Origin of the sequence: Allorhizocola rhizosphaerae (genome assembly GCF_003426775.1) — a bacterium.
Lineage (GTDB): Bacteria > Actinomycetota > Actinomycetes > Mycobacteriales > Micromonosporaceae > Allorhizocola > Allorhizocola rhizosphaerae.
Genome location: NZ_QJUG01000052.1, coordinates 1 through 42,865, shown reverse-complemented (window position 1 = coordinate 42,865; position 42,865 = coordinate 1). Strand labels below are relative to the sequence as shown.

General features: G+C 63.0%; 41 protein-coding genes, 1 tRNA gene and 3 pseudogenes. 25 read left to right on the top strand and 20 right to left on the bottom strand.

The features are described 5' to 3' along the window. A pseudogene (locus DM816_RS13685) lies at positions 1-201 on the bottom strand (arginine--tRNA ligase); the annotation flags it as partial. Positions 202-367: 166 nt separating this feature from the next. On the opposite strand from DM816_RS13685, the gene DM816_RS13680 reads away from it, so the two are divergent. From DM816_RS13680 to DM816_RS13665, 4 genes are all read left to right on the top strand, one after another. Next, positions 368-1,174: a thioredoxin-like domain-containing protein gene (locus DM816_RS13680; RefSeq protein WP_117210600.1), complete on the top strand. Its 807-nt coding sequence runs from the start codon at positions 368-370 to the stop codon at positions 1,172-1,174. Positions 1,175-1,186: 12 nt separating this feature from the next. After that, the gene (locus DM816_RS13675; protein ID WP_117210599.1) at positions 1,187-1,813 is read left to right on the top strand and encodes a DUF305 domain-containing protein; all 627 of its coding nucleotides are present in this window, start codon (positions 1,187-1,189) and stop codon (positions 1,811-1,813) included. 49 nt (positions 1,814-1,862) lie between these two features. Further along, positions 1,863-1,937: transfer RNA gene (locus tag DM816_RS13670), tRNA-Arg, on the top strand. 505 nt (positions 1,938-2,442) lie between these two features. Further along, entirely contained in the window at positions 2,443-2,685 is a 243-nt protein-coding gene (locus DM816_RS13665) for a hypothetical protein (RefSeq protein WP_117210598.1), read from the top strand. On the opposite strand, the pseudogene DM816_RS45790 reads toward DM816_RS13665, so the two are convergent. The 13 genes and pseudogenes from DM816_RS45790 to DM816_RS42530 all read right to left on the bottom strand — a co-directional run. Continuing rightward, positions 2,668-3,696 (bottom strand): annotated as a pseudogene (locus DM816_RS45790) (recombinase family protein); the annotation flags it as partial. The gene DM816_RS13665 and the pseudogene DM816_RS45790 sit on opposite strands and share 18 nt — an antisense overlap. A 407-nt stretch (positions 3,697-4,103) precedes the next feature. Then, complete coding sequence (locus tag DM816_RS13650) at positions 4,104-4,418, bottom strand: hypothetical protein (RefSeq protein ID WP_117210597.1); 315 nt, start codon at positions 4,416-4,418, stop codon at positions 4,104-4,106. Positions 4,419-4,509: 91 nt separating this feature from the next. After that, on the bottom strand, positions 4,510-5,535 hold the full coding sequence (locus DM816_RS13645; protein WP_117210596.1) for a DNA-methyltransferase: 1,026 nt from the start codon (positions 5,533-5,535) through the stop codon (positions 4,510-4,512). Next, entirely contained in the window at positions 5,528-6,478 is a 951-nt protein-coding gene (locus DM816_RS13640; RefSeq protein ID WP_117210595.1) for a replication-relaxation family protein, read from the bottom strand. Before DM816_RS13640 ends, DM816_RS13645 begins: the two co-directional genes overlap by 8 nt. After that, on the bottom strand, positions 6,475-8,676 hold the full coding sequence (locus tag DM816_RS13635) for a type IV secretory system conjugative DNA transfer family protein (protein ID WP_162907441.1): 2,202 nt from the start codon (positions 8,674-8,676) through the stop codon (positions 6,475-6,477). The genes DM816_RS13640 and DM816_RS13635 overlap by 4 nt, the downstream gene beginning before the upstream one ends. Then, a complete protein-coding gene (locus DM816_RS42535) occupies positions 8,669-8,899 on the bottom strand; it encodes a hypothetical protein (RefSeq protein WP_162907440.1) in 231 nt (76 codons plus the stop codon). The genes DM816_RS13635 and DM816_RS42535 overlap by 8 nt, the downstream gene beginning before the upstream one ends. Before the next feature lie 332 nt (positions 8,900-9,231). After that, positions 9,232-10,071 (bottom strand): DUF2637 domain-containing protein, encoded by an 840-nt coding sequence (locus DM816_RS13630; RefSeq protein WP_162907439.1) that lies wholly within the window; start codon positions 10,069-10,071, stop codon positions 9,232-9,234. Beyond that, a complete protein-coding gene (locus tag DM816_RS13625) occupies positions 10,056-10,493 on the bottom strand; it encodes a CAP domain-containing protein (protein WP_162907438.1) in 438 nt (145 codons plus the stop codon). Before DM816_RS13625 ends, DM816_RS13630 begins: the two co-directional genes overlap by 16 nt. Next, on the bottom strand, positions 10,483-10,692 hold the full coding sequence (locus DM816_RS13620) for a hypothetical protein (protein ID WP_117210591.1): 210 nt from the start codon (positions 10,690-10,692) through the stop codon (positions 10,483-10,485). Before DM816_RS13620 ends, DM816_RS13625 begins: the two co-directional genes overlap by 11 nt. A gap of 68 nt (positions 10,693-10,760) precedes the next feature. After that, complete coding sequence (locus DM816_RS13615; protein WP_117210590.1) at positions 10,761-10,967, bottom strand: hypothetical protein; 207 nt, start codon at positions 10,965-10,967, stop codon at positions 10,761-10,763. Next, the gene (locus tag DM816_RS13610; protein ID WP_162907437.1) at positions 10,964-11,314 is read right to left on the bottom strand and encodes a hypothetical protein; all 351 of its coding nucleotides are present in this window, start codon (positions 11,312-11,314) and stop codon (positions 10,964-10,966) included. The genes DM816_RS13615 and DM816_RS13610 overlap by 4 nt, the downstream gene beginning before the upstream one ends. Then, positions 11,307-11,531: a hypothetical protein gene (locus DM816_RS13605; protein ID WP_117210588.1), complete on the bottom strand. Its 225-nt coding sequence runs from the start codon at positions 11,529-11,531 to the stop codon at positions 11,307-11,309. The genes DM816_RS13610 and DM816_RS13605 overlap by 8 nt, the downstream gene beginning before the upstream one ends. A 144-nt stretch (positions 11,532-11,675) precedes the next feature. Continuing rightward, positions 11,676-11,927, bottom strand: coding sequence for a hypothetical protein (locus DM816_RS42530; protein WP_162907436.1), 252 nt, complete (start codon positions 11,925-11,927; stop codon positions 11,676-11,678). 235 nt (positions 11,928-12,162) lie between these two features. Between DM816_RS42530 and DM816_RS13600 the strand changes: the two genes are divergently transcribed. Both DM816_RS13600 and DM816_RS42525 read left to right on the top strand, forming a co-directional pair. Further along, the gene (locus DM816_RS13600; RefSeq protein ID WP_117210587.1) at positions 12,163-12,600 is read left to right on the top strand and encodes a hypothetical protein; all 438 of its coding nucleotides are present in this window, start codon (positions 12,163-12,165) and stop codon (positions 12,598-12,600) included. Positions 12,601-12,627: 27 nt separating this feature from the next. After that, positions 12,628-14,073, top strand: a complete 1,446-nt coding sequence (locus tag DM816_RS42525; protein WP_162907435.1) for a hypothetical protein — start codon at positions 12,628-12,630, stop codon at positions 14,071-14,073. On the opposite strand, the gene DM816_RS42520 is transcribed toward DM816_RS42525, so the two are convergent. The 4 genes from DM816_RS42520 to DM816_RS13585 form a co-directional block, all read right to left on the bottom strand. Next, positions 14,070-14,873, bottom strand: a complete 804-nt coding sequence (locus DM816_RS42520) for a hypothetical protein (RefSeq protein ID WP_162907434.1) — start codon at positions 14,871-14,873, stop codon at positions 14,070-14,072. The two genes, DM816_RS42525 and DM816_RS42520, sit on opposite strands and share 4 nt — an antisense overlap. 956 nt (positions 14,874-15,829) lie before the next feature. Continuing rightward, on the bottom strand, positions 15,830-17,278 hold the full coding sequence (gene tnpC / locus DM816_RS13590) for an IS66 family transposase (protein ID WP_117210585.1): 1,449 nt from the start codon (positions 17,276-17,278) through the stop codon (positions 15,830-15,832). A 190-nt stretch (positions 17,279-17,468) separates the two neighbouring features. Next, positions 17,469-18,629 carry a hypothetical protein gene (locus DM816_RS42515; protein WP_162907433.1) on the bottom strand — a complete coding sequence of 387 codons (1,161 nt, stop codon included), beginning with the start codon at positions 18,627-18,629 and terminating at the stop codon, positions 17,469-17,471. Positions 18,630-19,007: 378 nt separating this feature from the next. Next, positions 19,008-20,132, bottom strand: a complete 1,125-nt coding sequence (locus DM816_RS13585) for a hypothetical protein (RefSeq protein ID WP_117210584.1) — start codon at positions 20,130-20,132, stop codon at positions 19,008-19,010. 331 nt (positions 20,133-20,463) lie between these two features. Between DM816_RS13585 and DM816_RS13580 the strand changes: the two genes are divergently transcribed. From DM816_RS13580 to DM816_RS42500, 6 genes are all read left to right on the top strand, one after another. Continuing rightward, the gene (locus tag DM816_RS13580) at positions 20,464-20,757 is read left to right on the top strand and encodes a helix-turn-helix domain-containing protein (protein ID WP_117210583.1); all 294 of its coding nucleotides are present in this window, start codon (positions 20,464-20,466) and stop codon (positions 20,755-20,757) included. A gap of 544 nt (positions 20,758-21,301) precedes the next feature. Further along, positions 21,302-22,480 (top strand): helix-turn-helix domain-containing protein, encoded by a 1,179-nt coding sequence (locus tag DM816_RS13575; protein WP_162907432.1) that lies wholly within the window; start codon positions 21,302-21,304, stop codon positions 22,478-22,480. 24 nt (positions 22,481-22,504) lie between these two features. Then, the gene (locus tag DM816_RS13570; protein WP_117210581.1) at positions 22,505-23,023 is read left to right on the top strand and encodes an NUDIX domain-containing protein; all 519 of its coding nucleotides are present in this window, start codon (positions 22,505-22,507) and stop codon (positions 23,021-23,023) included. Positions 23,024-23,104: 81 nt separating this feature from the next. Continuing rightward, positions 23,105-23,992, top strand: coding sequence for a nucleotidyltransferase-like protein (locus DM816_RS42510; protein ID WP_162907431.1), 888 nt, complete (start codon positions 23,105-23,107; stop codon positions 23,990-23,992). Beyond that, the gene (locus DM816_RS45785) at positions 23,929-24,603 is read left to right on the top strand and encodes a Cap15 family cyclic dinucleotide receptor domain-containing protein (RefSeq protein WP_425455241.1); all 675 of its coding nucleotides are present in this window, start codon (positions 23,929-23,931) and stop codon (positions 24,601-24,603) included. The genes DM816_RS42510 and DM816_RS45785 overlap by 64 nt, the downstream gene beginning before the upstream one ends. Continuing rightward, positions 24,593-26,344 carry an anti-phage protein gene (locus DM816_RS42500; protein WP_162907429.1) on the top strand — a complete coding sequence of 584 codons (1,752 nt, stop codon included), beginning with the start codon at positions 24,593-24,595 and terminating at the stop codon, positions 26,342-26,344. The genes DM816_RS45785 and DM816_RS42500 overlap by 11 nt, the downstream gene beginning before the upstream one ends. Before the next feature lie 7 nt (positions 26,345-26,351). Here the strand turns inward: DM816_RS42500 and DM816_RS13560 are convergent, their stop codons facing one another. Then, positions 26,352-28,394 carry a recombinase family protein gene (locus DM816_RS13560; protein WP_246001930.1) on the bottom strand — a complete coding sequence of 681 codons (2,043 nt, stop codon included), beginning with the start codon at positions 28,392-28,394 and terminating at the stop codon, positions 26,352-26,354. Positions 28,395-28,735: 341 nt separating this feature from the next. Between DM816_RS13560 and DM816_RS13555 the strand changes: the two genes are divergently transcribed. Beyond that, entirely contained in the window at positions 28,736-29,164 is a 429-nt protein-coding gene (locus tag DM816_RS13555) for a hypothetical protein (RefSeq protein WP_162907428.1), read from the top strand. A gap of 155 nt (positions 29,165-29,319) precedes the next feature. Here DM816_RS13555 and DM816_RS13550 read toward each other — a convergent pair whose 3' ends face one another. After that, positions 29,320-31,062, bottom strand: coding sequence for an AfsR/SARP family transcriptional regulator (locus DM816_RS13550; RefSeq protein WP_162907427.1), 1,743 nt, complete (start codon positions 31,060-31,062; stop codon positions 29,320-29,322). 409 nt (positions 31,063-31,471) lie between these two features. Between DM816_RS13550 and DM816_RS13545 the strand changes: the two genes are divergently transcribed. The 12 genes and pseudogenes from DM816_RS13545 (at position 31,472) to DM816_RS13490 (ending at position 42,752) form a co-directional block, all read left to right on the top strand. Next, positions 31,472-33,295, top strand: coding sequence for an Hsp70 family protein (locus DM816_RS13545; RefSeq protein WP_117210577.1), 1,824 nt, complete (start codon positions 31,472-31,474; stop codon positions 33,293-33,295). A 1,136-nt stretch (positions 33,296-34,431) separates the two neighbouring features. After that, positions 34,432-36,639: an AfsR/SARP family transcriptional regulator gene (locus DM816_RS13535; protein WP_117210575.1), complete on the top strand. Its 2,208-nt coding sequence runs from the start codon at positions 34,432-34,434 to the stop codon at positions 36,637-36,639. Further along, on the top strand, positions 36,636-37,352 hold the full coding sequence (locus tag DM816_RS13530) for a prepilin peptidase (protein WP_117210574.1): 717 nt from the start codon (positions 36,636-36,638) through the stop codon (positions 37,350-37,352). Before DM816_RS13535 ends, DM816_RS13530 begins: the two co-directional genes overlap by 4 nt. A gap of 50 nt (positions 37,353-37,402) precedes the next feature. Then, complete coding sequence (locus DM816_RS13525) at positions 37,403-37,855, top strand: hypothetical protein (RefSeq protein WP_117210573.1); 453 nt, start codon at positions 37,403-37,405, stop codon at positions 37,853-37,855. Then, positions 37,846-38,055 (top strand): hypothetical protein, encoded by a 210-nt coding sequence (locus DM816_RS13520; RefSeq protein ID WP_211588684.1) that lies wholly within the window; start codon positions 37,846-37,848, stop codon positions 38,053-38,055. The genes DM816_RS13525 and DM816_RS13520 overlap by 10 nt, the downstream gene beginning before the upstream one ends. 68 nt (positions 38,056-38,123) lie before the next feature. After that, positions 38,124-39,620: a hypothetical protein gene (locus DM816_RS13515; protein WP_117210571.1), complete on the top strand. Its 1,497-nt coding sequence runs from the start codon at positions 38,124-38,126 to the stop codon at positions 39,618-39,620. A gap of 176 nt (positions 39,621-39,796) precedes the next feature. Next, positions 39,797-39,904 (top strand): annotated as a pseudogene (locus DM816_RS44410) (AAA family ATPase); the annotation flags it as partial. 186 nt (positions 39,905-40,090) lie between these two features. After that, on the top strand, positions 40,091-40,429 hold the full coding sequence (locus DM816_RS13505; protein WP_425455240.1) for a VOC family protein: 339 nt from the start codon (positions 40,091-40,093) through the stop codon (positions 40,427-40,429). A 162-nt stretch (positions 40,430-40,591) separates the two neighbouring features. Further along, positions 40,592-40,828, top strand: coding sequence for an AlbA family DNA-binding domain-containing protein (locus tag DM816_RS13500; protein WP_246001929.1), 237 nt, complete (start codon positions 40,592-40,594; stop codon positions 40,826-40,828). A 103-nt stretch (positions 40,829-40,931) separates the two neighbouring features. Further along, positions 40,932-41,279 (top strand): hypothetical protein, encoded by a 348-nt coding sequence (locus DM816_RS13495; protein ID WP_117210568.1) that lies wholly within the window; start codon positions 40,932-40,934, stop codon positions 41,277-41,279. 208 nt (positions 41,280-41,487) lie between these two features. After that, the gene (locus DM816_RS42495; protein WP_162907423.1) at positions 41,488-41,952 is read left to right on the top strand and encodes a hypothetical protein; all 465 of its coding nucleotides are present in this window, start codon (positions 41,488-41,490) and stop codon (positions 41,950-41,952) included. Beyond that, positions 41,940-42,752, top strand: a complete 813-nt coding sequence (locus DM816_RS13490) for a deaminase (protein WP_117210567.1) — start codon at positions 41,940-41,942, stop codon at positions 42,750-42,752. The genes DM816_RS42495 and DM816_RS13490 overlap by 13 nt, the downstream gene beginning before the upstream one ends. Positions 42,753-42,865 lie beyond the last annotated feature (113 nt).

The window sequence follows — 42,865 nt, the reverse complement described above, 5'->3', positions numbered from 1 at the left end:
CGCGCCGGCCAGCTCGCGCGGATTGACGCCCACCTTCTTGGCGACCTGCAGGGCCAGGTTGGTGGCGTAGTCGCCGTGCTCCGGATTGCGCGGACGCTCGACGGTGACCGTGACGGGCAGCACGGACACGTCAAGATCACGCGCCGCGAACACGGCCTTGGCCGCGTCCAGGACAGCGTCGGCAAGATTCTCCGGAGTCACGCCAAGAATGGTATCCACCGCCTCCGACACTTCTCCGCCGCGTTACACCCCGCCCGGATGCATCCCCGCACACATCTAAGTCCGCCAGTCCGGATCGATACCGGGTAGAATCGGCGACCGACGCCCGGCCGGGCACACCCACCCCTCGATGTGACGGACATACACGATGAGCATCAGCACGCCAAGCGGCGAACAGAACAGCCCCTCCGTCGTGAAAGTCAGCGGCAAGCCCTCCGCCAAACCGGGTGCCAAGCCCGGAGGCAAGGGCGGCGGCAAGCCCGCAGCCGGCGGCAAAGGTGGCGGCCCGCGCCGGCCACAAGCGCCGGTCAAGGTCGGCCAGGGGCGCAACTGGGGCCCGATCGCCCTCTTCGTGGCGGTCGGCGTGATCGCCGTCGGCATCATCATCGCCGCCGCGTGGCCGTCGTTCGGGCCCGGCGGGTCGGCATACCCCTGGGAGCAGCGCGCCTCGCAGATCGAGGGCATCGTCAACTTCCGGGCCAACGGCACCGAGCTCAAGCGCGACCACGCCTGGGGCACGCAGACCTACGCGCAAAACCCGCCGGTCGGCGGCCCGCACAACGCCGTGTGGCAGCAGTGCATGGGCAACATCTACGACGCGCCGATCCCCAACGAGCACGCGGTGCACAGCCTCGAGCATGGCGCGGTCTGGGTGACCTACCGCAGTGGCCTGCCCGCCGACCAGGTCGAGGTGCTGGCCAACAAGGTCCGCGGCAAGCAGTTCACGATGCTGAGCCCGGTCGACAACCTGGACAAGCCCGTCTCCCTGCAGGCGTGGGGCTACCAGCTCAAGCTCGACGACGTCAATGACGCGCGCATCGACAAGTTCATCGAGGCGCTCGCCAAGAACGCCACGCTGGAGCCGCAGGTCGGCTGCGGTGAGGGCAACACGGCCACCGGCACGACACCGTTGACCGAGCAGCAGGTGCAGCAGAGGTTCGGCCAAGGCCAGTAGTTGACTGACCCTATGACCAGCACCAAGCCCACCTTCACCCTGTTCAGCACGACGGGCCTCAGCATCATGCTCATCCTGGGCCTGATGCTGGGGTTCGCGGCCGGCGTCGTCGTGCCCCGCGCGTTCGCCTCGTCGTCCACCCCGGGCGACGCGTCGGCCGAGGCGGGATTCGCGCGGGACATGTCCGACCACCACGCCCAAGCGGTGCACATGGCCATGCTGGCGCACCAGCGGGCCGCCAACGGCACCCTGCGCGTGATCGCGGGCGACATCGCGGTCACCCAACAGGGTCAGGTCGGCATGATGCAGCAGTGGCTGCGCGAGTGGGGCCTCAACACCAACCGCACCGGCAGCCCCATGGCGTGGATGCCCGACGGCGAGCAGTCCCTGCAGGATGGCCTCATGCCGGGCATGGCGACGCCAGCCGAGCTCACCCAGCTCGAGTCCGCCACCGGCCCCGACTTCGACCGCCTCTTCCTCAAGCTCATGATCAAGCACCACCTGGGCGGCATCCACATGGTCGACGGTGTCCTCAAGCAATCCACCAACCCCGACATCGTCTGGCTCGCCGGCAGCATGAAGTCCGGCCAGCAGGGCGAGATCACCGTCATGCAGCAGCTGCAACAGTCCATCGGCTAACCCATTTCAGCCCCGCCGACCAAACCTGTTACTCTTTGTCGGTCGCTGAGCCCCCGTAGCTCAGGGGATAGAGCACCGCCCTCCGGAGGCGGGTGCGCAGGTTCGAATCCTGCCGGGGGCACCAAGTTGTTCTTGTGCAAACCAAGCCGGACGATCTTCACGTCCGGCTTTTGTGTTCCCGACAGATACGCGAAGACCTTTTCGCCAGGTTCCGGTACTTCGATTCCGTTTTGCGACGGTGTCGCATCTGCCGGAGTTGACTTCTGTTCGCCTGCACCTTCCGCAGCTTCGCGCCCTTTTCTCTCCTCAGCCAGCTCATCAAGCAGATTCGGGTCGAGCACGGTACCAAATGGCTCGGTCATCTCGAACCGTTCGACTTCGCCGCTTTGGGAGATGTACAGCCGCCGGAACAGCCCTTGGTTGAACCGCCGCCGGATAGCAGGGGTGGCGTCTTCGCCAAGGTAGGCGTTAGCGCAGTTCCCGGCGATCTCCAGCGCCCTGTCTAGAGTCTGTTCCAGTTTGGCCATCGCTGTGCTTGCGGCCGCGATGCTCTTCTCGGCCTCGGCCATCTCCCGCGTCAGCCGATCCATCTCGACCTTCAGCATGTCCAGCGGCACCGCGCCCGCATAGTGGGCGTTGAGCAGCTTCTGGCGCTGTTCCTTGATATCCCGCACACGCTTCTCGGCCCGAGCCGCATCCTCCACCGCGACACCTTGTTCCCACGCGAGCTCGTCGTGGATACCGATGCGCAACCGCTCGACCTTCGCGGGACTGAGTTGGAAGCCCTCGTAGAAGTCGGCGATGCCGTCCTCAATCTTTTCCAGGCGCATCGGGCGGCGGGCACAGGGTTTGCGGCCGGTGCGCCGCGATAGGCAGGTGTAGTAGTCGTAAGCGCCGCCGTTGCCCTTGTTGCGGGAGAAGATGAGCCGTGATTTGCAGTCCCCACAATAGATAGAGCCCTTGAGGTAGTGGTTGTGGACGCGGTCTTTTTCGCCGGAGATGTTGTGCGCCGTCAACACATCCTGGACGCGCAGCCAAAGCTCAGGCCGGATCAGCGGCTCGTGCTTTCCCTCGTGGTAGACGCCCTGGTAGGGAACGACTCCCATGTAGTAAGGATTGCGAAGCATGTGGTGTAGGCCCGATATGGTAATGGGCTTCGCCGCGAGTTTCCGGGATGGCCTGGTACGCAGGCCCTTTTCGTTCAGAGCATCCACAAGTAGCCGGATCGGCCAGGTGCCAAGGGCGTATTGCTCGAACGCCCAGCGGATGAGCGGTGCTCGCTCTGGGTCGATGATGATCCAACTAACCCGCGCGCCATCAATGAATTCAGTCTTGTTCAGGTAGCCCAGCGGTGCGCGGTACGGCGTCCCGCCCCTTTTGGCTTTGGTCGTCATTCCCTTTAGGACCTCCACCGCCAGGTTGTCGGAGTAGTACTGCGCAACGCCAGCCATCATGTTGTAGAGCAGTTTGCCCGACGGAGTCTCGTCAACCGGCTCAGCGACTGACACGAGTTTTGCTCCCGCCCTCGCAATCGCAGCGTTGATCGCCACGTCGTCAGCGCGGTTACGTGCCAAGCGGTCGATCTTGTGGACGATAACGAAGTCAATGCGCTTGGCCTTCAGTTCCTTGAGCATCCGCTGCAGCTCAGGCCGATCGGCCGACTTCGCCGATTCGCCCGCGTCCACGTACTCCTCGACGAAGATGCCGCCAAGCTGGCGAACTTTGTCGAGGCAAACCTCACGCTGGAAGGGGATCGAAAAGCCCTCGGCCTCGCCGCCCTTCTTGGCTTGCTCCTCGGTGCTCACCCGGAGGTAGATCACCACTCGCGCGATACTTTGCGCGACACCAACCACATCCGAGCCGCCGCGCAGGTGGGTGACCATCTCCGCAAGTGTGGTGCCACCCTGTTGGAGCTGTGCCATAAGGGCTTCGCGCTTGCCGCCGTATCGTCCGGCACGGCTCATGCGTTCCGCCGTGCTCGCCGGAATGATCGCGTTGTCTTGATCGAATCCGTGTTCTTCTTTGGTGTATATCGGTGGTGACGTCCGCACGTTATCCCGCCCTTCTGGTTGGCCGTCTGTGCGCCGTTGCGCGCCAGGGCCAGGCAGGGTATCGCCGTATCCATCCTGGTACAAGCCATGCCGTTTCTCCATTACATTCGTGTCCTCCTATATTTTCTCAACTTTTTGATCATTTTGTGCTGCGGAATCGTCAGCACTCCCCACACGAGTTCAAATCTCGTCTGGGATTTGGGGCGAAGGAGCGGGCTACGCTCCTTCACCCTTGGCGCCTATGCGCCCGTGTCACCACCGCGCCGCGCCTTGCCCTTCGGCTCAGCTGCGGCGGCTGGTGTTTCACCGCCAAACAGCGCCTGGATCGCTCCGCGCCGTGCCGCCGCTTCCCGCTCGATCTCCTCGAGCTTGGCGGCAGCCTTGGCCGCGAAGTCAGGCTCTTGCTGCTTGGTCTTGACGTAGAGCGCTACGGCGCGGATCACCGCGTCGTTGAGGCTCAGCTCATCCAGTGCCGCCACCAGCGAAAACTGGCTGTGCAGCGCGTCATCGAGCTTGACGCCCAGCGTCTTGACGCCGTTGCCTTTGGGTTCCACCTGGAACCACCTCCTCGGTGCGAGCGGCCGGCCATCCCTCCACAAGGGATGACGACAATCGACCGCAGGGCACCGACGAGGCCCGGGAGCGCTACGGCTGGCTGGCCTTCTGTTCACGCCATTCAGCAAGGCGCTGGTTGGCCAGTTCGGCATACACCGGGTTGAGCTCGACGCCAATCCACCGCCGGCCGTGCATCTCGGCCGCTAGCGCCGTAGTCCCCGCGCCAAGAAACGGGTCGAGCACAACGCCGGGCTCAGCGTCAGCTGGGCACTCGCAGCGCGGCACAAGCACGCCGAGCACCGCGGGTTTCCGGGTGCGGTCCGCCGACCGCCGCTTCCATGGCGTCCCGCAAGCGGTGCAGACCTTCTCCGGACAGGTGGCAAGCAAAGGCTTCTCCACCAAGGCAATCGGGAATGTGGCGAAGTGGGCGCCGTGGTAGGCGGCGGTCGCCAAATGCCAGACGTCGCGCGGGTTGCCGCCGAGCGGATGCCCAACCAACCCCCGCGCCTTGAGCGCACCGAGCCCACGGTTGAGATCAATGAGCCCGCCCTCCGGCACGGCGTGCTTGGGCAGATACTGGTAACCCAAAGACTTCGGCCGCTTCGGTTGAGGCGGTGTGACGTGCGGCTCGCGCACGGCATCAAGGTCGAAGTGGTAGAAGCGCGAACGCACGCAAAACAGCATTACTTCGTAGCTTGAGGTAAAGCGGTCGGAAACGCTTGATGGCAAGGGGTTTTTCTTAGCCCAGATGATCTGATTCCGAATCACCCAGCCGCGCTTCGCCAGCTCCAAGGCCACCCGCTGTGGCCCGAGCAGCAGGCTCTTGAACGCCGCGCCCTGGCCTATGTGACTGGAGTACTGGTCGCCGACGTTGAGGAACAGTGCGCCGGTCGGCTTGAGCACACGGGCGATGTCCTCGCAGACGCCGGCCAGGTTGGCGGCCCAAGCGTCCACAGTGGATTCCAGACCCAGCTGCTCTTTCTGGCCGTAGTCGCGCAGCTGGTAGTACGGCGGGCTGGTAATACAGCAGTCAATGCTCTGAGGCGGCAGCTCCTTCAGTCGTGTGCGGGCATCCCCGATAAGGATCTGCCCAATCGGTAGTTCGGTTTTAGGCATTCATGTCGGCCTCCTTCGCCGCGAAAGTTAGGGATGAGGTGGCGTCGGCCAATAGGGCGACGCCGAATAAGTGTTGCGTGTCAAGGGGCAGGCTCTGCAGAACCCGCACAATGCGCTGGTGGGCGCGGGACGAATTGCCCAGCCACCAGACGCGAGGGAACACACCGTGGCGTTGTTGCTCGATGCCGGTTCGCCAGTACGCGATGTACGCCTGCATCTTCTTGCTGAGCGTGGCGGGGCTTTCCGTGCCCATGTCCACCTCGATGAAGCTGCTCAGCTCTAGGTCGGCCACGCCGAGCCGCACAAACGCATCCGGCTTGACGGTCAGCGGTTGCCCATGGCTGCTCGTGGACTGCCGCCAACACGCCGGTTCCGCCTGAAACTCCAGCAGTTCTAGGGTTTCGGTGCGCTCAGCCTCGCGTAAGCCGACGTAGATTTCTGCCACGGCCAGCACATGGTCGGTGAACTTGGGCTTGGTCTCCCAGATTTTTCGACGGCGGCCACCCATCGGGCCGTCGTTGTCGATGACCGCCTGGCCGTAGCCCGACAACCCGATGACGTAGCCCGCGCTTCCGGCGTGCATGCCGCCGATCCGCCGCCCGAGCCGGACGATAAGCTTCAGCTCGGCCAATCGCTTGAGCGCCGCCCGGCAGCGACGGCCGCGAGTAGCGGGCGAGCCCTCCACGAAATGGAGCCGTTCAATCTGGTTGCCGGTCATCAGCCGCAGGGCTCCAAGCGACTTTAGGATTTCTTCATCTCTGGGGCTTATCCGTTCCCGCAACCGCCCGATCCGCCCCCTGGCCCCGCCCAGCGGTCGAGGAGTAACAACACCCTTTGTGACAGGCTCGACCGTAGATGTGGTCTGCTGAGTATCCTCGCACGTGGGGTTCACCTCTGGCCCGAGGCGAAGGGTAGGGCGAACGGCGCTGCTTTCAGGGGTCATCTCGGCCTCCTCGGCTTCGCCCCGATGGGCTCCTCTGCCGATCCGCCGCCTGTGCCGTGCCAGCGCTCGGCCAAGGCTTTGTCTACTGCCGCGCCGTCCATCCCGTAGCGCTTGGCGCTTGAGGCGCGCAGCTCGTCAGGTTGGCTCGTCCACGCGCTGGGTGCCAGCGTGCGCACCGCGAACGGCTGAGTAGGCTGTCCATCCTTCAGGTGGATCTGAGCGACAGCCTCATACGCACCAAGCCGGAGCAAGTCCTCGGCCGCGAGTTGCGAACCAAACGCTGCCGCAAGCGATCGCGCGTCATCCGTGCCGGGACGGAAGCTGATCCGCGAGCGGGCGTTAGCGACCACCGCCGCCCGTAAACCTGGCGACAATTGCGCATAATGTTGGTGCGCCAGTGTCCAGGCGCCGCCCAGTCCGCGCGACTGGGCCAGCGCATCGCCGAAGTCGAGGCCGCCAGTGACGTCGACATAGTCTTGAAACTCGTCGACGTAGAGACCGACTACTCGCCTCTGTTCCCGGGGCAGGCCTGCGCGGCGTTGCAGTGCAGACCAAACCTGGCTGAGCACCAGCGCACCAAGCAAATTGGACACCGGGCCGCCGAGCAGCCCGCGGTTCAAGTTGACGAGTACGATGCGCCGCTTGGCGAACAGATCGTCGAAGCTAAACGCCGGTTGCGACTGACCGGTCATCTGCCGGAGCACATCGCGGGAAAGGAAGCTGCGAATCTTGTTGAGCAGCGGCGCAATGTATTGGCTACGCTCGCCGTCGCTGAGCGCCTCGAAGCCCGCCCACCAGGGCCCGAGCACCAGCGGATCTGCGACCTGAGCCAGCGCCCGGCGACGGAACCCTGGATTTGTGAGCAGCTGCACAACATCCGGCAACGTGCCGTCGGAGAGCCTTGCGGCGGTGAGGATTGCGTGTAGAGCAGTATCCGCAGTCCGAGGGCCCCAGTTACTTCCAGCCATGGCCGCAAGGAGTCCAACCAGTTCGTCTGCGCGACGTTCGGCGGTTTCGCGTGGGCCAGCCAAAACGTTTAGGCCGACCACGCCACGGGCGGCATCGGCCGGGTCAATGACCACCACGTCGTCACGCCGTTCCGCCGGAATCCGCGCTAGCACGTCTTCTATGAGGTCGCCGCGTGGCTCGACCACGAGCGCACCACGGCCGGCCGCAATGTCAGCTTGAACCAGTCCACTGAGGAGGGTCGATTTCCCTGATCCCGTCGGCCCGATGACGTGCAGATGGTACGGTGCGCTGCTTACCGGCATGGCCACCAGATGCCCGCGTTGGGCAGGATGCAAGCTCTCGCCAAGAATCCGCTCGTCGGCCGCATCCTTTTTAGATTCCTCGACCAACAGCCTTTCTGGCGCCAGGTTGATATGCCCGCCAACGGTAGGCAGATGATCCGGCACTTCATCCTGTACTGGCCAGCCGATAACTGCCGCCACCTCTTTGGCCGACATGATGGCGCTCCAGCTTAGTGTCGGCTGGGTCGCCTCATGGAGCCGCGCGGCAGTGCCGCCGCCAGCGCGGCTGAGGTGAAGACGGGCGTGCTCAGTGCTCAGGAGCTTGAGCGCACTGCCGACGTTATGGACGATGCCGCTGGCGCGGCTACTGCTGTCGGCCAGGGCCGCGATTCGGCCATGTACGCCGAAGATTGGCTCGGCGGCCTTCTCGCGTACGAGCCGTTCGGTGGTCGGCACTGGCCCGTGGCCAGGCCGGAAGCCAAGCGCCCGGGCCAACTCCACCTTTGCCGGGCTGACGATGCGCGATTGGCTAGGGCCGATGACCCACTGCATGCAGGCAGCTTCTTCCGAACCGAGCCGCGACAGCGTGGAGCTCAGCTCAGCCGATACCGCTCCGGCGAGTTCGGTGCGTAGCGGCGAGGACAGCCCATCCAGACGCACCGTCGCACCCGTGAGCAGCCGCGGGCGATTCGGTGACGATACGGGCGTTAGACCGAGGCGAGGTAGGTGAGCCTGCAGTTGTGCCGGAAGATCGCCAGCCAGCCGGTTGTCCATTCCAAGCAGCCAGTGAATCTTCCCCTTGATGCTCCACACTTCGAAGACCACTGCTGGCGTTGCGCGCGGTAGGCCGTAACGTGGCCGGGATGCCAGCGGCCGGATGACCGCGACCACTGCGGCTAGGTCGATATCCCGGGGCGGATGAACCGCGAACCAAACGAGGTTAGCCACGGCATCCGTCCTCCCCGATGTCGGACGAAGGCGTGTTTGTACCCGCTTGCTGGGCGGCCGCCTCATCTGCCGATTGGTCGTGCTTGCCGTGCTTTGTTTCCGACAGCTTCAGCCGAGCTAGCTCGACGCAGGCGCGGGCGAGCAGCCTCATCGCCGGATGCGCCCGTTCGTCGCCGGTTACTGTCACCGGCTTGCCAGATTCGGGCTTGTCTACATTGGTCATTCAGTCATACCTCTCCCTTCCGTTAGGTCGTAAATGGCTGCGAGGATTCGGCGTCTTTAGAGCTTCAAGGGCATAGCAAACAGACCTGACGCCACTGGCGGGCGTGATCAAGACATGCTTAAATCAAATGAAGCCGGTAAATATGCCGGTTTCGTGAGTCCAGCGGGGGCGCGCACATGTTCCGCTATAAGCAACTGCACGCCTCCAGGGCTCACGCTCTCCCGCACTTCTTGAGATTTAATTATTTAGTTTATTTAGTCAACAATTTTTCACAGTTTTACTACACCGACCGGCACGCTTTGGCCTCAAGAGATCGTCACGAATTTTCACGCTTAGCCATGAGCACCTTGCTCCGCCTTTAGGCGCGCGAGTACTTGGCTGGCAGACGAACCGCCGACCTTGAGGGCCGAGCGCAGCGCATCTCTTGTAATGCCCCGTCCGTACCGCTCGCGGTAGGCGGCGTCGGCCTCGCGGGCCAGGAGCAGCAGCTCGTCTTCGCTGCGCAAGCGGCGAACCGCTTTGGCGCTGCTGCGGCGCGGTACGCGCGCAGCTGCTGACTTGCTTGGCCGGTCTCTGCCAATGTCGTCGGCTGCCACCGGAGCAGGCCGGCTGTCATCCCCGGCTGTCGCCTGGGGTCGGCCCGGGGACGGCCTCAGAACGTCCCCTTTATCTACGGCCCGCCTCGTGACATCTGGTGCTGAAAGGTCATCCGTCTGCTTGCGGAGCATCGCCAAGTGGGTGACAAGCCCCAAGATTACCGGCGGTACCGAGCCGACGCCCAGCACCACCGGCCAAGTGACCGCCAACAGCCCGGCGTCGATGAGGTGCCAGGCGGCGTTGCCCAGCAGCGACAACGCCACCGCGCCGGCCGCGTTCCTCCGCGCAAAGGCCGCGGCTCGCGGTGAGGCTCCACGGGTCAGCCAGACCCGGATAGCCGTCAAGGCATAGGCGTCGATGGACAGCGCGAACAACGGCGCCATGTACGGCGACCAGCCAGCTGCCTCCGCGATGTTCTTCAAGCCGTCGAACGAGCTGAAGGCCGCCGACAACGCCGCCACGCTCAGGCCAAGGCTCACCCAGATATCGCGCAGCGGCTTACTGGTTGCCTCCGCCAGCCGGGGAGCGGCCGGGCTCGCCGCAGCAGCATCTTGGACAGTCACTTCGGCGAACACCCGAAGTTCTCGACCCAGTAGCCGCCCGCGTGGCCGCATCCGAGCACCACGTAACGAGGGTTGAGAATGTTGGCACGGTGGCCCTCGCTGGCCATCCAGGCTTGGTGTACCTCCCCGACAGTGCGGAGGTTCCACGCGATGTTCTCGCCGCAGCCCCACGGATAGCCCGCGGCCAAGGCCCGGTCGGAAGGGGACAGTCCTTCGGGAGCCCAATGGGAGTAGAAGTTGCGCTCCAGCATGTCGCGGGCGTGACGTTCAGCGGCCAGGGCCAGCCGCTCGGACCACGCCAATGGGCGCAGCCCGGCGGCCTGCCTGGCCCGGTTTACCAGATACAGCAGCCGACGTGGGTTGGCGCCGGACCCCATGACGATCTCCAGTGCCCGGCCTTCCCAATCCGGTGAGCGGTGGGGATCACTGGGCATACGGGTCGTCGTCCTGCCCCGGGTGATCCTCGTCGTCGAGCCCATCCAGGGCGTCGAAGTAGTCCTCTTCGTCCGGCTGGCGGCGCTCGTCCTGTTCGCGGTGGATGGCTTCCTGCAGTTCGCGCAGCGAATCTTCGCGCTCCTGCTGCAAGCGGTCGTTCAGCCGACCGACGATCTTGCGGTGTGGCTTCCTTGGCACTTCATTCGTGACCCCTTTCGTTGGTTGAATTGGTTTGGTTCTTCTCGACGGCTGGTGCTCGAGCGGCTTTAGGCCCGCTGGCGTGCCAGCCAGATATATGCGCCGGCCGTGAGGACCAGCAGGCTGAAAACCACCGCCACGCCCCACGGCCCGAGCTTGTTCGCCAGGATGTTCAGGCAGCCGAAGGCCATGGGCATGAACGCCATGACGGCCAGGCACCCGAAGCCTTTGCGCAAGCGGCGCTTGGGCTTGGGCATGAGCGGGAGGTCGATCACCGGCGTTCGCTCCACTCACCGTCGATGATCCGGCCAGTTGGCACGCTGGCACGGCCAGTAGCAGCCGTTCCAGGCCGAGGCCACAGCGTTGCCCGCCCTGGGCGAACCGGATGGGCGGCGTCGTACTGCTCGGCATCGCGCCGCAGCTGGCGCATGGCGACGGCCTTGAGCACGGCGACGTACACCGTGAACACCATGGGGAAGAGCACGATCGCCCATCTCGGCCAGCGAGCCTTGATGGCTTGGCCGTACTCCTCCCACAACACGCTGAGGACGATCCAGGCGGTCACACCGAGCACGTAGCTTCCGAAGAGGACGATGACAATCGTCACGACCGTCCTAACCACCGAAAATCCCCTGGGCCCGATCGAGACGACGGGAGTAGTTGCGGATGCGCTGGATGAGCAGCTCGGCCTTGACCGGGTCGTTTCCGGCCAGGTCCCGGGCGTAGTCGATGACATCGGAGATGCTTTCCATGCATCTGATTTCCGTGTGTTCAAGGGAGTCGATCTTTGCCGACGCCATACCGGTCTCCCGAAACAGTTCGAGCAGCTTTCCGCGCATACGCCGATCCAATGGCAGCATTGGGTAACGCTGAGCGGCGCGGCGGACGAGTTCGTTTGATGATGACACGAGATCTCCTTTGCAAAGTGAATTCTTTGAACGTGGGCGGGCTGTTACCCGCCCACGCCCGTGATTGGATCCGCGTTAGCGGCGATTACGCCGGGCGCCCATTGCGCTTCGGGCGTCTTTAAACCATTGCCAAATGCGGCCGAAGATGAAGGCCAGGGCAATGAGGCCGAGGGCGATAAGGACGATCCATGTAATCGCCAGGTTGTCGATGGCTTCGCTTGCCAAAGCGAAGTGGTGGTAAGGCATATACAGCCTTCCTTTCAGGACATGGGAGTCCGGTTTGCAGTTGTCAACAGACGACCGATTCGAGCCATTGCTCGCCGGCACGTAGCAAAAATGCCCGAAGGGTGCCTGAGCCCGAAAGGTTTTAGCAGCTCAATCTCGTGAGCCCGTACCTCAGTACAGGCTCACTACGAGCTCAATGGCTCACGTGACGTTGCTTTCCTTGACTTCAAGATCAAATGGATGTTAACTGTAATCAAGAATGGAACAAGAAAGTCCACAGGCAGAAAGGCGTGAGCGTCCGCCATATCCAGAGGCGGGAAAGTTCAATGTTGGTTCGATGGACGACGAGCAAATCGTCCTGCTCGGGCGAGCGCTTGACAGGGAGCATGAGCGAACACATCAAGAGGGGGGCAATTCCAAGAAAGACGAAGAGAACAAGATTGCCTATCTGCTTGAGCACCTCGGCGCCGACATCGCCCAAATGACTGCCGAAAACCCCCAACGAGGCGAGGAGCTCCTTACGCAGTTGGCATACAGCGACAATCCATACGAGCGAAATATCGTGCTAGCTGCCGCTATCCCGCTCGGGCTGATCGACTACGAGCTCGCCCGGGAACTGCTGTTTGTCGTCCACGAACTTCAGAAGCGAGACGGTGACGGGGATGGGGCAACCGGATGGATAGACGGCTTGATAGATGTCCTTCGCCAGGCCGGGCGTCATGACCAAGCCGCCGATCTCGAACGGCGCTGGACCGAGTACTGGCCCGAGGGATAGATCCAAAGCTTCCGGCATCATAGCGGTATGAGCCTGTGGAGAGAGCCGAAGCGTCGTAGCGAGCTAAGAGAGGCGCTGGTCGATGTGGCCGAGGCACCTCTGGTCAACGTTTTTCGTCATCCAGGCGGCGAAGACCAGAAGAAGTTCCCGATCTTAGCTGAAGCGGCTCATGAGCTTGAGCCTTTTTGGTGGGCAAAAGGTCACTACAATACAGCGCTCACTGAAATGATTCGTCGCGCTATTCAATCGCTGCCGCGAGATAAAGGCCCGGAACGTCCGGGTGAGGACTTCGAGATGTCATGGCAGGAGATTGCTGCGACACTCTTCGGTTTCGAGAATATCGACAAGGCAAGCAAGGTAGGCACGCGCAAAGCCTATTCCAGGTATCGGCAAGTTGTGGCTGACGCTCTCGCCCCCACAAGCGAAGGGACCTTCAAAAGGAGGGTGGCCGACGCCTTCTCTTTGCTCGCCGACGGCTTGGCATCGCTCAACGTTCAAGCTGAAGAACTATCATTGCCGACGATATCGGCAACTGCAACTGCGATTTCCGACCAGCAGGACACCGACACGACTAAAACGTCAATAGCCGCGGCGGAGCCGACGCTAGCCGTCGCAGGAGCTGATAACCCTCCTTCATCTGAGACTTGGCAGCAAGAACCCGAACACCGGCCCTCCAATGGTTTTGGTTCGAAAAGGACCAGGTTGGCGGTCTACAGCGGTATTGCGCTTCTGGTTATGGCCATCGGCCTTGCCAGCTTCATTACTCTAAAGTCGTCGCTTGGTACGACCGACACCAATACTTTGATAGAGGCTTGCGGTCACAGCGGCGCACCCTTGACGGCCCGCATCGTTGAGGTTGACTTTCCGCCGATCAGATGGATAACAGCAGGAAAATTGCCAGACAGCCTATTAGAGCAGCTAAACGCCCCAGGCGGGAATGTGGATATTGACCAACTGCTCGCACCTTATGATCTAATTGTGGAAGGTGCCGACGGTCGTCACAGGCTTATACTTATTGGGCAATGCAAGCGTCCAGTGGTGGTGACCGCAATCCGATCAAAGATCGTTTCACAATCGGCGCCTTTAACTGGAGGCTACCTGTTCTTGCCGACGCAAGGTGATGTGGATGTCAAGAGCGCCGCGTTGAACCTAGATCCACCCGGTGGAGCGGAAGCACTCGAATACGATGCGAACGCAGGTCAAGTTAAAGGACCGTTCTTCGATAGAAAAATTGCAAGTGTCGCTGATGGCGAGACCTACCCAGTCGACTTATATGGACAGACCAAGCGTTATACGGTGGAGTGGAAAGTGGTTATTGACACTGTCATAGGTGACAAAGAAATCAGCATTGAAGCTGACCTGCCGAGAGGCAAGCCACTGCGAAGCACCGCCATCGTAGAGCAGTATGAGTCATCTTTCATATTTAACCACGAACCGTTTGCCTGGGAGAATTTGAAGGGCCGAACACACTAGTGATCGGCTGGGCGTACAGCAAATGTACGTATATTGTCCGCTACAGTCTCGGTACCGGAATCCCGCTCCAACTGGAGTCGAATCGTTGCTGTCTTCGTATCCCTGACCGTGACAAGGGTCGTTTTACCATCGAGAGGGGCTGCGGCCTCAAAAGAACCGGACTTGATTTGTGTCCACGAATGGTCCTTTTCGAGACGCCAAAGAGCCGGCTTGGAGGGCTCCACCTGCTTGTCGTCAGAGGAGCAAGAATTATGGATTGCATAGAGATGGCCATCCGAGCCCCACACAGGGAAAACAATCGAGTTGCCACCTTCAGGGAGATCCTTCGGTTGTGGAGGCTTGACCGTAACCTGGTTTGCGGAGCCAACTTCTAGCAACTCCAAATTTTGCCTTGTTTGACATCTCCCAGCATGAATGGTCGTGACGACAGCAAACCACGAACCTCCAAAAACCGTCGTTCCCGCTCCCGCGGCCTCTAAAGAAGTGTCGCTATCAGCTGAACGTTCCTCGACGTGGCCGTCTGCCAGGCGCACAGCGTATACGGTTTCAGGGCCACCATACGCAGATACATCCTCCGGATTCACAGCCGCAGCCAGCACCCAACCATCGGCTTGCGCGAGCAGACGCACTCGTTCAAATTTAGGTAACGTTGCCACCACTTGCGTCGATGCGGTTGTCAGGTTCGCCATCAACACCTGATGCTTGTTGTTGGTAACGGCGAATTCTTGATTTGGGCCACCAACGACCGTTTGGCAAAACGGACATGACGCACGGCGCTGCAAACCTACCTCAATCTCCATGCCGACGAGCGTCGCCGCTTCTGTCCCCGGGTTAGCGATTGTCGCAACAAATTTGCCATCGCCACTCCAAGCGAGTGATTTACTTGCCGAGAAGGGTCCAGTTATTGTGGTCTTGCCTGTGCCAGACACGACGGTCATCTCAGTTGCGGTCAAGTAGGCGTAGGTGGCCGATATGCGCGGACTTTCCCACGGGCGAACAATCCAAACCACGGCACCTGCGACAAGCAGCCCGACAGCGATTACTACCGCTAACGTCGTTTGTTTCCGCAATATACTCGCTCCTCGCTTACGCGTCGACGAACCACTATGTCAACTCCCTCCGATCCAAAGCCGGCCGACAGCTGTCGAATCAAGGACACAACATAGTCGGTTAGTCACCTCCACCACCCCACCCCCAAATCCTCCGGCCGCCCCTGGCAACTCCTCCCCGCCGTCATCAGCCACCGGGATACGTGGCACCTTAGGCTTTGCCCCATCCGTGCGCCGCCATCGCTCGCCGCAGCCGCTCAACACAGGCCGTGGACGTGTCCCAGCGTGGAGTTGCCGACCCGACGACTGGCGGCGCGGGGGTGGCTGTCCCGGCCGGCGGCGCACTCGCTGGCGCGCCTCCTCGAGATCGGCTCCTCGAGCTTCGCCATCCCAGGCGTCGGCCTCATGCCGGGCGACATCGGCTTCAACTCGCCGGCTATGAGAAGCCAGGGCCACCATACTGTCGACATTAGAACCGTGTCCCTCTTGGTGGGACACGGTTCTCGTGTTTCCTGTGTAGTTGTCTTTACCATTTCATTGACGTTTATTTAAGACCATGCATATTTGATAGGGCCCATTCTCCCTTTTGCACTCAGCGACGCAGATTAGAAAGGATGCTCCGTGCCTATTAGCGTAATCAGGAGACGATTCACCCGTCTTCGGGCTGCTGTAGTCCGTGCCACGTATCCATTCAGGCCTGTGACTGATCAGGCGGTTTGGGGTAGCCAGGGGTTGCCGGCCAGGGCGTTGCGGATGGCGTCGAGGGGGTGGATGCCGTGGTTGCGGGCGGTGGCCAGGTAGGAACGCACGAGGCAGTAGCGGGCGGCGGTGCGCACGCTGCGCCAGCAGCCGCCGATCTTCATCTGCAGCTTGACCATGCGTTGGGGTTGCTCACAGGGGTTGTTGGTGAAGGGCACGGCGAAGTCGACGGTGAACCGCCAGACCTGGGTTGCCTTGTCCTGTAAGCGTTTTGCCAGGGTGTAGCCGGGATGGCGACCGGAGGGCCAGTCGCGGTGCCGGTTGGTCAGGATGCCCCAGGTCACGGCCTTGTCGTAGCGCTCCCGCAGGTCGGTCAGCAGCTCGGGGTCCAGGCTGACCGCGCCGCCGGCTTTGGCTTTGGCCACCGCCGCTCTGGCGTCGGACAGCGCCGCGGCGGCCGGTTCGGTCCAGCCTCGCTGCACCCGGTACGGGTCAGTGTCGAGTTCGCCGATGCCACGAAGCGACCGCAACAGATGCGCGCAGCACAGCTGCACAGCTTTCAAATCCTTGTCGTACTTGGCATACGCGGGATAATCGTCACGCACCAGCGTGCCCCGGTAGCCGGGCAGAATCCCGAAGCCGTCCAGGGCATCGTGGCCGCGGTTGTCCGCCGCGCCGAACCACACCAGCTTGTCGGCACGAGCCGTATACACATACAGCAGCCGGTCATCGTCATCACCGGCGACCCGGGCCGGGGTCTCGTCATGGTGCATCACCGGTGCCGCCCGCAGCGCGTCCTTGAGCACGGTCTCGAAGCCGGTCAACGCGTCGGCCAGCCGGGCGACCAGGCCGCCGGTGAACCCCGTGGACACCGGGGCGTCCAGCAGCACCCCCATCAGGTCGGCGGCCCGCTCGATGCTCATGTGCCCGTTGCACGCCAGCAATGCCGTCGCCGCACGCACGTTGGGCCCGTAACAGCACGGCCCGGCCACACCAGCCGGTGCGGCCGCGCGGGTCACCTGACCGCAGCCGGCACACGGCACGGCCATCATCTGATATTCGGTCACTTCCAGCTTGACCGGCGGCGTGTCGAACACCTGAACCGTCGATACGACCCGTCCGGCACGGCCGGCCAGACTCTCGCCGCAGCCATCACAACATTGCGGCGCAACCACTTCGACCCGATCCGGATGGGCCACCCGTTGCAGATTACGGCCCTCATGCCCGGCCTGCCCACCACGAGCCCGTGGCGACGGTTTCTTCTCACGCTGCTTGGCCCGCTTGGCCCGAGCCCCAGGCCCATCGGATCCGGGCGGCATGGACGAGTTCGACGAGTCCATCCCCACCCGTCGCTTGAGCGCCTCGATCTCGGCCAGCAACACGGCGATCACCGCATCACGTTCGGCCAAAGCAGCAAGCAGCTCCTCGCGGCTCAGACCGTCGTCGGGATCGGACACACGGCCAACAATAGGAACCCGTACTCCATCGACCCACACACAACCGAAATCAGGCGCACCCCACCCGAATCAGACATCTGGATCAGGCACGGGCCTGAATGGATACCTGCAGCCTTGACCGAGTTCAGGTTATCGCCTTCCAGGCGCAGTGTGGATGATCGAGGTTGCAGCTTAGGCCGGCAGTGTTTAATTACCTGAAGATTGTCGGACTTGAAATCTCCAGTACATCTTCCGCGATTTGTATCATTGCACCGTTATTGTGGTAGCCAAGTAAACCCATGTCACAGGCATCTTCGTTGGCCTCTGACGGTCTACAGTTAGGAAAGTTCAACGAAATATAGTTTTTCGAGCCGACTTCTCGTGCAAGGCCAGTTGGCGCCGCCGTATCTATAGTCCATTTCTGACGTTCGAGTTTCCATACGGTCGAGCCAGCAGGCATCTTCGTCGCGGTAGGCGCACCTTTGACACTACAGGTCCACGCAGTAACGGATGCACGTAGCTTCCCGTCTCGGCCCCACCAGAGATCCTGGATTATAAACCCGCTATCCTCACCGAGTGTGGTCCCGACAGGAGTTATAGCAGTTATGTCAGTCTCGAAAGTATCGCCTTTCAATTGTGTCACGTGAACTGAGAAGGTGGCCTGACAGCCGCCGGGAATGTGTCTGGTGGCGAAAGCAAAAGTCGGCCTATCTTTTCCTGCCGCCTCTGTGACTGCTCCAAAGATGTATGAATTGGCTGACGGGTAATTGCCGATGCTCTGCCCACCCGACCCGTCTAGTGGCGTCAGCTCGAAACCCTGTTCATGCCTTGGAGAGCGGTGAGTTTTGCGTGTGGCTATATAGTTCTGAGAACTTCCTATAAAATCATCCACATCAAAGTAAAAAGCGAGCTCTAGCCCCGACGACATGCCAGTCGCGAAGTGGAACCTTGTGAATTTTGAGACGTCTGGCCACAACATTGCCAAAACGTCGTCGTCCCCAACGGGCGTGATGTCAGTACATCCCGGACACTTAATCACCTTCACTTCGCCAGAGTTGGTGTTAACTACATAGAGCTCCCGCTCAGGTGCCGCAGTTTCCTTCAGTCCCTCGGTAAAGAAAGCAATGTATCGTCCGCTGTGCGTCCAAACAATCTTGTTCTCGCGGGTATCGAAGTCGCTGAACCGCCGAGGTACACGTACGACCTCGTGCGAACCGTGCATAAGCACAAACTCGTTCCTAGTTATGTACCCGTAAGTGTCTTTGCCGGTAGACGACGATATGTTCGGCCAGAGGATTAAGAATGTTGCAGACGTGATCAGCAGAAGGCCAACAATTGCTACAACTAGGTAGACCAGTCGTGTCCGTGGCATAGTCGCTCCTCGTAATCTCCGCAGAGCACACTATGTCAACTCGCTGCAGATAGAAGAGGGCTGAAAGCTGTCGAATCAAGGACACAAAGCGACGAAGTGGATCATCCAATCCAACTACCTTTTTCGATCCAGAACGTTGCGCCCGCGTAATGACTCGAAGCCGCCGCCTCTCAACGGCGCGGCTGCCACACCTTCCCTGAATGGTTGTATCGGCAGCGGCTTCAGGTTCTAGCATTCCCTACGCCCTTAGGTGGTCGTCCAATGCTTACCTCATTCGCATTCTCGCTTGCCCAATCATGCCCGCCCCTTGGTGCATCAGGCTGCACGGAGTGAGCCGTCGTGTCCCATGCCGAACAGCTTGCCCTTTCGCTCTTACTGTCATGCATGTTCTTCGGTTCGCTGGTTGTTCTTCCTGTGAGTACTTAACGTCCACACAAACCCCACCCCGCTCCTCGGCCACACCCAGCCGTCGAAGGCCAGTGAGACCGAAGGCGTTGGAGCGGTCGCCGGTAACCGTGAGATCTGCGGCCGCGTAGCACTGGCAATGTGGTCCACGACCTTCACCGCCTGGATTCCACAGCCGCCATAGGACAGCTGGAGGTTGAGCCCGCGTGTTGGCCGGCCAATGTCCAAGTGAAGTAGCCGCCCTTCGCGCCGAACCAGCACCCGGAAGGCATACGACACCTTGTGCCGGTTCTTCGCCTCAAGCTCTGGTCCGGCTTGGACGGTATAGACCTGCGCGCCTTTGCGGCTCGTGCGGCGGATTCGTTGTTCGTGCCCGTCAACGCTGAAGTGCAACAGTTCGAACACCTCAGGCGACGCGGCATCCAATTGGGACGACGGGGCAAAGTACCAGGTGGTTGTCGAGGTCGGGTCCTGCAGGAGTTCGCGGTATTCCTGCTCGTTCGAGACGCAGGAGAAGCGCATCGGCGTGGTCAGGGGTTCGACTTCGTACTCCCAGCGAATGGTCGCTTCGAACATCGAGCCAGGGCCGGTCTTCGGACCGCCGGACCACGGGGTCAGGGTGATTCCAACCTTGGCGTCGAAGCACCGGGTTGGCGCTTGGACGACTTGCTTTCGGATGTCGCTGTATACCTCTGCGGCAAGCGTGCGGTCCCCGAGCCTGAGCGCCAGGCAGTTTTCCACCACACGGTCGAGCGTTTCCGGTGAGGCGACGTTCGTCAGCGATTCGGGCGTGAACGCGAAGCCTTCCACCACCGCATCGCGGATGGCCGGCGCCTCTTCCCGCAGGATGGTGCGCAGCCGCTCGTTGTCGCGCTCCTCGGCGTCCTGGCGGCTGATGAACTCAAAGATGATCGCAATGAGCCCGATGCCAAGCAATGTTTCGCCGATGGTGGCAACCGGAAGCCGCGCGATCCAGGCCCAGCTGTCTACCGAAGGAGCCCACGCAGCCAAGAGCAATAGTCCCGCACCGACAGCAAGCGCTATCCAGGCGAGCAGTGCCAATTTGGTCTTGTAAAGCCGATTGAGCGGCGTGTTCATTACAAGATCAATATAGCACATATTGTGGATCGTAAATATATGAGCGCCCGCTTCGAACAGCAGCGAGCCTGGCCTACCGCCAGGCTCGCTGCGAGTTGCTTATGTGCGGAGGTGCTTTGTGGGTCTAGCGGCCCGGCCGCGTGTAGCCGCCACCGTCGCCACCGCCGTTACGCATGCAGGTCATTGTCGATCACCTCCATCCACCTGTGGCTCAAGGGGTTGAAAGCCAGCTTAGACATAATTAACCAAGATGTACAGTCATGAGGCATCGAGTCTTAAGGTCAATCGTCTCTGGATTCTAAAGCTTAAGACGTATGAGCTTGGGTCTGTTATGACAAAGCAGCCCAACTCGGACTCCACCGCCACGCCGGTATCCAAAGCCACCGAGACATTCGGCCAGCGCGTACGCGCCCGCCGCGAGGCTCTCGGCCTCAGCCAGGAGAAGCTCGCAGACCTTTGCGAACTCCACTGGTCGTATGTCGGCCAGATCGAGCGTGGTCGACGCAACCTGACGCTGCACAACATCCTGATTCTGGCCGCCGGCCTCCAAGTGGACCCAGCTGAACTGGTCCAAGGTTTACCCGCGCCCAAGCCGGAAGAGCGCAAGCGGACTGGCCCCGCGTGAAGCGCGGGGCGGGATCATGCAATGAGAACCGAGGCTCCAGGCGGGAGTTCCAGAGCCTCGGTTCCGTACCCTTGGTGGCTATCGATCAGGTTGCTCGCCGTCATGCCTGACGCCGATCTTCCCGATCGTGACAATGCGGAGCTGCCACACCCTCATCGTTGATACGTCATCACCACCAAGGGAGTTCCCTTCGCGTCGAACCCCAGAGACCTAGGCGTCACCTAGAGTCCGGCGTTTTCGGGATCAAGGCCGCCGACCGGAAGGCCGAAATATCGGGAACCTGTAGATGACCTCTCTTCCTTCCGGCCGTCGGCCTTGGGGCGACAGCGGGACAGTCGGGCCGCGAAAAGCCGTTCCCGGCCACGGGAGTTGAGGGCTTCTCGCGGCATCCCATCCCGCCGTCACGGATCACTCTGCCGGCTTCCGGTAGTAGCGAACAGAACGTCGACCGCGCGTTGGCCGCGCATTGATGTTGCCAAGTACGCCCTGGTCTGAACAATGGTCCTCAAATACCAGACGTGATCCAGACACGAAAGGCGCTCGCATGAAACGGATTCGGTTCGTCCAGCGACGCAGGACCGTTGGCCTGACCCAAGAGGTGCTGGCGGAACAACTCCATGTTGACGTCTCGACGGTGCGCCGTTGGGAACACGGTCAGTCTGAACCGCAGCCCTGGCAGCGGTCGAACCTTGCCATGGCGCTCAAGGTTTCCGTCGAGGCGCTTAATGATCTGTTGAGCGACAGGTCGGAAGGCCGCTACTCACTTACGCCCTTTCTTCAGGCACTCCCACTACCGCAAACGTCGGAGCAAACAGACGACGACATGGCGGTCATGGACGCCTTCCGTCTCGCCGACCGACAAGCTGGCGGCGGGCAGCTCTACGCCACGATGACGGATTATCTAAAGCAGACCGTCGCACCGCGTTTGCTCGGCGGGGTCGAGGAAGACGAAAAGCTCTTCGCCGCCGCAGCCGGACTCACTCAAGTGGCCGGCTGGATGGCACACGAGGCGGGGCGTGACGACGCGGCCAACCGGCATTTCCACCGCGCGCTCCGGCTGGCCGTGGCGGCAGGCGATACCGAACTGGCGGCAGATGTCATGATCGGGCTCAGCCATGTCGCGAACCAACACGGGCAGCCCGCAGCGGCGGTTGCCTACGCTCGACGCGGAGGCGTATACCTTACCGTCAGCCGGCCGAATCGCGATGTCGAAGCCCGGCTACATGCTATGGCCGCCCGCGGCTTCGCCGCCATACGCCAAGAGAAGGAGTGCACGGCACAGCTCAAATCGGCCGAACAAGCCCTGAAACGCGAACCAGACCCGAATGCCTCACCGTGGACCAGCCAGTTCGACCACGCGGCACTCGCCATGGAGTCCGCCCGCTGCTTTCGCGCACTCGGCCAGTTCGAGAGTGCCAAGCGCGCCGCCGAGACGGTGCTCACCGTGCGGCCTGCCGACCGGCCACGCAGTCGCGGCTTCGCTCAGCTGAGCTTAGCCTCCGTCCTGATCGCCGAGGGGAAGATCGACGAGGCGTGTCACGCAGGCCGGGAGGCGCTCGACTCCACCGTCAGCGTCAGCTCGTCTCCGCTGCTCCATCAGTTCGCCCGCCTGGGCCGCCAGCTTGACGGGCACCGCCGTAACCATGACGTCGCCGCATTCCTAGAATTGCTCCAACCGGAGTTGGCCGCCCGTCACCAGAGGCTGGGGATCGCCAGCTCGTAGCTTGAAGGGGACGGCCTGGCGACCTTGACCGAACCACCGCTCTACGAACGCGACCCCGAGGCGTGGAACGCCCTCCTGGCCGAAGGCAACCGCACCCAGGCCCGCAAGCGCGTCGGCGCTGACGTGTTGTTCCGTGACCAAGCCGGGCGGATCCTGCTGGTCGACCCGAACTACAAGCCGGACTGGGATTTGCCCGGTGGTATGGCCGAAGCTAACGAGCCGCCGCTGGATGCTGCTATACGGGAAGTGCGCGAGGAGTTGGGCATTGAGTACCACGGCGGCCGGCTGCTCGTCGTGGATTGGGTGGCGCCGCACGGGCCGTGGGATGACTCCTTGATGTTCGTGTTCGACGGCGGTGTGCTGACGACAGAGCAGCAGGCTGCGATCCGGCTGGATAGCGGCGAGCTCAACGAATACCGCCTTGTTACGGAGGAGGAGGCCAAGCGGTTGCTGCGGCCGTACGTGTGGCGGAGGGTCGAAGGGGCGCTGAAAGCAGCGAACGCCGACACTGCGACCTACCTCAGGGACGGCAGCACGGCGTAAGCGAGCGACCTACAAGATCATTGACGTTCTCGCATAAAGTGGAGACAATATACTTCGTAGACAGATATCGAGAAGAACAAGATGCCGAGAAGAGACGAAGCAACGCTATTTAGTTGGACATCAAAAGCAAGTGATACTGAAGACGCTCGCTACGAATGGACCAAATCGGCGATAAACGCCGCTTTGGCCGATTGGTCTTTTGATGGGCAGAGTTTTGACGTCTATGCCAAAGGATCATATCCGAACCACACCAACGTCGTTCGAGATAGCGACGTCGACATAGCTGTCGAACTTACCGGAATCACCAATCACGAGTTCATCCATGGTGCCGAAGGTCTCTCGCTCGACGACGTTGGCATCACTCCCTATACCGGCAGCTACGACTTAAATCGCTTTAAGAACGACGTCGAACTCGCCCTGGCCAGGCAGTTTGGGCGAGGTGCCGTGATTCGAGGAGATAAGGCGATCCACATAGAGGGTTCGCGACAGCGCCTGAAGGCGGACGTTGTAGTTTGTCAGACGCTCGTATCTCACACAAGCCGACAGGGCCGATTTGAGGGCATACGGATAAGACCTGATAGCGGTGGGGAGATACACAACTACCCGCGGCAGCATCTAGCCGAAGGCATAAGAAAGAATGATGCGACCCAACGCAGATATAAAAGGATTGTTCGGATTCTTAAGCGCCTCGAGAATGAGATGGTAAGGGCTGGCGCAACCGCCGATATACCGTCGTTCTTAATAGAATCTCTGGTATGGAACCTGCCCGACCGAATCTTTAATAACAATCCAACGTGGACAACCAGAATCTCCGAGGCGCTTCACGTGATCCATGACAGCTACAAAACACAGGATAAGTGGTTTGAAACCAACGGTATCAAGTATCTCTTTCGTCCAACGCAGAAATGGGACGAAGCTCAGGCGGACAAGTTTGCCTTAGCCGCATTGAAGTATTTGGAGCTTATCTAATGCCAAGTGGCGCGTGGGCACGCGGAATTGTATTCATGGCAGCTGCCATATGGGTTGCGTTGGCGTTTATCCTTGGCGTGCCTGTTGATAAGCTCTGGCTGAAATATGTAGGCGTCATCGCAGCACTCGTCGTCCTCCTTCTCTTGGCTTTCGACGTCTTTGCTTGGCGCTGGCTTCCAGAATGGATAGTTAAGCGGCCCAACATCAGAGGGACCTGGCGTGCCGAACTTAGATCAAATTGGCTGAAAGATGATGGGCAGCCGCTTGTTTCAGAATGCTTTATAGTCATCCACCAGACTTACACGACGATGTGTGTCGAGGTCCTGTTCCCAGGGTCCGACTCGACCTCAACAAGTGCTGACATTGTTAAAGGCGGTGGCCGACCCTCATTATGGTACACATACCGCAGCGAGGCACATGCACCCAACCGGGACGGAAACCCTCCGCATCGCGGTGCTGTAAGTTTGTTCGTTGAGACATCGCCACGCCGGTCACTAGCTGGTGACTACTGGACAGAACGGGGAACAACCGGTCGTATTCAGACCTCTGGCCACTCGAAGAAGATTGCCGGTAGTTTCATGAGTGCCCAGAGCCTAGATTATGCCTCATAGAAGGACAATCAATCAGTTTATGTGGGGCTATCAGGCCCATTTCAGAACGAGTGTGCGATTCGCAGCTAACGCAGCGCTGGAGGCCATCGGCTTCAGCGGTGACCCTATCGTTTTCCTTGTTGGATTTAGGGTTGCTGGCCAACACGCTTTCGACGTCTGTGTCGAACCAGAAACTGGGCCTTATGCGCCTTCTGATTTTGCCAACGTTGCCGCGCGTTCAGAGGAGCTCTATGCGGCAAACCCCGAAAGTACTATTTGGCACAGCGCGGGACATGTCCATGAAGCTCGACACAGGGCATTGCGAGACAAAATGCGTGCAGAAGCTATTTCGGAGGTGTTCCGCAAGCACCATGCGGGTACCGGACGGACGTACTTCACCAGCTACTCGAGCCGCATCGCGGATTACGAGGTTCATGTCGTGCTTGGGATCTGGTCGGAGGCACTTGAAAATGTACCGCAGCTGCGGACGACCAGGCGTGAGAGGTTTGACGTCACACCCTCGCTGGTTCATGCGTTAATTGACGACATTCTGCATCGAGCTGCAACCACCCTCTATCTTCCTGATGCGGGTTCCAACCTTCATGCTCTTGGCGCGGCCAGTACAGAGGTCGTTCGGAGTGCCACGGAACGATTCGTTCGTACCGTGCTCATCTGTGCTGGCTTCTGGTTCGGCAACGACATCGACGGAATCTTAAGCGCGATTTCTGCCTTGCCATATGAAGGCCGATTCGGTATCGGTAAATTGGTTTTGGCCAAACAAGATGATAAGGCGGTCGAGGTCCTCATTCAGCTCAAGCAGCCTATTAAGATAAGGCATATGCGGGCAGTTCGAAAGCTTATGGAGGCCGGGGGTGCGGCGTCCGAGCTTCTCGTAGCAGAGCTCGACATGAGTGGAAAAGTGTACGGCCTTGGACGCGTGCGTGATGGTTACGACGAATCTTCGGAAACCGTCTTCGGCGTCTCAATACTTGGCCGCGGTGCATGGGACTTGATGCATGGCCAAACTCGACTCCTTAGCGTCCGGGACGGATTGGCGCAACTTCCCACACATGTGTTGGATGTGGATGCGTTTAAAGACGCAGTTGAGCGCCTAATTCCAGGTGCGGATGCGAATATCCTTGAACGCCTTGCACAAGTCGTCGCCGAAAATGATCACGGCGCCATGCTGGTTGTTTCTAGTAACGCGGCAGGCGAGGCTAGTCGGCTCTCTCCACAAGCATGGGCAGTCGAACCGACGTTGCTTTCTGATGATCTGGTACGCCAGCTCACCGCGATGGACGGCGCCATTCTTGTGGATGGCGAGGGTCGCTGCCACGCAATCGGAGTAATCTTAGACGGACAAGCGGCCGGTAAAGGCGACCCAGCTCGGGGAAGCCGCTTCAACAACGCAGTTCGGTACTTGAACAGTGATCCGCCCCCAGCGGTCATTGTCGTTTACAGCGCTGACGGCAGCATTGATGTGCTACCGCGCCTTGAGCCCAGGGTAAAGCAAAGTTCGGTAGCAGCCGCAGTAGAACACTACGTAAGGGTTGCAGCCGAGAGGCCGCCAGATCTTGCAGTCGTGTCTGATGCCTGGGATGCGGTTAAAGCGTTTCGGTTTTACTTGTCTGCCGACCAATGCAACCGAGCCAACCAAGCACGAGATGCCGTTAGTCGGTGGCGCCGGGAGAATACAATGATTGAAGTGATTGAAGCCGACTTGACGCCAGATCCGGACATGAACGCCACTTACTGGCTCTGAATATGACTCACCCCCTGACCGTTTCGAATAGAAGGCGCACTTCATGATCAGGGTGTGAAAGACCCCCGATGAGGTGCACGTCAAACATGGGAACGGATTGCCGGGCGGGCGCTGGTGCGCCCGCCCGATCTGTTGTCTCGTTCTCGGTCGACCGCCGCTGGCCCGGAATGCTGGGCACCTGGCCCGCGAGGCTGACGGTGGCCCGGCCGATGGAGTCGATCATCTCGGCACGGATGGCGACCTTGATCGTGATTTGCTGGCGGTGCCGGTCGTACCGGATCTCCAGCTGGAACGCGTCGAAGAGCTGCCGCTGTTGCTCGTCTGGAAGATCGAGAACGTCCAGGCTCACCTGTGGCAGCCGGTCGACGATGTCCCGCCGAACCTGGGTCGGTTGCCTGATCGTTTTGGCCAGCGCCTCCAGTTCGGCGGCGACGGCCTTCTTGCGCTTGCTGTTCTCGGCGAACTGAGTTTGCAGTTGCGATCTCCACTGCGCGTCGATCTCGGCGTCACCGGTGCTGGTCATCTGTTGCAGGGACAGGATGAGGTTCTTGTTGGCCGCGTCCAGCTCGTCGAGCTGCTTGGCGTAGACCGCAGCTGCCGCTTGGTGGTCTGACCGCACCGGCTCATCGACCGGGCTTTCCAGGTAGGTCAGCCGGTGCGGCCCGAAGACTCGCTCGTTGAAGAACCGGGCGACGAACGGGTCGATAGCGTCCTCGCGTACCGTCAATGCGTCCGGGTGCCTGGCGTACCAGGCTTCAGTCTTGTGGTGCTCCCGCTTGGTCACACATGCGTAGTAGGTGTCGTCGGCGCGGGTTATCCTGCGCCGGGTTTTGCCGAACATCCGGCGCGAACACAGGTCGCACAACAGGTACGAGCGGTACCGGTAGGTACGTTCGGTCTGCGGGTGCGGGTTGGCAATCGCCTTTGACCGTGACCCCTGCCGGTAGCGACCGACTGGACTGGCCGCATCGAAGTAGGCGCGCGTCGTCAAGGGCTCATGGGTCGGCTGAGGCGACCACACCCACTCGCTTGGCGGGTTGACGCGTCCCTTGACACCGCGTTCTGGCCGGGAACGCTTGCGGCGGTTCCAGACCATGTACCCGGTGTGCTTCGGGTTATCGAGAACTTCCCTTACCGCCGTGGGGGTCCACGCCCCGATCGCGGTGTTGTACGTCTCCCGCTTCACCGGGACGGGCGGCGGGTACCGGTCGAGGTCCGTGTTGAGCCGGTCCGCGATGTGCTGGTACGACAAGCGTTCCATGGCCCGCCAGGCAAAAATCTGCGTAACCACAGGCCCACGATCTGGGTCAATAACCAGGCGGTGCTTGGTAAGTCCTTCCTCCCGCTTGGCCTTGACCGGATGTGGGTGTACTTCCTTGAGATATCCGTAGGGCGGCTTGCCGATATTCCATCCCTGGGCCACGTGCTGCTTAAAGCCTTTCCATGACAGGTCAAGCATTTGCAGCACGTACCACTCGGAAATTGCTTGCTTGACCCTTCGGGTCAGAACCGATGTGGCATTCTTCGGCCCGCCGCCTTGGCGGCGGACGGCATTGGCGTCTATCCCCTCGTCGGCCGCGAGCAGGGCGACGCCGGCCTGTTCGAGTTCATGCTCGATTTTTGTTCCGTAGTAGGTGATACGCGCGATCCGCTCGACCGATTCGCATGCGACGGCTACGAATCGGCGGTCCGCGCGCTGCGCTTCGGCGAGCATGTCGGCGATGCCCCCGTCACGGGGCACTGGGATGTCGAAGGCTTTATGCGCATCTCCATGGCCCCGTAGATGAAGTGCGGTGCGACCCGACTCAACATCGTAGAAGTGAGCCACGATGACGAAGCCAGGCGGCAGGCCAACCCGGACACTCTCCAACTGGCGTGGAATCGACAGCGTCGGGTCCTGCCGGTCTTCATCGGAGGTTCGGGCTACGAACGCCACGGGCACGATGCTTGGAAGGTCGTCGTCCGCGCTGTGTTTGTCGGCGATCTGTAGCAGCCAGTCCATGACGTCAAGCTCGGAGCCGGACACGTCGTCAATCATCGCGACCGTCATTTCCACCCTCCCCAGGGCTATTGCCGTTGTCATCTCGTTGGGCAGCCCAAAGCAATGCTTCTCGAATTGCTCGGGCCTGAATAGCTTGGAGTTTCGCCCCTTCGCGGCCCGAGACCAAGACAATCTCTAGCCGAAAAGTCATCTGCTCATTGCTATTCTCACTAGCGGCACGACCGTCCGAATTGCCAGGTTCTACGGCGGGTCGCGCCCATTCATCATACGTTTCCATTCGTCCGTTTGCAGTGGTGTCAGCCACCTAATTCCCCCAGTTTGGGCCGTGCGCATCCGCGCACTGAAATGCGAATTCGGCACAGGGGAACCTCCTTTAAAATCGCGAAGGAATGCGACTGTTCGAAGTCGCGCAGTTGATTTCTAAGCCTGCTTCTCGAATGCAAACAACGCTCGACAAAGGCATGCGCCGACGCGTCGAAGTCAAGACAGCCCTGGGCACACGCAGTGGGCCGCCGACGGCGTCACAGGGCTTCGGACAGGCGTTCGATTATGATCTCGCCATGGGTAGACGGCCGTCGCGCCACGACCTCTTGGCAGGGAGACGGGAGTACGAAGTGGCCGTACGGAAGCTGCAGCAGGCGATGCTCCGCTTCGAGGCGGCCGGCGTCCCGCTCACCACCGACCTAGGCCGGATGATGCAGCTGTGGAACCGTAGCAGGTGGGCGCGGTCGTCGAGATTCGCGATGCTTGGATTCAGCTGGTGGAAGCACGACGTACCTACGAGCGCCTCCTACGCGACGACGCCGGATGATCGCTGAGAAAATACTCGCCGAAATGTGAGCCGAGCCTTGTGCTCTGGCAACCGGCCGTTTGGCCGGTGATGACGGCCCGAAGCAAGCCACGGTGATGTCGCCTGTGATGAGCCTGGCGCGCTGCCCGGTCAGACTGACGCGGCGTGGCGACGTCCGAATGTCTACTCGGACATACGTTGTCGCTCGACGCGCTGTAGGTCGGCAAGGCGCTTGACCATCTCCTCTCGCAGGGTCTGTGCGTGGTCGGCCTGGTCGAGGCGTGTGTAGGCGTCGATGGCTGCGTCGTGGCTGGCTGTCGAGTAGGGGTCGATGGTGATGCCGACGAGGGCATGGGTGAGAGCTTGTTCGGGCGTGGTGGCCGTGCGGGCCAGTGCAGCGTGGGCGTCGGCGATGAGGTGGCGTGCGTTTTGCCGGTGCTCGGGTAGCCACGGCCAGGTGTGTCCGTCGGCGATGGGTCCGGCGTACTGGGTGGTGGCCTGGGTGAGGTCGCCGCGTCGCAGGTGGTACAGAAGTTGCCACCAGTCGACGGTGATCAGTTGCGGATCGAGGCGGTAGGTGTCGTCGAGGCGCATAAGCGCGCTGCCGTCGTTGGCGGCCAGTAGCCGTCGCAGTTCGTACAGGCAGCTGTCGAGGCTGGTGGTCGCTGAGGACATGGTCATGTGGCCGAAGATGTGTTCCAGTAGTTCGTATCGGCTGGTGCCGTCAGGGTGTAGCGCGAGGTAGACAGCGATTTGCCGGGAGCCGCTGCGGCGGATGTGGATGGCCGGACTCGACGATGTGGCAAGCCGTAGCGGGCCGAGGATGGACAGATGAAAGATCGCCGACACTGGGGGTTCTGGTGGCGCCGCTTGGTCTGAAACAGCCGCAGGTCCGGTGGTTCGCTTGAGCGCCTGGGCGAGTTGCGCCAGCCCTTGGGGGTTGAGCATGTTGACGCGGCCGATGGTGGCCGTGCCTGCCGTCGTACGGCCGTAACGGTCAACTGACCAAGTATCGCCTGCGTCCCATTGCCCGGCAACGACAATGCGGACGTCATGTTCACTGCCCAGTTCAGCGAGCGCAGCGAGGCGTCGCGGTTGGACGGTCGGCGGCTCGATGAGCAGCACCAGGGGCGGATGGACATTGTCCGTACTTGAGGTGTTGGTTTCGTGGGTGAGGGTGTATCGGCGGTGGATCTCCATCTGGATGCGGTGCATGGCGGCGTGGGTGTCGTGGGTTGGCGTCACGCCGGGTAGAGACAATTGAGCGCCGGTTAGGGCGTGCAGCAGGTCTGCTGGGATGACGATTGTCGCGTTGGTGCTGGTGGCGGCTGCGGCGAGGATTCCGCGCAGCGCATCGGTGCTGCCGGGTCCGGTGATAGCGACGCCGTCGGCTGGAAGGGCGTCGATGCCCAGGTCGGTTGCTTCGCGCAGCCCGATCGTCAATCGCGGTGCGGTGGTTGCGTCCTGCTCGAGGACGGCGATGTCGTAGGTGGTGGTGGTTGGTTCCTCGCTGGTGGGGTCGGCGGCGCCGTGTCGGGCGGCACGGATGGCCCGTAGCAGTGCCGAGGCGGGTGCCAGGGTGCGGGAGCGAAGCAGGGCGATCGCGGTTGCGGCGAGTACACCAGCGGCGACTGGCCAGACGATCCAGCCACCGGGAACATCGACACCCTGCCGGCGGACGTCAGCACTCGATGATCCGTCTGAGCCTGGTCTGGTTGGGGCGTCGGGAAAGGCGCCAGTGTCGTCGGGGGTGTGCGCGGGCCCGAGTCGGCCGGTGCTGTGCGGCGACGCGGGCTGCGTGACAGGGTTCTCGTGGATGGCCGGATGGTGGACGCCGGTGGAGGAAGCCGCGGGTGGGGTGGCGTGCGCCGAGGTGGCCACGGCGACAACGCTGGTCCCCAGCATTCCGGCGGCGAGCACACGCATTGGGCGCGGAAGGATGAGCGGTGGTGGCCGCCGTGCGAAGCGTATCCATGCCTCCAGCGCGAGTGACGCGACCAGCGCAAACCACAGCAGCCAACCCGCCAGCGCGGCGATGATCTTGATCGGCAGGTGCGCCAGGGGTTGATCGGCGAAGGTTGCCCACTGGTCGGCGGTGGGCCACCGGTGCGGCAGTGGCCATCCCGCCCACATGACCAAGGCGGTAGCGGCTGCGGCGAGGAGCGCCGCGGTGGTCAGTAGGGAGGCCAGCGCGCGGGCTGCCGCCGCCATCCGCGCCATCACGCGCCGTCCACCGCCCTTCACCGGAAGTTCTTGGATCCATCGTGACGAGGATCGGATCGCCCGGCAAATAAGTGATCGACAGTCGTTGACATGATCGGGCAGACTTGCCTTCGTGGACTCGTCTGGCACGGTGCTGGCTGTCCAGGTCGGACCGGCGGTCACGGTCGCGGCCGTCGAGCGTGAGGGACATCGCTCGGCGCTGTTGTTCGGTGACCAGCTCACGCTGCCTACTCCGACCGTGCAAGAGGACGACAGCCGTGATCTGGTCTCGGCGGTGACGGTCACGCGGCGTGAGGCAGCCGAGCCGGTGATCGCAGCGCTGGCCGAGCATCTGCGGGCGGTTGCCTCGTACGCGGGCCAGGTCGATACGGTCGTGGTGACGGTCCCGCCCGGTTGGGGACCACGCCACCACGAGATGGTGACCCAGGCCGGGCAGCGGGCCGGTTCGGGCATGGTGCAGGTGGTCAGCGAAGCCGCCGCGGTGGCCACCGCCTCGTTTCCCGGCTCTTCCGACGGCGCATTGGTGCTGGTGTGTCATTTGGGTGAGCGCGCGAGCGAGGTGAGCGTGCTGCGTCGCCACGCAGCCGGATGGGAAAGGATTGCCACACAACCGATCCGCAACGCCACCGGTGAGCGCCTTATTGACGCCCTCACCCAGCAGCTCGGGCTGCCTGCGCCGGTAGCGGACAGCGTGCGTGATCAGCTTTCGCAGGCGCAGTCGCGGCTGCTGGACGGCCAAACAGCGGCGGTGATCCTGACCGAGCGGCCGTCCCCGGCCAGCGTCACACCCGCAGACCTGCACCAGGTGGCACAGCCGCTACGGCAGGCGGTGGCAGATGCGGTGCTCGACACGCTGGACGCCGCTGACGTGGACGCTGACCGGCTGCACGGTGCCGTTGTCTACGGCGAGGCGGCGCAGGCATTGTCACCATCGTCGACCGACGACGGCCGGCTCGGCATCTCGGCTTCCGTGGCCCGCGACGGTCGACTCGCGGCCGTCTACGGTGCCCTGGACTGCGTCCGAAGCGCGGCTCCCAAGGTTCATGCGCCGACGATGCGGGCCGGGTGGTGGAAATACCCGAGTAGCCTGGCTGCTCCGATGGTGTGTATGGCGGCCGGAGGACTGCTGGTGTGGCAGACCTTCGACATCGTGGCGCGGCTCATGCCGCCAGAATTTTCCCGGCTCACCTCCGACTACGAGAAGTTGCGCGTCTACTTCGACACCGCAGCGTTCGCGTTGGCTGGCTGGGCGTGGGCGCTGGTGTGCCTGACGGTGGGCCGGAACGTGGCGGCGGCACTGCTGGCCGAACAGTCGCGGGCTCACGCCCGCCAGGCCGGGCAGATCTTTGCCTTCTCCGGCCTGCTGGGCCTGGTCGTGGCGACCCTGCAAGGGCTGCTGGGGCAAGCGATCATCGGTGGACCTGTCGAATTGGCCCCGCCGTATCTGAGTTCGGCGCTGGCCGGTGCTGTCGTCCCTTCCGCCCTCGCGATCGTTATCGGTCTGGCCGCGCCATGGTTACGGGGACGTCCATTGTGGACCGAGCGGGTACGGTTCCCGGTGGCGTCGTTGGCGCTGGCGGCCGTCGGCGTCCTGGCTGTGAACGCACGTGCCAGCGGGATGCCGATGACGGTTATGCCCACGTGGGTGGCAGCGATCCTCGGTGTTACCGGTGCCGGGCTGCTCGGCGTGGCCATCGCGTTAGCGCTGGTCACTGCGGCGCCGGCGCGGCTTATTCTGGCGAGCATCATGGGTGCCGCATGCATGGTCATCGTGGGGTACAGCACGCTGCACAGCACCATCGTTATCTACCTGGTCGTTATCGCGGTGTGGTGGATCCGCCGCACCAGCCGCATCCTCGCCGACAACCTCCCGCCCGGATGGTGGCGCCGATTCGCCCCCACTCGCCGCGCACCTGACGACAAACGCATCCCGTAGCAGGGGATCGATCAGATGGCTCCGCGCACTGTGTGACGCCTTGGCCCTGTTGACACGTGGTGGCCGCTCGACCAGGCGCGGCAAACCTCCGACATCCTTTCCTGGGTGCCGATGATGGGGTTTGGGTTGCCCGGCGGTTGGCCGTCCGGGGTCAGGATCGGGGATCGCGACCGATCACACGGGTCACTTCCGCCCACACCTGCGCCGGATGCGGCTCAGGCACATGGGCATGCAGCGACTCCAACTCGTCCATGAGCGCCTCCAGCTCAGCCTGCCTTGTCACCCACGGCAATACCGTCAACATCGACGTCGAACAAGTCGACGGACATGTCCAGGCGGAGCGGTAGCCACATCTCGAACATCGTGAACCGCCCCAGCCGAATCCGCGTCCTCTGGTGTGCACGCTATTGGGTCCACTCCCGATCCGCAGGTTTCCGTCCCCATCGCGAGATGCACGTCGATCCGCAGCTCAGGGTGCTCGTGTCAGCGTGTGTCAGACCGTGTCAGTTCGGGTCATCGCCCAATCCATTGCCGCCGTCCCATGACGCGCTGATCCTCGGGTGAGCGGCCGTTAGCGGCACACAGCTCGGTCGGCTCGGTCGCCTCGGTACCGGCAGACGGACGAAACAGAGGTGGATCATGGATGTGGTGCGACGCGGGGCCGTCGCGATCATCAACACTGCGGTGATCCTCGCAGTGGTGGCTGTCCCGCCATGGGCACTGCTGCACTTCGCCGGAAACCCGTTCCCGCGCGCCGTGGAGGAGATCGGTCGTTTGACCGTCGAACCCTTGACGCTGCGCCAACTTGCCCCATTTCTGACTATCGTTCTATGGGCTGTGTGGCTGCTGCTGCTCAGCTCGCTGGCGATCGAGGTGATCGCTCGGACCAGGGGCATTTCCCCCTTCGATTGCGGATGCTGCGGCCGGTCCAGGGCTTGGCCGCGGCCTTGGTCGCAGGCCAGGCCGCCACACTGTTCGCCCCAGCAGCCACCTCTGTCGCCTCAGGCATATACATCGGCCAACCAGCCGACACCGTGGCCTTAGCGGCTTCGCCCATGGCGCGGCCTCAATCGGTAGGTCCACGATTGGTGGCACACGTTGTTAGCGAACCCGCACCAGTCGATACGGTCATCACGGTGGCGGCCCGCAACCTGCCTGCGGCGCAAGGCCCAGCCACCGTCCTGGTCGGCGACACCAGCTACACCTACATCGTTGAACGCGGCGACCACCTGTCGAAGATCGCCAAAGCGTGGTTAGGCGACGCAGACCGGTGGCCGGAGATCTGCGAACTCAACCGGCACCGGCACTTCCCCAAGGTCGGCGGCACCCTGCGCGACTGCAACATCATCTATCCTGGCTGGGATCTGCGGCTGCCCGCCGACGCTCGTCCACCGGCCGACGCCACGCCCACACAGCCACCCGCACCACCGCCCCAGGTCCAAGACCCGGACGGCGTGATCGGTGAGCCGACCCCGAGCCCGTCAACCACGGTCAGCCCTTCGGCCGCCGCCGCCAACCCGGTCGTGCCCACCGTGCCCGCCACGTCAGCAACCCCATCCGCGTCTACCAGCAGCACGGCATCGGTCTCACCGAGTGCGGGTGGGTCGCCGGACGCGTCGGCGAGCGCACCGGCCGCCGACGAGCATGGTGTGCTGTTGCCCGATGGCAGTTGGGTGACCTGGACCCTCGCAGCGGCGATCATTGCCGCCGCCGCGCTGGTGTGGCTGCAGCGCCGCCGCCGCTTCACCGTCGACGCCGACGATGACGACCCGCCCACCGAGCTGCCGCCGCCGGTCGCCCGGCTACGCCGCGCCGTCGCCCACCACCCTGAGCTGACCCTGCACGCCGGGGAAGCCGAGCAGGCCGCCGCGGTCCCCAAACTCGCCGCGCTGCCACCCGGTGGCATTGGGCTGCAAGGCGACGGCGCCCGCGCCGCAATCGTTGCCGCGTTGGCTTCCGGCGGGCCACACCACCCCGACCGGCGCGGCGAAGTCGTCATCGACGCCGCCACCCTGGCCACCCTGATCGGCTCCGACGCCGCCACCCTCGGCCCCTGGCCCCGGCTGCACATCGCCGACGACATCGACGACGCCTTGACCATCATCGAAGCCCAGCTACTGCACCGATCCCGCATCCTCGACGAACGCTCACTGTCCGATCTGGACACACTGCGGCAGGAGGCACCCTATGAGGAGGCCCTGCCGCCGATCCTGCTCGTGGCCGACAGCCCACCGCCCGGCGCCCGGATGCGCGCCAAATACGGCCTCGTCCTAGGCACGGGACTGCGTGTGTCGGCGCTCCTGCTCGGCGAATGGGCGCACGGCGCCACCGTCGAAGTCAGCACGGACGGGCATACCAAACTGCTGTCCGGGCAACCGGCCGAGCCGGTCCCGCCGCGCCTTCCCGTGCTGCAAGCCGACGCCGCTGTGCACATCCTGAGCACGCTCCACGAAGCCCACACCGGGCAGCCACCCGCCGCGCCCTCATTTGTTGCGCCCACCATTGCGCTGGTTGCCATCCGCGCCGCCGAACCGGCACCCGCTGCGCAGCCAGAACCGCCGACACCCTCCGCCGCTGCGGCTTCGGCCGGGGCCGGCGGCCGTAAGGCCCGGCTGTGCGTGCTCGGCGCACCGCGCATCGAGGACATCACCGAACCCGGGCGGGACCTGCGTAGCAAAGCGCGCGAGCTGGCGGTGTTCCTGGCCTGCCACCCCGACGGTTCCTCCACCCGGGAGATCGGCGAATACCTTGAGCCCGACGCCCGTCTGTCCCAGGCCGACCAGCGGGTGCACACCAACGCCTCCAACCTGCGCCATAACCTCGCCCGTGCCGGCAGCGCCGACGCCAAGGCCGCCTACGTCATCAAGAGCGCGGGCCGCTACCGGCTCGACCCGGCTACCGTCGAGGTCGACATCTGGCAGCTGCGCGACCTGCTGCGCACCGGCGGCATCGCCACCGGCGAGCACAGGCGGGCACTGCTGACCCAAGCGTGCAACCTGTACACCGCGCCGCTGGCGGACGGCACGGACTACGAATGGATCACCCCGCATCGGGAGGCGGTCCGCCGCTGGGGCATCGAAGCCCACCTGCTGCTGGCCGAGGACCTGCTCGACACCGACCCGCATGCCGCCTCGACTCTGCTGGATAAGGCGATCGGCATGGACCGCTACAACGAATCCTTGTACCGCAAGGCGATGCATGCCCGGCACGCTCTCGGTGACGCCGATGGCATCCGTACCCTGCTGCGGGCGCTCACCAAGGCCCTGGCCGACCTGGACGCCGAACCTGAAGAGGAAACCACCGCCCTGGCCACGAAGCTGCGCACCAGCCTGGAACACCGATGACTACCACCTCCTCCACCCGGCCCGCTGTTCCGCCCGCGCTGTACGCGGTGGCGTTCACGCCGCTGCTGCGCTGGCTCGTCGCCCACCACAGCACTGAACCCGACCGGCCGTGGCGCACCCGATGCGCGTGCGGAGCACCGTTGTGGCCGGGCACCTGCGGGCCGACCGGTCGCTGCCGCGTGTGCGCCACGCCGGTCAGCCCGCGACCATTCCAGCTGGAAGCCGCCACCATCGCCGCCGCCGTCATCCTGTGGCTGTCCGGGTGGACCGGATGGGCGCTGGCCGCGTACGCGTGGTGGGCCACCGGCATGATCGTGCTCGCCTTCGTCGACCTCGCGATGCTGCGCCTGCCGCACCGCCTCACCGCCGCTACCACCATAGGATTCCTTGCCCTGCTGGCCGCCGGAGGTGACAGCACCGGGTGGTGGCGGGCCGTTGCCGCCGGTGCGGTGCTGGCCGCACTTTTCGCCGTCTTGGCTGTGCTGTCGCGTGGGCAGCTCGGCTGGGGCGACGTCGCCCTGGCGGTGCCGGTGGCCGCAGCCTTGGGCTGGCACAGCTGGGCGGCGGTGTACGCGGGATGCCTGCTCGGTTTCGGTGCCGCCGCCGTCACCGCCGTCGCCATGCGCAAGACCAGAAAACTCCAGCCTGGGGGTCACCTGCCGCTGGGGCCGTTCCTCATCGCCGGGGCGGCAGCCGCCCTGATGTGGCAATGAAAAGCACCTGTACCACGACCCTTCCCACTTCCCCTCTCAAGGACATAACTATGGTCGAACCGCGAGAAGCCACTTGCACCGCGCGCCTGCGCGACGGGTGCCGCGCCACGCACGCCGACACCTTTGGCCTGGCCGCACAGGCCGTCGCCCAACAACGCTGGCGGCGCACCCTCGAACCCATCCGGCTGCTGCGCGAACGCGCCGAGATGCTGCCACACGCTGTCGTCCGCGACGCCCTGCACGCCGGTCTGGATTGGTGGCAGGTCGCCGATTATCTGAACATGCACCCGCAAGACGCGTGGGAGCTGTACCAGTGCACGGTCAATGGGGCGCGGTCTCCGGCCGAGCAACGTCGCGACCTCGCGGTGAGGTTGTGCGCCGGCGTCGATGTCCTGCACGAGTTCGACCCTGCTTACGGGGCCGACCTCGACGATCTGACGACCACACACAGCTGCACCACGACCCAACCGTGTCGCGGCTGCGCGAAGCGGCGGTGCTGTTGAGTGCCGACATCTGGATCGCGGTCAACCCACCCGGCCAGGCCACGCCCGGCATTGAGCCCGGCGCGGTGGCCCTCACCTGGACCAGCGTCGCGGGCAACCTCGCCGAGATCGACGAGGTGCGTCAGGCGCTGCAGGCACGCCGGTCCCAGGACCACTGCCGATGCCTGCCGACCGGGCACCCACACCGAACACCGGCCTGACCCGGTCGAGACGACGCCGCCAAGCCGGTCGCCCACCCCACGGCCAGACACGAGAAAGGACCACCAACGTGACCTTCGACGACATCAGCAGGTTCTACACCGCCAACCAAACGCTGATCGCCAGTGTCGGCGCGCTGGCGGGTGTGGCGGTGCTGCTGGTGGCGGCAAACCGGCTCCGGGCGCTCAAAGAGCACCGGGCGACCCTGCTGGTCGCCAACATCCTCACCATCCTCGCCGCCGCACTGGCCACAGCGGTGAGCGCATCAGGCATGTGGAAGTTCTTCACCGACATCCTCGGCGAAACACCCTTACGGATCGCGTTCTTCGCCTTCATCGAGATCGCGCTGTTCGCCTCCGCACTGCTGGCCCGATCAAGGCTGCTGCGTGACCCGCAGACCGGCACCACCGGCATCGACGGCATCGCCGTCTGGGCGTTGGCTGCACTCACCGCGACGCTGTCCGCATTGGACAGTGACAGTTTCCGCGAAGTGTGCCTGCGCCTGGTCGCCCCGCTGGTGGCCGCCTGGATGTGGGAACGCGCCTTGGCCGCCGAACGCAACGTGCGGCTCGGCAGAACCGCCCGGCGGATCAACTGGGCCATCACGCCAGAACGGATCTTTGTCTGGCTGCGCCTGGCCGAAGCCCGCGACCGCGACGTGTCCCGAGTGGACCGGGCACGCCGCCGCGCCAAACTCGGCCGGGCACGGCTACACCTTCACCTGCTGCAAAGCAAGAAATCGTTCGCCTGGCGGGTCCGCCGCGCCCACCGCAGAGTGGTCAAGCAGGCGATGCAGGCCGCCGAACACATCGGCCTGGCCGACTTCCCGGACGCCACCAACGAACGCCAAGCCATGCAGATGTACATGGCCACCCTCTACGGTTTCGTCGACGCCACCTCACCGCAGGCGGTCGCCCACCTCAACGCATGGCAGCACGACACCAGCGCGGCCACGCACACGATCGATGCCGCCGCCCCGGGCCACGCCCTCGATCCCAACCAGGCCAAGCACGACGCGGCAGCCGAAACCGCGAGCACCAATGGAACAAAGGTGCTCCGAGCCGTCCTGCCCGGCCAGGCGGCACTGGAGGATGCCAGCCACCCGCAGCCTGGTCGAGCCGAACAAGCCAACGGCCGGCACTTCTCGACCGGCACCGCGGTCTTGGAGTACACCGCGCCAGAGTTGCGCGGCGATCCCGAACTCAGTGGCCGCCGTGAGCCCGACGCGGCCACCTTCGGCCTGTCCCCGGATCTTGACGGCCGCTCATTCCAAGCCGCAGGACCGTCCGCCGCCCAGCGCGACGGCAGCGGCGCGCTGGACGACGACGCACTGGACGACGGCATGACCGGCGACGACCGGCCCGATGACGAGGCCGACCTCACCGCCGTTGCAGCCATGCGCCGCTTCTGGGACCACGAGGTCGCAGCGGGCCGGGTTCCCACCGGAGCGGAATTGTCCCGTGCCGCTGGCGTGCCACCGGCTACCGGCCTCGGCCGCCGCAAGCGCCGCGAGTGGGAAGCCGAACTCCCCGAACACCTGCAAACCGCAGCCGGTGCAGGAAGGTGACTGGCGCAATCGCCTCGGCCCTGTCAGGCCATGTGCTATCACGGCCGTCATAGGCATGGGCAGTCGCCAGCGGCCGAGGCGCGATACCCGATCGCCGGCGTTGACGCGAACAGCAGAGGCAACGCACCAACGCAGATGCCGCCGTGCGGGGACATGCACCCGCCGACAATCGGCCGGTGCCACACACGCCGACAGCGCTCGTAGTGATCCGCGGAAACTCGGGTTCCGGCAAGACATCCCTGGCCCGCCAGCTTCGCCTGCACCATGGGCGCGGCTTCGCGCTAGGGCATGCATCGAAAGCGCCGGTCACAGCCACCCGTTGCGCTGAGGCAGGGATAAACCGCTACTTCAGCGGTGGAGGTGGCGAGTACGGTGTGGCTGTGGCCGGGTGATCGCGTGCAGCGGCGGCGCACGGAGACCGACACGCGGACGCGAAGGAGCGGATGGTGCCAGGCGCTGTACTGCGAGGGGTGACTCTGGACTGTGCCGACCCGCAGACGCTGGCGGGCTTCTACGGCGCACTGACCGGGATGCGCGAACTCTTCAGTTCGGACGAGTTCGTCGCTCTGACGGACGGCTCCGGCTGTGATCTGGGGTTCCAGCGGGTTGACGGATACCGGGCTCCGCAGTGGCCGGGTCAGGACGTGCCACAACAGTTCCATCTGGATTTCCGCGCTGACGACCTCGATGCGATGGAAGAGCTGGCTCTGCAACTCGGCGCGGCCAAACCGGACCATCAGCCCGGCGACGGACGCTGGCGGGTACTCCTGGATCCGGCCGGCCACCCCTTCTGCCTGACGTCCTCCTGACATCACCGGCGTGACAGGCAGCCCGGCACGGATCTGGAAATGCTGATCGCGGGCGGCGAGGGACAGCACGTCGAGTTCAAGCGGACCATCACCCCGCAGTAGGACAAGCGATCGTTCCTGAAAACCGTCGCAGCGTTCGCGTCCTTCAACTCCGGCACCATCTTGGTCGGCGTCGAGGACGACGGCGAGATCGTCGGTGTGCCTGCCACCGACCGTGCCGCTGTGCAACTGCTCATCGCTTCGGCCGTCCGCGACAACATCGAACCCGCGCCGCGCTATCAGCTGCGGTGGGTCGAACACGATCACAAGCACGTGCTGTTGCTGGAGGTGGAAAGGCCGGCCAGCGTGGCACGTGCTCTACCCGAAGAAGCCCGAGTTCTACGTGCGTCGCGGGGGTAGCACCCTGCGGGCCAAGCGCGAACACATCACGGCCGGGTTCGGCACGCCGCCGGGGGTGAGCACCGCCGCACGTCGGTCAGGTCGACTTGGCACGCCGTGTGCGATGGCGACCGCCTACTACGTGAGACCATCCGTGTCGAACATCGGCAACCCGACCAGCAATCGGCGCGAGGAGAACGACGGCATGGGATACAACAAGCTGCCCGACGTGCGGCAGCGCCACGAGGCCGCTGCCGCAGAGATGACCGCCGATACTGTGCAACAGCTCGGACTGGTGTTCACTCCGCTGGCTCTGGCCGACATTCCTGCTCTCGCCAACGAGATCGCCGAGCTGCGCCGCCTTTACCTGACCGCGCGCGGGCACTTGCGCGACATCCTCGGCGACGAGGCCATCAAACAGCTTGGCTTGGGGAACACCAGCCCAGCTGGGTTGCCGCCGTCCGAGAAGTAATACGCACGATCGACTGCCACCGACGCCAATTTCTCGCCGAGAAACCACCGGCTTCGCCTTGTCAGCTTTCGTGAACTTCGGGCGCAATCACACGTTCGGCCCTAGTTTCCTGATCGTTGTTGACCAAGCGGCAACGAGGTGGGAGCCCCATTCGATAGACTTGGTAGCCACAGGCCGGTTCGCCGACGGAGATCGGGGAAGCCTTGCCATGGCTACCGAAGATGGATCAGCACAGGAACTTGTGATTGCGATCGTTGCGCCAATCGGCACCAACACCGAAGCAATCTCAGCTGAGCTTGTCAATACTTTCCATACGAAGTGTGGCTATCAGGTCGAGCAGATCCCGGTCAGTTCGCTTATCGGAAAACAGGCGGACGTCGACCTGTCCCCATCAGACTTCGAAGACGAACGCATCAAGAGGCTGATCGAAGCCGGTAACTCACTGTGCCAGTCTCACGGAGACGCCGCAGCTGTCGCACAGCTAGTCATTGCACACATTCAGGCGATCCGGCTCGAGCGAACAAGCACAGCGATGCCTAGCGGCGATCGCCGCGTGTTCATCGTTCGGTCGCTAAAACGCCCGAAGGAGGTAGAGCTTCTTCGGGACACCTACGGCCGCAGTTTCTCCTCATCGCCGCGCAGGAGCCGCTGCCTACCCGAATGCATAACCTGACATCGAAAAATCTCAGCCCCCGAAACGATGCAGATCGGGCCAAAGTAGCTCAAGACCTGATCGATGTCGATGGCGAAGAATTGGAAGACCGGGAATTCGGCCAGCGCGTCAACGACACCTATGCCATGGCGGACTACTTCCTTGCGGCAGCCGATGAAGTACCTCGATTCGTCAAGCTGCTTTGGGGAGATCCCACCATTCCGCCAGAGCCTGCGGAATTCGCGATGTACTCGGCCCACGCAGCGTCAGCACGATCCCTCTCCGCGTCGCGCCGCGTTGGAGCTGCACTCGTAGTCGAGGACAAGGTGATCGCTACCGGTTACAACGACGTCCCGCCAGGAGAAACCGCAGACGTGATCGAAGGCGCGGATGCCAGCGAGATATACAAGCGAGAGATGCTCAAAGAGACAATCGAGCTCGTCGGCCACAGGCTCGGTGTTGACACCTCCGCGCTCGAGTTGACCGACATCGCGAAGACCCTAAAGCGCTCCATGATCCTCTCAGTCATTGAGGGACAGCGCGCAGTACACGCCGAGGCCGCAGCAATCGACGACGCCGCCATGCGAGGAGTCGCCGTAAGGAATGCAACGCTCTACACCACAACGTTTCCATGCCATCTCTGTTTCAAAGCAGCGCTCGACGTAGAAATCTCAGAGATCAGATACATTGATCCCTACCCGAAGTCGCGGGCCAGAGAGATGTTCCCCGCCGGCGCAAGCAGGCTGCATCCCTACATAGGAGTAGCGCCGCGAATGTTTCTCCGCGCCTTCTTAGTACGGCAGTCACGACATGCCGTGTGAGCTGGCGGAATGAAGCCCAGCCAGATGATGGACGGCCGCCGCTCGATCATCGAAAGTTGTGGACAATTCAATATCAACTGCGGCGGCCGCAGAATGCAGCGTAGTCGCTGCAT

Excerpts from the sequence above, each read along its gene's own strand:
- DM816_RS13680 (WP_117210600.1), top strand. The coding sequence starts at position 368 with ATGAGCATCAGCACGCCAAGCGGCGAACAGAACAGCCCCTCCGTCGTG.
- DM816_RS13675 (WP_117210599.1), top strand. The coding sequence starts at position 1,187 with ATGACCAGCACCAAGCCCACCTTCACCCTGTTCAGCACGACGGGCCTC.
- DM816_RS13645 (WP_117210596.1), bottom strand. The coding sequence starts at position 5,535 with ATGCCTAAAACCGAACTACCGATTGGGCAGATCCTTATCGGGGATGCC.
- DM816_RS13640 (WP_117210595.1), bottom strand. The coding sequence starts at position 6,478 with ATGACCCCTGAAAGCAGCGCCGTTCGCCCTACCCTTCGCCTCGGGCCA.
- DM816_RS42535 (WP_162907440.1), bottom strand. The coding sequence starts at position 8,899 with ATGACCAATGTAGACAAGCCCGAATCTGGCAAGCCGGTGACAGTAACC.
- DM816_RS13625 (WP_162907438.1), bottom strand. The coding sequence starts at position 10,493 with ATGCCCAGTGATCCCCACCGCTCACCGGATTGGGAAGGCCGGGCACTG.
- DM816_RS13605 (WP_117210588.1), bottom strand. The coding sequence starts at position 11,531 with ATGCGCGGAAAGCTGCTCGAACTGTTTCGGGAGACCGGTATGGCGTCG.
- DM816_RS13600 (WP_117210587.1), top strand. The coding sequence starts at position 12,163 with ATGGACGACGAGCAAATCGTCCTGCTCGGGCGAGCGCTTGACAGGGAG.
- DM816_RS42525 (WP_162907435.1), top strand. The coding sequence starts at position 12,628 with ATGAGCCTGTGGAGAGAGCCGAAGCGTCGTAGCGAGCTAAGAGAGGCG.
- DM816_RS42520 (WP_162907434.1), bottom strand. The coding sequence starts at position 14,873 with ATGGAGATTGAGGTAGGTTTGCAGCGCCGTGCGTCATGTCCGTTTTGC.
- DM816_RS42515 (WP_162907433.1), bottom strand. The coding sequence starts at position 18,629 with ATGCCACGGACACGACTGGTCTACCTAGTTGTAGCAATTGTTGGCCTT.
- DM816_RS13585 (WP_117210584.1), bottom strand. The coding sequence starts at position 20,132 with ATGAACACGCCGCTCAATCGGCTTTACAAGACCAAATTGGCACTGCTC.
- DM816_RS13580 (WP_117210583.1), top strand. The coding sequence starts at position 20,464 with ATGACAAAGCAGCCCAACTCGGACTCCACCGCCACGCCGGTATCCAAA.
- DM816_RS13575 (WP_162907432.1), top strand. The coding sequence starts at position 21,302 with ATGAAACGGATTCGGTTCGTCCAGCGACGCAGGACCGTTGGCCTGACC.
- DM816_RS42510 (WP_162907431.1), top strand. The coding sequence starts at position 23,105 with ATGCCGAGAAGAGACGAAGCAACGCTATTTAGTTGGACATCAAAAGCA.
- DM816_RS45785 (WP_425455241.1), top strand. The coding sequence starts at position 23,929 with ATGGGACGAAGCTCAGGCGGACAAGTTTGCCTTAGCCGCATTGAAGTA.
- DM816_RS42500 (WP_162907429.1), top strand. The coding sequence starts at position 24,593 with ATGCCTCATAGAAGGACAATCAATCAGTTTATGTGGGGCTATCAGGCC.
- DM816_RS13560 (WP_246001930.1), bottom strand. The coding sequence starts at position 28,394 with ATGACGGTCGCGATGATTGACGACGTGTCCGGCTCCGAGCTTGACGTC.
- DM816_RS13555 (WP_162907428.1), top strand. The coding sequence starts at position 28,736 with ATGCGACTGTTCGAAGTCGCGCAGTTGATTTCTAAGCCTGCTTCTCGA.
- DM816_RS13550 (WP_162907427.1), bottom strand. The coding sequence starts at position 31,062 with ATGCGTGTGCTCGCCGCCGGAATGCTGGGGACCAGCGTTGTCGCCGTG.
- DM816_RS13530 (WP_117210574.1), top strand. The coding sequence starts at position 36,636 with ATGACTACCACCTCCTCCACCCGGCCCGCTGTTCCGCCCGCGCTGTAC.
- DM816_RS13525 (WP_117210573.1), top strand. The coding sequence starts at position 37,403 with ATGGTCGAACCGCGAGAAGCCACTTGCACCGCGCGCCTGCGCGACGGG.
- DM816_RS13495 (WP_117210568.1), top strand. The coding sequence starts at position 40,932 with ATGGCGACCGCCTACTACGTGAGACCATCCGTGTCGAACATCGGCAAC.
- DM816_RS42495 (WP_162907423.1), top strand. The coding sequence starts at position 41,488 with ATGGCTACCGAAGATGGATCAGCACAGGAACTTGTGATTGCGATCGTT.
- DM816_RS13490 (WP_117210567.1), top strand. The coding sequence starts at position 41,940 with ATGCATAACCTGACATCGAAAAATCTCAGCCCCCGAAACGATGCAGAT.